The 46771-nt window shown below is 71.5% G+C and carries 44 protein-coding genes and 3 pseudogenes (1 of these 47 running past the window's edge); 28 read left to right on the forward strand and 19 right to left on the reverse strand.

The window, feature by feature from the left end; all coding sequences use genetic code 11:
- Positions 1 to 446, forward strand: the 3' portion of a protein-coding gene (locus AC07C1_RS03130; protein ID WP_471020646.1) for a 3'(2'),5'-bisphosphate nucleotidase CysQ. Its footprint begins 373 nt before the window's first position; only the last 446 of its 819 coding nucleotides appear in the window; the start codon falls outside the window, past its left edge; the stop codon is at positions 444 to 446.
- Positions 447 to 487: 41 nt separating this feature from the next.
- Positions 488 to 1084, forward strand: coding sequence for an NADPH-dependent F420 reductase (locus tag AC07C1_RS03135; protein WP_478936501.1), 597 nt, complete (start codon positions 488 to 490; stop codon positions 1082 to 1084).
- 339 nt (positions 1085 to 1423) lie between these two features.
- On the opposite strand, the gene AC07C1_RS03140 is transcribed toward AC07C1_RS03135, so the two are convergent.
- Positions 1424 to 2152 carry a TetR/AcrR family transcriptional regulator C-terminal domain-containing protein gene (locus tag AC07C1_RS03140; protein ID WP_478936502.1) on the reverse strand — a complete coding sequence of 243 codons (729 nt, stop codon included), beginning with the start codon at positions 2150 to 2152 and terminating at the stop codon, positions 1424 to 1426.
- Positions 2153 to 2263: 111 nt separating this feature from the next.
- On the opposite strand from AC07C1_RS03140, the gene AC07C1_RS03145 reads away from it, so the two are divergent.
- Positions 2264 to 3397 (forward strand): FAD-dependent oxidoreductase, encoded by a 1134-nt coding sequence (locus AC07C1_RS03145; RefSeq protein ID WP_478936503.1) that lies wholly within the window; start codon positions 2264 to 2266, stop codon positions 3395 to 3397.
- Positions 3398 to 3589: 192 nt separating this feature from the next.
- Here AC07C1_RS03145 and AC07C1_RS03150 read toward each other — a convergent pair whose 3' ends face one another.
- The gene (locus tag AC07C1_RS03150) at positions 3590 to 4492 is read right to left on the reverse strand and encodes an NADP-dependent oxidoreductase (RefSeq protein WP_478936504.1); all 903 of its coding nucleotides are present in this window, start codon (positions 4490 to 4492) and stop codon (positions 3590 to 3592) included.
- 313 nt (positions 4493 to 4805) lie between these two features.
- Between AC07C1_RS03150 and AC07C1_RS03155 the strand changes: the two genes are divergently transcribed.
- Positions 4806 to 5288: a hypothetical protein gene (locus AC07C1_RS03155; protein WP_478936505.1), complete on the forward strand. Its 483-nt coding sequence runs from the start codon at positions 4806 to 4808 to the stop codon at positions 5286 to 5288.
- Positions 5289 to 5341: 53 nt separating this feature from the next.
- On the opposite strand, the gene AC07C1_RS03160 is transcribed toward AC07C1_RS03155, so the two are convergent.
- The 3 genes and pseudogenes from AC07C1_RS03160 to AC07C1_RS03170 form a co-directional block, all read right to left on the reverse strand.
- Positions 5342 to 6205, reverse strand: a complete 864-nt coding sequence (locus AC07C1_RS03160) for a hypothetical protein (protein ID WP_478936506.1) — start codon at positions 6203 to 6205, stop codon at positions 5342 to 5344.
- Between the two features lie 477 nt (positions 6206 to 6682).
- Positions 6683 to 6796, reverse strand: a pseudogene (locus tag AC07C1_RS03165) (PPOX class F420-dependent oxidoreductase); the annotation flags it as partial.
- Positions 6797 to 7217: 421 nt separating this feature from the next.
- Positions 7218 to 7817 carry an isochorismatase family protein gene (locus AC07C1_RS03170; protein ID WP_478936507.1) on the reverse strand — a complete coding sequence of 200 codons (600 nt, stop codon included), beginning with the start codon at positions 7815 to 7817 and terminating at the stop codon, positions 7218 to 7220.
- 334 nt (positions 7818 to 8151) lie between these two features.
- Here AC07C1_RS03170 and AC07C1_RS03175 point away from each other — a divergent pair, with 334 nt between their 5' ends.
- Complete coding sequence (locus tag AC07C1_RS03175) at positions 8152 to 8847, forward strand: GNAT family N-acetyltransferase (protein WP_478936509.1); 696 nt, start codon at positions 8152 to 8154, stop codon at positions 8845 to 8847.
- A gap of 353 nt (positions 8848 to 9200) precedes the next feature.
- Positions 9201 to 10646, forward strand: coding sequence for a hydrolase (locus AC07C1_RS03180; RefSeq protein WP_478936510.1), 1446 nt, complete (start codon positions 9201 to 9203; stop codon positions 10644 to 10646).
- A gap of 42 nt (positions 10647 to 10688) precedes the next feature.
- Here AC07C1_RS03180 and AC07C1_RS03185 read toward each other — a convergent pair whose 3' ends face one another.
- Both AC07C1_RS03185 and AC07C1_RS03190 read right to left on the reverse strand, forming a co-directional pair.
- Positions 10689 to 13409 (reverse strand): glycoside hydrolase family 2 protein, encoded by a 2721-nt coding sequence (locus AC07C1_RS03185; protein ID WP_478936512.1) that lies wholly within the window; start codon positions 13407 to 13409, stop codon positions 10689 to 10691.
- Between the two features lie 105 nt (positions 13410 to 13514).
- Entirely contained in the window at positions 13515 to 14699 is a 1185-nt protein-coding gene (locus AC07C1_RS03190) for an ROK family transcriptional regulator (RefSeq protein WP_478936513.1), read from the reverse strand.
- Positions 14700 to 14816: 117 nt separating this feature from the next.
- On the opposite strand from AC07C1_RS03190, the gene AC07C1_RS03195 reads away from it, so the two are divergent.
- On the forward strand, positions 14817 to 16250 hold the full coding sequence (locus AC07C1_RS03195; RefSeq protein ID WP_478936515.1) for an APC family permease: 1434 nt from the start codon (positions 14817 to 14819) through the stop codon (positions 16248 to 16250).
- 98 nt (positions 16251 to 16348) lie between these two features.
- Here AC07C1_RS03195 and AC07C1_RS03200 read toward each other — a convergent pair whose 3' ends face one another.
- Positions 16349 to 16729 (reverse strand): winged helix-turn-helix transcriptional regulator, encoded by a 381-nt coding sequence (locus AC07C1_RS03200; RefSeq protein ID WP_478936517.1) that lies wholly within the window; start codon positions 16727 to 16729, stop codon positions 16349 to 16351.
- Between the two features lie 74 nt (positions 16730 to 16803).
- Between AC07C1_RS03200 and AC07C1_RS03205 the strand changes: the two genes are divergently transcribed.
- Positions 16804 to 17487 carry an NADPH-dependent F420 reductase gene (locus AC07C1_RS03205; protein WP_478936519.1) on the forward strand — a complete coding sequence of 228 codons (684 nt, stop codon included), beginning with the start codon at positions 16804 to 16806 and terminating at the stop codon, positions 17485 to 17487.
- Between the two features lie 138 nt (positions 17488 to 17625).
- Here the strand turns inward: AC07C1_RS03205 and AC07C1_RS03210 are convergent, their stop codons facing one another.
- Both AC07C1_RS03210 and AC07C1_RS03215 read right to left on the reverse strand, forming a co-directional pair.
- Positions 17626 to 18063: an SPW repeat protein gene (locus AC07C1_RS03210; protein WP_478936520.1), complete on the reverse strand. Its 438-nt coding sequence runs from the start codon at positions 18061 to 18063 to the stop codon at positions 17626 to 17628.
- A gap of 72 nt (positions 18064 to 18135) precedes the next feature.
- A complete protein-coding gene (locus tag AC07C1_RS03215; RefSeq protein ID WP_478936521.1) occupies positions 18136 to 18909 on the reverse strand; it encodes a sigma-70 family RNA polymerase sigma factor in 774 nt (257 codons plus the stop codon).
- Between the two features lie 173 nt (positions 18910 to 19082).
- On the opposite strand from AC07C1_RS03215, the gene AC07C1_RS03220 reads away from it, so the two are divergent.
- Complete coding sequence (locus AC07C1_RS03220) at positions 19083 to 20144, forward strand: MerR family transcriptional regulator (RefSeq protein WP_478936523.1); 1062 nt, start codon at positions 19083 to 19085, stop codon at positions 20142 to 20144.
- Positions 20145 to 20927: 783 nt separating this feature from the next.
- Here AC07C1_RS03220 and AC07C1_RS03225 read toward each other — a convergent pair.
- Together AC07C1_RS03225 and AC07C1_RS03230 are read right to left on the reverse strand one after the other, a co-directional pair.
- Positions 20928 to 22304, reverse strand: coding sequence for a cryptochrome/photolyase family protein (locus AC07C1_RS03225; RefSeq protein WP_478936524.1), 1377 nt, complete (start codon positions 22302 to 22304; stop codon positions 20928 to 20930).
- 101 nt (positions 22305 to 22405) lie between these two features.
- Positions 22406 to 23941 carry an SDR family oxidoreductase gene (locus tag AC07C1_RS03230; RefSeq protein WP_478936526.1) on the reverse strand — a complete coding sequence of 512 codons (1536 nt, stop codon included), beginning with the start codon at positions 23939 to 23941 and terminating at the stop codon, positions 22406 to 22408.
- Between the two features lie 226 nt (positions 23942 to 24167).
- On the opposite strand from AC07C1_RS03230, the gene AC07C1_RS03235 reads away from it, so the two are divergent.
- Positions 24168 to 24365: a hypothetical protein gene (locus AC07C1_RS03235; RefSeq protein ID WP_478936527.1), complete on the forward strand. Its 198-nt coding sequence runs from the start codon at positions 24168 to 24170 to the stop codon at positions 24363 to 24365.
- Positions 24366 to 24612: 247 nt separating this feature from the next.
- Here the strand turns inward: AC07C1_RS03235 and AC07C1_RS03240 are convergent.
- Positions 24613 to 24690 (reverse strand): annotated as a pseudogene (locus tag AC07C1_RS03240) (helix-turn-helix domain-containing protein); the annotation flags it as partial.
- A 106-nt stretch (positions 24691 to 24796) separates the two neighbouring features.
- Here AC07C1_RS03240 and AC07C1_RS03245 point away from each other — a divergent pair.
- The 13 genes from AC07C1_RS03245 (at position 24797) to AC07C1_RS03305 (ending at position 35641) form a co-directional block, all read left to right on the forward strand.
- Positions 24797 to 24874, forward strand: coding sequence for a putative leader peptide (locus tag AC07C1_RS03245; RefSeq protein ID WP_401392539.1), 78 nt, complete (start codon positions 24797 to 24799; stop codon positions 24872 to 24874).
- A gap of 142 nt (positions 24875 to 25016) precedes the next feature.
- Positions 25017 to 25187 carry a hypothetical protein gene (locus AC07C1_RS03250; protein WP_478936596.1) on the forward strand — a complete coding sequence of 57 codons (171 nt, stop codon included), beginning with the start codon at positions 25017 to 25019 and terminating at the stop codon, positions 25185 to 25187.
- 135 nt (positions 25188 to 25322) lie between these two features.
- Complete coding sequence (gene ssuE, locus AC07C1_RS03255; RefSeq protein ID WP_478936528.1) at positions 25323 to 25877, forward strand: NADPH-dependent FMN reductase; 555 nt, start codon at positions 25323 to 25325, stop codon at positions 25875 to 25877.
- Between the two features lie 5 nt (positions 25878 to 25882).
- Positions 25883 to 26038, forward strand: coding sequence for a hypothetical protein (locus tag AC07C1_RS03260; protein ID WP_478936529.1), 156 nt, complete (start codon positions 25883 to 25885; stop codon positions 26036 to 26038).
- 345 nt (positions 26039 to 26383) lie between these two features.
- Complete coding sequence (locus AC07C1_RS03265; RefSeq protein ID WP_478936530.1) at positions 26384 to 27526, forward strand: LLM class flavin-dependent oxidoreductase; 1143 nt, start codon at positions 26384 to 26386, stop codon at positions 27524 to 27526.
- A gap of 28 nt (positions 27527 to 27554) precedes the next feature.
- The gene (locus AC07C1_RS03270; protein ID WP_478936531.1) at positions 27555 to 28091 is read left to right on the forward strand and encodes an HXXEE domain-containing protein; all 537 of its coding nucleotides are present in this window, start codon (positions 27555 to 27557) and stop codon (positions 28089 to 28091) included.
- A gap of 537 nt (positions 28092 to 28628) precedes the next feature.
- Complete coding sequence (locus AC07C1_RS03275) at positions 28629 to 28979, forward strand: YciI family protein (RefSeq protein WP_478936533.1); 351 nt, start codon at positions 28629 to 28631, stop codon at positions 28977 to 28979.
- 16 nt (positions 28980 to 28995) lie between these two features.
- Complete coding sequence (locus AC07C1_RS03280; RefSeq protein ID WP_478936534.1) at positions 28996 to 30198, forward strand: RNA polymerase sigma factor; 1203 nt, start codon at positions 28996 to 28998, stop codon at positions 30196 to 30198.
- A gap of 117 nt (positions 30199 to 30315) precedes the next feature.
- Complete coding sequence (locus AC07C1_RS03285) at positions 30316 to 31638, forward strand: aldehyde dehydrogenase family protein (RefSeq protein WP_478936535.1); 1323 nt, start codon at positions 30316 to 30318, stop codon at positions 31636 to 31638.
- Between the two features lie 249 nt (positions 31639 to 31887).
- Positions 31888 to 32556 (forward strand): chitinase, encoded by a 669-nt coding sequence (locus AC07C1_RS03290; RefSeq protein WP_478936591.1) that lies wholly within the window; start codon positions 31888 to 31890, stop codon positions 32554 to 32556.
- A 34-nt stretch (positions 32557 to 32590) separates the two neighbouring features.
- Positions 32591 to 33496 (forward strand): aldo/keto reductase, encoded by a 906-nt coding sequence (locus AC07C1_RS03295; protein WP_478936536.1) that lies wholly within the window; start codon positions 32591 to 32593, stop codon positions 33494 to 33496.
- A gap of 636 nt (positions 33497 to 34132) precedes the next feature.
- Positions 34133 to 34525, forward strand: coding sequence for a VOC family protein (locus AC07C1_RS03300; RefSeq protein WP_478936537.1), 393 nt, complete (start codon positions 34133 to 34135; stop codon positions 34523 to 34525).
- Between the two features lie 36 nt (positions 34526 to 34561).
- Positions 34562 to 35641: an adenosine deaminase gene (locus AC07C1_RS03305; RefSeq protein ID WP_478936538.1), complete on the forward strand. Its 1080-nt coding sequence runs from the start codon at positions 34562 to 34564 to the stop codon at positions 35639 to 35641.
- Here AC07C1_RS03305 and AC07C1_RS03310 read toward each other — a convergent pair.
- The 4 genes from AC07C1_RS03310 to AC07C1_RS03325 all read right to left on the reverse strand — a co-directional run bounded on the left by AC07C1_RS03310 (position 35623) and on the right by AC07C1_RS03325 (position 39583).
- Positions 35623 to 36138: a mycothiol transferase gene (locus tag AC07C1_RS03310; protein WP_478936539.1), complete on the reverse strand. Its 516-nt coding sequence runs from the start codon at positions 36136 to 36138 to the stop codon at positions 35623 to 35625. The genes AC07C1_RS03305 and AC07C1_RS03310 overlap by 19 nt on opposite strands.
- A 169-nt stretch (positions 36139 to 36307) precedes the next feature.
- Positions 36308 to 37123 (reverse strand): nucleotidyltransferase domain-containing protein, encoded by an 816-nt coding sequence (locus tag AC07C1_RS03315; RefSeq protein ID WP_478936541.1) that lies wholly within the window; start codon positions 37121 to 37123, stop codon positions 36308 to 36310.
- A 117-nt stretch (positions 37124 to 37240) separates the two neighbouring features.
- Positions 37241 to 37897 (reverse strand): TOPRIM nucleotidyl transferase/hydrolase domain-containing protein, encoded by a 657-nt coding sequence (locus AC07C1_RS03320; protein ID WP_478936542.1) that lies wholly within the window; start codon positions 37895 to 37897, stop codon positions 37241 to 37243.
- Between the two features lie 771 nt (positions 37898 to 38668).
- On the reverse strand, positions 38669 to 39583 hold the full coding sequence (locus AC07C1_RS03325) for a LysR family transcriptional regulator (RefSeq protein ID WP_478936544.1): 915 nt from the start codon (positions 39581 to 39583) through the stop codon (positions 38669 to 38671).
- A gap of 111 nt (positions 39584 to 39694) precedes the next feature.
- Between AC07C1_RS03325 and mgrA the strand changes: the two genes are divergently transcribed.
- Positions 39695 to 40687, forward strand: a complete 993-nt coding sequence (gene mgrA, locus AC07C1_RS03330) for an L-glyceraldehyde 3-phosphate reductase (RefSeq protein WP_478936545.1) — start codon at positions 39695 to 39697, stop codon at positions 40685 to 40687.
- 484 nt (positions 40688 to 41171) lie between these two features.
- On the opposite strand, the pseudogene AC07C1_RS03335 reads toward mgrA, so the two are convergent.
- Both AC07C1_RS03335 and AC07C1_RS03340 read right to left on the reverse strand, forming a co-directional pair.
- Positions 41172 to 41460 (reverse strand): annotated as a pseudogene (locus AC07C1_RS03335) (DUF1905 domain-containing protein); the annotation flags it as partial.
- Positions 41399 to 41782: a nuclear transport factor 2 family protein gene (locus AC07C1_RS03340; RefSeq protein WP_478936547.1), complete on the reverse strand. Its 384-nt coding sequence runs from the start codon at positions 41780 to 41782 to the stop codon at positions 41399 to 41401. The gene AC07C1_RS03340 and the pseudogene AC07C1_RS03335, both read right to left, overlap by 62 nt.
- A gap of 314 nt (positions 41783 to 42096) precedes the next feature.
- On the opposite strand from AC07C1_RS03340, the gene AC07C1_RS03345 reads away from it, so the two are divergent.
- The 4 genes from AC07C1_RS03345 (at position 42097) to AC07C1_RS03360 (ending at position 46629) form a co-directional block, all read left to right on the forward strand.
- The gene (locus AC07C1_RS03345; protein ID WP_478936548.1) at positions 42097 to 42507 is read left to right on the forward strand and encodes a hypothetical protein; all 411 of its coding nucleotides are present in this window, start codon (positions 42097 to 42099) and stop codon (positions 42505 to 42507) included.
- An 83-nt stretch (positions 42508 to 42590) separates the two neighbouring features.
- Complete coding sequence (locus AC07C1_RS03350) at positions 42591 to 44930, forward strand: ABC transporter ATP-binding protein/permease (RefSeq protein WP_478936549.1); 2340 nt, start codon at positions 42591 to 42593, stop codon at positions 44928 to 44930.
- A gap of 17 nt (positions 44931 to 44947) precedes the next feature.
- Positions 44948 to 45490, forward strand: a complete 543-nt coding sequence (locus AC07C1_RS03355; RefSeq protein ID WP_478936592.1) for a hypothetical protein — start codon at positions 44948 to 44950, stop codon at positions 45488 to 45490.
- Positions 45490 to 46629, forward strand: a complete 1140-nt coding sequence (locus tag AC07C1_RS03360; RefSeq protein WP_478936550.1) for a serine/threonine-protein kinase — start codon at positions 45490 to 45492, stop codon at positions 46627 to 46629. Before AC07C1_RS03355 ends, AC07C1_RS03360 begins: the two co-directional genes overlap by 1 nt.
- Positions 46630 to 46771: the final 142 nt, after the last annotated feature.

A 46771-nucleotide genomic window follows, 5' to 3' on the forward strand; every position in this document is an offset into this window, starting at 1 on the left:
CCGCGGTCCACCTGCCGTTGACCGGCGAGACCTACACCGCGCTCACCGGCGCGGGCGCCCACCTCGACGGCCGGCCGCTGCGCGTCTCCCAGACCGCGGACCTCGGCCTGAGCATCGTGGCCACCAGCCAGGCCCGGCCGGACGAGGACGAGAAGGTCGTGAGGCGCGTCGGCTCCTCGATCACCGCGATGCTTTTCGACGCGCTCGTCGTCCGCACCGCCGTGCCCGCGACCCTGCACCTGCTGAACGTGGCCGCCGGCCGGATCGACGCCTTCTGGCAGTTCGCCGGCGCCCGCGCGGACCTGCTGCCCGGGGCGCTGCTCGTCACCGAGGCCGGCGGACAGATCTCCGACGCCGAGGGCCGCCCCTGGACCCCGCAGAGCGAGAGCTTCCTGGCCGCCGCGCCCGGCGTCCACGCCGAGGCCGTCGCCACGCTCTCACGCTGACCGCGCACCACGACCTGCCCGCACGGAAGGACCAGATCATCATGACCACGATCGCAGTTCTCGGAAACGGCCGCGTCGGCGGCAACCTGGCCACAGCCCTCATCCGGGCAGGGCATGAGGTGACCGTGGCGGACCGCGGGCCGGGCGCCGCCGCCGACGCTGCCCGGACAGCCCAGATCGTCATCAACGCCACCCCGGGCGCCGGCTCGCTGGACCGGCTCGTCGCCCTGCGTGAGCAACTGCGCGACAAGATCCTCGTCGACGTCTCCAACGCCACCGTCGACGGACCGGACGGACTGCCCGCCGACCTGATCTACCCCGGCTCAAGCCTCGCCGAGCAACTCCAGGAAGCGCTCCCCGAAACGCGCGTCGTCAAGACACTCAACACCATGCTCTTCCCGGTGATGACCGCGCCGGCCACGCTCACCCAGGCGCCCGACGCCTTCCTCTCCGGCGAGGACCCGCAGGCCAAGCAGACCGTCCGTGAGCTGATCATCGACCTCGGCTGGCGCAATGAGTGGATCACTGATCTCGGCGGGATCCAGACCGCCCGCGCCACGGAGGCCGCGATACTGTTCGTACCGCACGTGATTCGGTCCAGCGGATTCGCGCCCTTCGCGATCTCGATCGCCCGCTGATCCGCACAGTGCACGCGTTCCTCCTACCGGGTGGCAGCGCCTGGCCTTCCGGATCACCTGGCTCGCAGCGGCGGGGGAGGGCGCCTCACTGGAGGGCATGACGTTCTCTCCGGCGATCTGGACGCCGACTCCCCGCACGTCCTGATCTCTGCAGGCACCGGCGGCGGCAGGTCGACCATCCTGCGCACCATCACCTGCCAGTCTGGCGTCACGTTCTTGATCTTGCCCGGGCAGAGGGCGCTTCTGGGAAGCGTGCTGCGTCGGGGGTTCGGCGCGCGCGGAGGCCGACGTCGGAGTGCGGAGTTCGCCGACGAACCTCCAGTTGGCGCTGCCGAATCGTCAGGGCCGGATGGGGAGGTTGGCCTCCCATCCGTCGAGGAGTCGTTCGAGTCCCAGTTGGAAACCGCGCTCGGCGCTGTCGGCCGCGCGGGGAAGTTCGGCATCACGAATGACCCGGGCGAGGAGTGGATGGCGGCCGGCCCTGACGACTTCGTCGAGGTAGGGCGCGTGGGCGTCCATCCATTCCTGGATGCCGACTCCGGAGCGTCGGACGGCTTCCTGCTGGGCGAGCTCGCCGATGGCGTAGCCGCGGACGAAGGCATGCAGCGTATTGACGACGGTGATCATGACGTCGATGTCGAAGCCGAGGGGATCGAGGGCGGCGAGTGCGTGTTCGGTGGCATCGAGAGAGTTCGGTCCAAGTGATGGGCGCCCTGCCGCGAGGGAGGTCATCCAGGGATGCCGGTGGATGGTGGCCCGGGAGCGATAGGCCAGTGTCCGCAAGTCGCCGCGCCAGTCGCCGGTGGGGGCAGGCGGGCCGCCGTCTTCGGCCGCTACGGCGTCGAGCATGAGATCGAGCAGGTCGTCTTTGGATGCCAGGTAGCGGTAGAGCGAGGCTGTGCCCGTTCCCAGTTCCTTGGCGACGCGCCGCATGGACAGTGCCTCGATGCCCTCGGCGTCGGCGATCGCGATGGCGGCGGCGGTGATCTCCGCCCGGGTGCGTGAGGGTGCGGGGCCTTTCGCGGCCCGCTGCGGCCGGTTCCAGACCACTGTGTGAGCGTCGTCCATCGGTTTTCCTCCTCACTACTGCGCTCACTGTTCGCAGTAGTGCTATCGTGGCGCGCATTACTGCGAACACTGTACCCGAGTAGAGCGTGTCCAGCCGAAAGGGAAACCACCATGACCACTCCCGTCACGATCATCGGCGCCGGGCTCGGCGGCCTGACCCTCGCCCGGGTCCTGCACCTGCACGGCATCCCCGCGACCATCTACGAAGCCGAGACATCGGCGGACGCCCGCACGCAGGGCGGCCAGCTCGACATCCACGAGTACAACGGGCAGCTCGCCCTCGAAGCGGCCGGCCTCACCGACGAGTTCCGCGCGATCATCCACGAAGGCGGCGAGGCCGTGCGCGTGCTCGACCAGCACGGCGCGGTCCTGCTTGACCAGCCCGACGACGGCACGGGCGGGCGCCCCGAGGTGCTCCGCGGAGACCTGCGTCGGATCCTGATCAACTCGCTGCCCGGCGAGATGATCCACTGGGGACACAAGGTCACCGGTGTCCGCCCCATGGGAGACGGAAGGCACGAGCTGACGTTCGCCGACGGGCCGACCGTGACGACCGGCCTCCTCGTCGGCGCGGACGGCGCCTGGTCGAGGGTCCGGCCGCTGCTCTCCGACGCGAAGCCCGAGTACGTCGGCACGTCGTTCATCGAGACCTACCTGTATGACGCCGACGAACGCCACCCCGCAGCGGCCAAGGCCGTCGGCGACGGTTCCCTGTTCGCCGTCACGACTGGCAAGGGGATCCTCGGCCATCGAGAGGCCGACGCCGTTCTGCACACTTACGTCGCGCTCAACAAACCGCAGGAATGGCTCGCAGCCATCCTCGCCAGTCCCGAAACGGCGGCGGCCCAGGTCGCGGCGGAATTCACCGGATGGGCGCCTGAACTCACCGCACTCATCACTGACGGGGAAACCGCCCTCGCCCCACGCCCGATCAGCGCCCTGCTGATCGGCCACCGCTGGGACCGCGTTCCCGGAGTGACGCTGCTGGGCGACGCCGCCCACCTCATGTCACCGTTCGCCGGGGAGGGAGCCAACCTCGCCATGCTCGACGGCGCCGAACTCGGCAAAGCCATCGCCGCACATCCCGACGACATCGAAGCCGCCCTTGCAGAGTACGAGCAGGCTCTCTTCGCCCGCAGTGCCCGGTTCGCCGCCGAATCCGACAAGAATCACCAGCTCATCTTCGGCGACAACGCCCCCGCCGGCCTGCTCGACCTGCTCACCGGCCAGGAACCGACCGAGTGAGCGAGACGCCATGAAAGAGCAGCGCTGTGGTCAGCATCCACAAGCCGAAGGTACTCAGCCCGCTCCACCGCCGGCTTTTGGGCGGCGACGGCGGCTTCGGGCACCTGACTCGGCATGCGGGGCCAGTGCGCGCGGTCCCGCGCATCGACTCCGACGAGCCACGACCTCGTGAAGAGTCCCTTCGAAGACCGGTCAGTCCACGAGTAGCACGAGTTTGCCGCGCGGAGTCCCGGCTTCGCCGACGCGGTGCGCGTCGGCCACCTCGGTCAGGGGGAAGGTCCGGCCGACCTGGATGGAGAATCGTCCCGTTTCAGTCATTTGAGCTACCTGGGCCAGCGCGTAGGTGGCGCGGCCGGTGTCGCCGCGGCTGAAGCGGATGCCCGTCTGCTGCGCGCCCCGGAAGTCGGCGACCGTGATCACGCGCTCGGGCGCGCCCGCGAGCTCCACGAGTTCGGGAAGGACGCCGCTGCCAGCGACGTCCAGTGCGAAATCGACACCCGACGGCATGATTGCCCAGACTCGTTCCGGCATCCCGTCGCCGTATGCCACCGGCTCAGCCCCGAGCGAGCGGAGGGCATCGTGCGTGCCTGGACTACCCGTGCCGATGACGCGCGCGCCGCGCTCCACGGCGAGTTGGACAGCGGCACTCCCGATGCTGCCCGATGCCCCGCTGATGAGCACGGTGCTGCCCGCCGTGACGCCAAGCTGGTCGAGCGAGCGCGCCGCGGTCTCGGCTGCCGCAGGGATCGCTGCAGACCTCGCATAGTCGAGCGAGTTCGGGATCGGGGCCCAAGAGGACAGCACGGCCAACTCCGCTTGGGCGGCTCCGTATGGTGAGGCTCCGAAGACCCGGTCGCCAACCGTGACACCCGAGACATCGACGCCGATCTCGTCAACGATGCCCGCGGCCTCGTAGCCCAGGGTCTGTGGCAGTTCCTGGTCCATCAGGCCCTGACGCTTTTTCCAGTCGCTGGCGTTGATCCCCGCGGCACGGACCTTGATCCGTATCTCTCCGGCGCCGGGACGGGGATCGGGGAGGTCGACGATCTCAAGAACCTCCGGGCCGCCGAACCGGCTGAACTGTGCTGCCCTCACGACGCACTCCTTCCGTGGAAGAAGTGGCGGATCGTCCGATACCGCGTGTGCGCGTACTCTCTGTCCGGCTATCTGCCCGGCCCCAGAGCACGTTTCCACTCCGATCCATCGACCCTACGTCATGACCGCCCACACCTGGCGAGCTGCCTCCGGGGCCACCTCGCCCCACACAGCCCCGTCGGTTCCCATGCCTGCGGACAGGAGCAGGCGCGGATGTACTCTGCATCGCCCGCGGCCTGACAGACGGCGGGCGGCTGCTTGCCTGCGACGTCAGCGAGGAGTGGACCGCGATCGGCCGGCCGTACTGGGAGCGTTGGGCGTCGCCGACCGGATCGACCTGCGCATCGCCCCCGCGCTGGAGACACGGCACGCGCTCGATCCCGAGCCGGTCATCGACATCGCGTTCATCGACGCCGACAAGGACAACTCCCCGGCCTACTACGAGGAGATCGTGGCCCGGCTGCGCTGCCGGTGCGGGACGGGCTCACCATCGCCCGGCGCCGCTGACGCGCACCGCGCTGGCTCGTACCCGCCAAGCTTGACAAGCCTGAGTCAAGCTGCCAGTAGCTCGACAGACATGCCTGGCAAGGTGGCCGACTTGCTCCGCACACCGGAGCCGGAGCCGACCGAGTGGGCCGTGCTGGACCACGGCGTGACTGTACGGCGCGGACGGGGCTTACACCCCACGCTCAAGCCCCTCGATGGCGCCCAGGGCGTCTCGGCGATCCCGGCACAGTGCAAGGCGCGCTGCGAGTACGAGAACCGCGTCAGCTTTCTCGCAACAGCAGGACCTTGATCCACCTTGCACAGCCGGCCCCGCCGTGCGGCATGTTCGTCGACCAGGATTTATCAGAATCCGCCTGCAAAGAAGCCGATGAGCCCCTTTGTTGGTTCCACCGTGTTGGAAAGATTAGCCACGAAGAGGATGATCACAACCAGCGAGAAGACTGCTGACAATGCCCCGAACCATCCCAATGTGCGCCTCGCCCGCCGGTCGGATGGTCCTGTTGCCGTGAACCTCTTCCACAGCACGACGCTGAGGCCGATGAAAATGAGGGTCAAAATCACGGACATCACGACTACCGCTTCGTGATAGCGGGCAAAGTCACTGATCATCATGTCGATGGGGGGCGGGGTGCGGTGACCCGTGTTCTGTGAGTCAGCCAGACGCTCCCGGACTTGGGCGAGTGTCCCGGCGAGCTGTCCTTGGGGCGCGCCGAGGGGCATTAGCGACAGCACCGAGGTGAAAGGCGCTGCAGCGCCTTGGACGTTGGCGATCACCAGCACCAGCGCCAGTGCTGTGAGGATCAGGGTGAGAACGCCGGCCGATGCGAGACCGACCCTTCTGCCCCTCCCGAATCCGCCGGCTCCTACGTATGCCCTCCAGACCTGGTGACTGAGTGCGACGAGCACGATCAGCAAGACTATTGAGATCCCTGCTTTAATCGTATGGAACCGGAACCAGTAGTCGACGACCCGCTGCATATCGGGGGTGAAATCGCGATCACCGGAATCCCAGTATCCGACGAAAGCTTCATTGACTGCTTTGATGAGCTTGTGCTGATGAACGAAGCCACCCTCCGAGCTGTTCGCCGCCAGCGACTGCGGGGCGAAAAAGACAGCCGGGAGGAGAACCGCAGCAAAAGCGGCGAGTATGGCGACTGCGCGACCGGACGATCCAGGGGATCGCGGTGGGAGTGTGTGGCGGGGCAAGGATAATCCTTCAGACCGTTCGAGCCGTGTTGGAGCACGATGCGCCGGCTGGCCGGGTGACACCGAATTTCGGGAATCGCTCGGTGATCAGGCTGCCTGTCGACGTGGGGCCTTGCAATCGCGTCCGCGTACGGCGGGTTGGTTGGTGATGATGCGGTAGTCAGGGTGTCAGCATGTGGCCTCAGGGCCATACCGGTCACTGCTGCACACCCCACCTTTGGGGGTGTGGCTAGCCCCACCATCTGAAGGGGCCAAGATCGGCGTCTACGCACAGGGCTGGGCGGCCGCTGTATCACCCGCGCTTTTTGACATCGTCTCATTTGGTTCACTCCGTAGGCTGTCGGCTGTGGTGGGGATCGTTGAGCGGCTGGTGCCGGAGGAGTTGTGGGAGCTTTTCCAGCGGGTGGCGCCGGAGGCACCCACGCGGCCTCAGGGCGGTGGCCGACGCAGGCACGGTGACCGTGAAGTGCTGGCTGCCAGGTGGGGGTGGCCACTGCGCTTGATGGTGGCGAGCGTGCCGAACTGCTGCTGGCCAAGCAAGCTGGCGAGGGCTTCGTCGGACAGTGAGCGAGGCGCTGGGCGTTGAGTCATGAAGCGATCAACGTCCCTGGCCGTCCAGTAATTTCATGGACTCCATGAGACCGACGCGCACTTTCACAACACGCCCTGGAGCTAATCGGGGGCGAGCTGCGTCCCGCCGACCGTGACGGCGGCGCGGGCCGACGGGGGTCTACAGGTCGAAGTCGAGTTGTTCGACGTCAGTAAACTCCACCATCCCGCACCGCCCTCTTCGCCTGCCTGCCTGGTGGGAGCGGTGATGGCCGGCGCCCGTTCGCTGACCGGGTACCGGAGTAGGACTGGCGCACCGGCCCGTCGCCGAGCTGGCCACACGCCACCAGCTGCGCGCCGCGCGGCTGCGCCCCGGCGGACACGGTCCCGTCGCGATCGTCCGGTGCCGGGCGTGCGTCACTCGCCCTCGCTCAGCTGGGCTGTGGACGGCGTCGACCCGGTGTCAGGACTGTTCCGCTATCGGTGTCTCACCGGATACCGCAACTCCGGTCCGGCGGAAGTCGTTCACTGCGGCCGCCGTTGTGTGCGGGGCGACCCCGACCGAGTAGTCCAGGCGTACGCGCGTACGAAAGCCCGCCGCGACGGCATCCAGGGCGGTCGCACGCACACAGTGGTCCGTCGCGATACCCACCACGTCGACCTTCTTGACGCCACGGGCGCGCAGCCAGTCCGCCAGCGAGGTTCCCTCCGAGTCCGCGCCCTCGAAGCCGCTCTTGGAGGCGCTGTGGGCGCCCTTGAAGAACACGGCGTGCACCTTGCCGTCCGTGACGGCGGGTGCGAAGTGGGGATGGAATTCGCTTCCTTCGCCTCCTGCCACACAGTGGACGGGGAAGCTGTCCTGGAAGTCTGGATGTTCGGAGAAGTGGCTGCCCGGATCGATGTGATGGTCCCGGGTGGCCACAACGTACCGGTAGTCACGCCCCGCACTGCGCTCCACCAGGTCCGCGATCGCCGTGGCGATCCGCGCCCCACCCTTGACGGGGACGCTGCCCCCTTCGCAGAAGTCGTTCTGCACATCTACCACGATCAAAGTTCGGCTCATCACACACCCCTTCCAGACCTGTCGGACAGGAAAAGAAGCCGCTCCGGCCACCCTTCCGATGCTGGGCGAGCACAGCAACCAGCGCTTCAGCAGTTACGCCGAACGGGTGACACGTGCGCCGGGCATCACCGCGCGCCGCTGCGCAGCAGGTGGAGGACGGTGACACCGGACGTGTCGCGTCGGCGCCAGGCGCGGCCGCGACCCTGCACGCCAATCTCGCGGGCCCTGCCCACATCCCGCGGTCGGGACGGCCCATCAGCACTTGCCGGTCTGCGCAGGCTGGTGGTCACGGCTAGCGTGGAGGTATGGGGGGACAGCCCAAGAGGCGCGAGCGGTGCGGGTCGGCGGGGTGGTGCGGCAGGTCGCGGACGCGCAGGGCTGGAACGGCGTTGTCTGGTCGGGGCTGGACGCGGCACGTGCGGACCGGGCGATCCAGGAGCAGATCGCGTACTTCACCGGCCTCGGCCATGACTTCGAGTGGAAGCTCTACGGCCATGACCGGCCGGTGGATCTCGGTGCCCGGCTCGGCGCCGCCGGGTTCCGGGCCGAGCCCGAGGAGACGCTGATGATCGGCGAGGTGGCCCGGCTCGCCCTGGACGCCGAACCCCCCGAGGGCATCCGGCTGGTGCCGGCCACCGACCCGGCCGGCGTCGACCTCGTCGTGGACGTGCACGAGAGGGCCTTCGGCACCGACGGCACCCGGCTGCGGCACCGGCTGCTCACGCGCCTCGCCGCCGCCCCCGGCACGGTCGTCGCGGTGGTCGCGCTCGCCGGTGACGAACCCGTCAGCGCCGCCCGGATGGAACTGGTGCCCGGCACCCGGTTCGCCGGGCTGTGGGGCGGCGGCACGGTCGAGGCCTGGCGGGGCCGGGGCCTCTACCGCGCCCTGGTCGCCCACCGTGCCCGCGTCGCCGCCGCCCACGGATACCGGTACTTGCAGGTCGACGCCTCGCCCATGAGCCGCCCCATCCTGGAACGCCGCGGCTTCCACGCGCTGAGCACCACGACCCCCCACCTGTACGGGAGTTGACCGCTGCCGCAGTGGCGGACCCGCGTCCGGTCGAGCGCCCCGATGCCCGGCGCGGCCGGCGGCGCGATCCGGATGATGCCCTCGATCCAGGCAGGCTCCTTGGTGGCCACGACCCGGACCCCGGCGGCGATCGTGGGGCCCAGCGGCGCGGCCATGATGCCGACGACGACAGTGATGTGGCCGCTGTAAGCGGAGGCACTCCGCTCCGGTTATTGCCGGGACTTTCTGTTCACCGGGCTGTCATGCCATGTACCTTTCAACCAATCGACGCGTGTAGAACCCTCAACCTGGCTCTACGCGCGCAGACTTGGCGCCCGCACCGCCTCTCCCCACCCCTCATGGAGGTTCGCCGGATGCTTGGATCCAGGAGATCCCGCCGCAGACTCACCACCGCCCTGGCCGGATTCGGGCTGCTCCTCTCCGGAGCCGCCCTCCAGGTCGGTGCCAGCACCCCCGCCCGCGCGGCGACCACGCACCGCGTCCTGTTCGACAACGCCCACGCCGAGACGGCCGGCAACGCCGACTGGATCATCTCCACCAGCCAGCCCGACCCGCTCGGCCAGGACTCCTCCCCGTCCGCCGAGACCGACTGGACCGGCGCCCTCTCCTCCTGGGGCGTCGCGCTGCAGAAGGCCGGCGGCTACAGCCTGAAGACCCTGCCGTCCGGTTCCGGCCTCAGCTACGGCGGCTCGGCCACGACCGACCTGTCGAACTTCGACACGCTGGTCCTGCCGGAGCCGAACACGCTGTTCACGACCGCCGAGAAGACGGCGATCATGAACTTCGTGAAGAACGGCGGCGGTCTGTTCATGATCTCCGACCACACCGGCGCCGACCGGAACAACGACGGCTACGACGCGGTCGAGGTCTTCAACGACCTGATGACGAACAACAGCGTCGACTCCACCGACCCGTTCGGCTTCTCCATCGACTCGCTGAGCATCAGCTCCGACTACCCGTCGGCGATCAGTGACAGCAGCGACCCGGTGCTGCACGGCTCCTTCGGTTCCGTCACCAAGAGCCTGATCGCCAGCGGCACGACCGCCACGCTCAAGCCCGCCGACAACTCCTCCGTCAAGGGCCTGCTCTACCGCACCGGTTACTCCGGCAACACCGGCGCCTTCTTCGCCACCAGCACTTTCGGCAGCGGCCGGGTCGCCTTCTGGGGCGACAGTTCCCCGATCGACGACGGCACGGGCCAGTCCGGCAACACCCTCTACGACGGCTGGAACGACACCGGCGCCGCCAACGCCCCGCTCGCCCTCAACGCCACCGCTTGGCTGGCCGGTTCCGGCAGTGGCAGCGGGGGAGGCGGCACCGGAACCTGCACCGCCGGCCAGCTCCTCGGCAACAACGGCTTCGAGTCGGGCAGCGCCGGCTGGAGCGCCACCAGCGGTGTCATCACCAACTCGGCGAGCAGGGCGGCCCGTTCGGGCTCGTACTACGCCTGGCTCGACGGCAACGGCACCGCGACCACCGACACCCTCTCCCAGTCGGTGACCCTCCCGGCCGCCTGCACGACGGCCACGCTCAGCTTCTACCTCCACGTCGACACGGCGGAGACCACGACGAGCACGGTCTACGACACCCTCAAGGTCCAGGTCCTCAACAGCTCCGGCACGGTCGTCGGCACGCCGGCGACGTACTCGAACCTCAACGCCGCCTCCGGCTACACCCAGCGCAGCGTCAACCTGAGCAGCTACGCCGGGCAGACCGTCACCCTGAAGTTCACCGGCACCGAGGGCTCCAAGTACCAGACGTCGTTCGTCGTGGACGACACCGCGCTCAACGTGAGCTGAGCACGGGCACGGGGGCGGTCCGCGCGGCCCGCCCCCGCATCCTCAGGCCGCCGGCACCGTCCGCTGTGGCGTGTTCCACCCGGAGACCCGCACGCTCGGTGCCGAGCCGCGCAGCGCGGCCGTCCGGTAGGTGGCGGTCAGCGTCACCGACTCGCCCGGCCACAGGCTCACCTCGTTGTCCGACCAGCGCACCGGCAGTACCGGCTTGCCCCGCGCGTCGACCAGGTGGACGTCCGTCAGCAGGGACGGTGTCCTGCCGCTGCCCGCGTTGCGCACGGTCACCGTGGTGGTCGACGTGCCGCCGGACGACGTGGTCGAGGCCGTCGCCGTCACCGGCACCTGGGCCATCGAGGTGAGCCCCTGGAGACCCGCGTAGCTCGTCGTCGGCGTGTAGTACCAGGTGGTCCTGCTCCAGTCGAGGGTGTCGGGCCTGGTGGAGAGCCAGTACACGTTCCGGCTCACCTCCGTGCCGTCCGCGTCCGTCAGCACCAGGCGGAGCAGGTACGTCCGCGACAGTCCGCTCACCGAGGACGGCAGGGTGAGCGGGGTTCCGTGCGCCCCCTCACCGTTCACCGCCACACCGGTGACCGTCCTGTCGTACTTCTGCGTGCCGTCGGGGTTGAACAGTGTGGCCCGTGCGGTGAGGCCCTGGACGGGAGCGGTCCGGTTGTTCACCACCACGACCGAGCGGTTGTCGTAGGAGTACTGGATGTGCAGCGGCTCGTTCGCCTTCTTCGCGCCGAAGTAGGCGCCGTTCTGGTCCAGGTAACGGTCCGTCAGCTGCCAGTGCAGGGACGTCCAGCCGCTGTTGAACATCCAGTGGATCACGCCGGTGGCGGGCTGGTCCGCGTCCGTCGCGTTGCGCTCGTACGCCTCGAACTGGGCGCGGACGTTCTCGTACTGGGCCAGCTGGGCCTTGCGGACGTAGTCGGTGAGGCTGGTGGGCGCGCCGTAGCGGCCGGTGAGGGCGTCGTCGTAGATCTTCAGCGTGCCGAAGACGGAGGACGGCGAGCGGTGGTACTGCCGGGTTCCCGGGTTCTTCCAGAGGGTGTCGAGTTCGGCGGGTGTCATCATCCGGCGCAGGGTGTCGAGGGTGGGGATGCTCGGGCCCGCGCTGGTCTCGGAGTTGAAGCCGGTGGCCCCGCCCTCGCGCTTGGCGTACCAGTAGCCGGGCGGCACCCAGTCGTAGGGGCCGGTCATCTTCATGCCCGAACTGCCCAGTTGGGGCGAGGACCTGTCGGAGGCGGAAGAAACGACCGGGGTGCGCCAGTCGGCGGCCTCCAGGGCGGCCAGGTAGTCCTTCTCGATCGTCGCGTCGGGCGCGAAGTCGCTGCCGATCAGGAAGGAGATCACGCTCGGGTGGTCGCGCAACCGGGCGGCCTCGGCGGCCATGGACGCCTTCGCGACCGGATAGTCGGCGTCGGTCCACTCCTCCCCGGTCTCGCTGCCGTTGACGTGGCCCTCCCACTTGTCGCAGCACTCCCAGCCCGGCAGGGTGAGCACGCCGTAGCGGTCGGCCAGGTCGAAGAACTCGTCCGGTTCCAGGTGCCCTTCCAGCCGGATGGTGTTCAGCCCCAGGTCGAGGGCGTACTTCAGGCGGTCCTCGACGTAGGCGCGGTCCCAGCGCAGGAACTCGTCCGGGGACCAGCCGCCGCCCTTGATCAGCAGTTCGCGGCCGTTGATCCGGTACTGGCGGGCGCCGCCGGAGTTCAGTGGCGCGCGCACGTCCCGGATGCCGAACGTCTCGTGCGCGGTGTCCGACGTCGTACCGGCGACGGTGGCGGTGAGGCCGAGGTCGTACAGCGGCTGCCCGCCCATCCCGGCCGGCCACCACACCCTCGGCTCGGTCAGGTGCAGGCCGGGCACGTCGGTGGGGGAGAAGGTGACGGTCCTCGTCTCGTGGGCGGCGAGCGGCACGGTCCTGGTGAAGTGCGTTCCGCCGATACTGCCGGAGATCTCCGCCGTGACCGGCGTCCCCGTGTCGTTGCGGGCCTGGGCCTTCACCGTCAGGTCGGCGGTGGCGAGCGAGGGCACGGCCAGCTCGGTGACCACGTGCGCGTCGCGCAGCGCGACCGGGCCGCCCCTGCGGACCAGGACATCGCGGACGAGGCCCATGTTCCGGTCCGGCGGCGGCTGGAGCCAGTCGAGCCAGCCCATGCTGAGGTCGTTGCTCGGGTCGTTGGGCCGGATACGGAAGGCGACCGTGTTCCTGCCCGGCCGGACCAGTGCGGTGATGTCCAGCTCGTGGCGGGTGTAGACGCCGGTGATGTCCTGGGCCGGTGCCACCTGCCGGCCGTTGACGTAGACGTCGGCCGCCGAGACGACACCGCTGAAGTCGAGGGAGGTGCGCCGTGCCGTGTCCTCGACGGTGAAGTCGGACCGGTACCACCAGGGGACCTGGAAGTCGGCCCGCGGGATCTTCTGCAGGTTCGTGGAGTGGAACGGGTCGGCGTAGACGCCGTCGGCGAGGAGTGCGGCCAGAACCGTCGAGCGGGGGCCCGCCGGGTACCAGCCGGTCGCCGGGTAGCCGGGGGAGGAGACGGCCGTGGGGGAGTCACTCACCTTCGCCGTGGACTGGATGGCGTAGCCGGAGAGCGGGGTGCTCGATTCGGCCGCCGAGGGGACGCGGGTGACCCCGGGGTGCCCGTGCGCCGGGGCCGGTTGCCGGGCGCCGGACCAGGTGCCGGAGGTCAGCGTGCCGAGCAGCCCGAGGACCAGGGCGGTGGTGGTGTACCGGCGTCCGCGTGCGGGGCGAGGGAACACGGGGTCTCCAGCCTCGTAAAGTTAGGAAACCTTACTAACCCGGGTCACGCTAGGGCGCCGTGCGGGCTGTGTCAACGACCACGGCCGTGGTCGGCGCCGCAGGGGTCAGGTCCCGGCCGTCCTGCGCTCGAACACCAGGTCACGGGCGGTGTCCAGCGCCGTGGCCACCGCGCCCAGCAGCACCGCGTCCTCGCCGAGCCGGCTCGGCGCGATCCGCGGGCGCAGCGGGGTGAGAGCGCGCAGCTGCTCCTGGACCGGGCGCAGCAGCAGGTCGACGCTGTGACCGACCCCGCCGCCGAGCACCACGAGATCCGGGTCGAGCACGGCGGTGGCCGCCGCGACGGTGTGTGCGATCCGCTCCCCCTCCAGCTCCACCGCGCGGGCGGCGGCCGGATTGCCCTGCCGGGCCGCGTCGAAGACGGCCTTCGCCGTCAGCTGCCCGCTCATCCCGAACTGCCGGGCGGCCTCCACCACGGCCACCCCGGACACCGCGTCCTCCAGCCGCTCCGGCTTCCGCCGGCCGGGCCAGGGCAGGAAGCCGATCTCCCCGGCCAGCCCGTGCGCCCCCGTGAACAGCCGTCCCTCGCTGACCACCCCCATGCCCAGGCCGGTGCCTATGAGGAGGTACGCGAAGAGCCGGCTGCCCGCGCCGACGCCGTACGTGTACTCGCCGAGCGCCGCCAGATTGGCGTCGTTGTGCACCTCCAGGGGCACGCCCAGCTCCGTGTGCATCCGGTCGACGATCCCGGCACGCCCCCAGCCCGGCAGGTGCATCGCGTACCGCACCCGCCGCTGGCGCTCGTCGTACACGCCGGGCGTGCCGACCACCCCGTACACCACCTGCGCCGGGTCCACGCCGGAGTTGGCGATCACCTGCCGGGCGGTGCCCACGACGAGGTCGGTCAGGGCGGCGGAGGCGCGGGCCCGGTTGCGTACATCGGCCCGGGCGACGACCGCGCCGTCCAGGTCGACCACCGCGACGCGCAGCCAGCCCCGGCCGATGTCCACACCGAGTGCGTACCCGGCCGCTGGATCGGGGGCGTAGAGCACGGCGGTGCGCCCGCGCTCCGGGGCGTGGGTGCCGACCTCATGGACCAGGCCGGCCGCCTCCAGCGAGGCGAGCGCGCTGGACACCGTCGGTTTCGACAGGCCGCTCTCGCGGGCCAGTTGCGCGCGCGACGCGGCGCCGAGGCCGCGCAGCCGGTCCAGGAGCAGTCGCTCGTTGGTACTGCGCAGGCGTCGACGACTCCAGGTCTGTTCCTGCTGCTCTATGACGTCACCGGCGGGCATCGGACCATTCTCGTGCATTCCTGACGCATACTTGACGCCTCTAGTAAGGCTCCTTAACTTTATCGGCCAGTCGGCCCCGCCGGGTGCCGTGGAGTGCCCGTCGCGTCAGGAGTCCCCATGTCCGGTAGCCCGCCACCCTCGGGTGGCTTCGTCCGTCGCGTCGGCCGGTTCCAGGCCACGGCCATCAACATGAGCCAGATGTGCGGCATCGGCCCGTTCGTGACGATCCCGCTGATGGTCGCCGCGTTCGGTGGCCCGCAGGCGGTCATCGGGTTCGTCGCGGGCGCGGTCCTGGCGCTGTGCGACGGGCTGGTCTGGGCCGAGCTGGGCGCCTCGATGCCCGGCTCCGGCGGCAGTTACGTCTATCTGCGCCAGGCCTTCCAGTACCGCACCGGGCGCCTCATGCCGTTCCTGTTCGTGTGGACGGCGATGCTGTTCATCCCGCTGATCATGTCCACCGGCGTGGTCGGCTTCGTCCAGTACCTGGGGTACCTCGCCCCCGGCCTGGGCCGGACGTCCGGCGACCTGATCGGCCTCGGCGTGATCGCCCTGGTCGTGATCCTGCTCTGGCGCGGCATCGAGCACATCGCCCGGATCACCGCCGTGATGTGGACGGTGATGATCGCCTCCGTGCTCCTGGTGATCGTGGCCGCCGCCACGGACTTCAGCCCGCACCTTGCCTTCACCTACCCGGCCCACGCCTTCGACCTGACGAGCGACCACTTCTGGCTGGGCTTCGCCGCGGGCCTGACCATCGGCATCTACGACTACCTCGGCTACAACACCACCGCCTACATGGGCGCCGAGATCAAGGACCCCGGCCGCACCCTGCCGCGCTCCATCCTCTTCTCGATCCTCGGCATCATGGCGATCTACCTGCTGCTCCAGATCGGCACGCTCGGTGTCATCGACTGGCACCGGATGACCGACCCGCACGACATCGCCTCCACGTCGGTGGCCTCGGCGGTGCTGGAGAAGACCTGGGGCGAGGGCGCGGCCGACACGGTGACCGTACTGATCCTCGTCACCGCGTTCGCCTCGGTGTTCACCGGTCTGCTGGGCGGCTCCCGGGTGCCGTACGACGCCGCCCGCGACCGGGTCTTCTTCCGCCCGTACGAGAAGCTGCACCCCAGGCACCGCTTCCCGATGCTGGGCCTCGCCACCATGGGCGTGATCACCGCCGTCGGCTTCCTGATCGGCCGTCACACCGACCTCGCGACACTGATCCAGCTGCTCACCACGGTGATGGTCATCGTCCAGGCCCTCGCCCAGATCGTCGCGCTGACCGTCCTGCGCAAGCGCCGGCCGGAGCTGCCCCGCCCGTACCGGATGTGGCTCTACCCCCTGCCGAGCATCGTCGCCTTCGTCGGCTGGTGTGTCATCTACGGGTACGCCGACAGGAACTCCCCGGGCCGCCATCCCATCGAGTGGTCCCTCGCCTGGCTCGCCCTCGGCTGCCTGGCCTACCTGATCTGGGCCCGGCTGGAGAAGGCGTGGCCGTTCGGGGCGAAGGAGGTCAGCGAGGAGTACGGCGTCCCTGTGGCGCCTTAGAGCCCCAACGAAAGATCTTCGAGGAGGTTGGATCACTCCGGGACCCTGGGATGTGCGCTCATCTGCCGGCGACGTCTGCGCTCACGCTGTTGACCCGTCTAGCGTGTAGGAGGCGGGGACTGCGGGTCAGGAGTGCATGCTGCTTCCTGGGCTGCCATGACCTCATCGCCGTACTCGAAGGCCCATGCGCCGACGGCGTCGATGGGCGCCAGCAAGGTCCGGCCCAGAGCTGTGAGTCGGTACTCGACCCGTGATGGTGCGTCGGGGTCTGCCTGCCGGTCGACCAGTCCGTTGAACTGCAGCCGGCGCAGAGTCTCGGTGAGGACCTTGGAACTGATGCCCCCGATTCGCTCCCGTAATTCGACCGGGCGCCTGGGACCGTCGCGCAGTGCCCAGAGCACCACGGCGTTCCAGGTGTTGGAGAGCAGGTCGAAGGCGAGCCGGGCGCGGCAGTCGGCAAGGAAGGCATCGGTCGTCACGTACCAAATGGTGCCCGAACGGCCTTCTAGCGTCGGTGTGAACGGTCGAAGCAGGCACGGAGAGGGACCACGTGATGAGAATCGGCGTACTGGGAACGGGCAACATGGCCGACGCGCTCGCCTCCCACTGGGTGCGGGCCGGGCACGACGTGACCATCGGGAGACGGGACGCACGCAAGGCGGAGCGGCTCGCGACGCGCATCGGAGGCAGCGCGAAACCTGCCAGTCTGCGCGCGGCGGCCGAGTCCGGCCAGGTGGTGCTGGCCGCGCTGCCCTTCGGGGCGGGAGTAGACGTGGTACGGGACCTGCACGCGGCCCTGGAGGGCAAGGTGCTGCTCGACTCCTCCAACCCGGCCGGGCCGGGCTTCCGCCTGCTGACGGAAGGAGGCCCATCAGCCGCGCAGCGACTGGCTGCGGCGGCACCGGGAGCCCACGTGATCAAGGCTTTCAATCTCTGCCACGAGGACGTGTGGCGCATGCGGCCGCCCGTCTTCGACGGGCGACCACTGGCCGTTCCGGTCTGCGGAGACGACGAGACTGCGCTCGCGCGTGTGCGTGAGTTGGTAAGGGACGTGGGCTGTGAAGCCGTGGCCGGTGGCGGTCTCGAACGTGCGGGACTCCTGGAAGCGACCGCCGCGCTGTTCATCGCGCTATGGGTCGGCGAGGGAGTGGATGCCCAGGCGATCGCCCCTCCGCTGGCATACGCGGCCGGACCGAGCCACCAGGAAGCGGAGGGCGGCACGGCGGCTTTCCGATAGGGCCACCAGGAAGCGGAGGGCGGCACGGCGGCTTTCCGTTAGGGGTTCTCAGAGCCCGGGGCGCGCGTGGGAGAGGCCGGTCCGCCCGGGCGGACCGGCCTCTGGTTCTCCCTGTCCTTCCTCTCCTCGCCTTTCCTCTTACGGCCTGGGGGCGCTCTTCGCCGCCGTGCCGGCGCATATCAGTCCGAGGACGAGCGCCAGTGCGCCGATGACGATGTTGTTGACGATCACGCCCACGTCCGGGGCCCGGCCCACGATCCACGGAGCGATGATCATCCAGACGCCCATGGCGCACATGGCCCAGCTGAGGCCGTACATCCGCTCGGGGGCCCTGGTGAATCCCAGTGCCAGCAGACCTATCGCTATGCCCATGATCAGGTTGTGGGTCATGAGTGCCGGCTGGCTCGCGGAGTAGTGCAGGATCCACGGAGATGCCGCGCAGTACAGTCCGAGCAGGAACACCGGCCCGTCCACGAGCGCCACATCGCGACCGCCGAGCATGCGGGCGTAGCGTGCCCGCATTTCGGAGACATCGGGGTGGGTCGTCATATCACCCCTGTGCGAGACGTTGGCCATGACTCGTCTCCTTTGACTTTGCAGCCGGACCGCGTCTGGTGCGGGAGAACCACCGCATCTCCCATTTTGCCCTTATTCATCCTTTATGTGTAGAGGTGGAGGGCTCTCGGGCCCGCGAGGTTGCACGGTTTCCGCAGCGTTTTGCCGCTCCGCCCGTTTGCTCCATCCGTTCGCCCCGGCCGTTCTTCGGGAGGCCTGGGCCACGTCCGTTCCGGTCTGCGGCCGCAGGTTGCGGCGCAACTGGTGCAGGCCCCGGCGCGCGTGACTCTTGACCGTGCCCAGCGGCCAGCCGGTGCGCTCCGCGATCTGGGTCTGGGTCAGGTCCTCGTAGTAGGCCAGGCGCAGCACGCGCTGCTGGGGCGCGGGAAGCCGGGCCAGTTCGCAGCGCACGAAGACGCGCTCCAGGGCGGTCTCGGGCCGCCCGGCTGCGGATTCCTCCGGCGACAGGGCCGCACCGGCGGCCGCGGCCAGCTCGCCGCGGCGTGTCCGGGCGGACAGGGCGTCGGCGATCGTGCGGCGGGTGATGCCGACGATCCACCCGGCCACCGGCCCGCGCTCGGGCCGGTAGCCGGCGCGCCCCCGCCAGACGCCGAGGAACACCTGCTGGGTGACGTCCTCGGCCTCCTTGGCGTCGCCCAGTGTGCGCCATGCCAGTGTGTGCACCAGGCCTGACCAGCGCCGGTAGACCGCGGCAAGACAGGCGTCGTCGCCGGCCACCAGGCCCCGTGCCACTTCCTCGTCGGTGAGCGGCTCCTCGACACACGGCCAGGCAGGTGTGCCGGCGGCGGACGGGTCGGTCGGCGGCACCGCGGTGCCGGGCGCGACGGCGGTCGAATGCGCACTCATGGCGACGGCTCCTTCGTGTCGAACGGGCCGACCCGATCGTGATGACCCGGCACATGCCCGTCACCACGGCGGATCAGGACATCGCGGGCTCTCCCAGGTCGTGTCCCGTCCATCGTGTGAGCCGGTGCCATTCCCTCTCAACTCGCATCGGTTCTGCGTCGTATAGTCGTCACATGGACGTGTCCGAAGCCGCCGGACCTCCGGAGCGCGAGCCGGCCGGCCCTCCGGGGAGCGTCGAGCCGAGGCTGACCACGGGCGCACTGGCCCGCCGGCTCGGTGTCTCACCCACCACCCTGCGGTCGTGGGACCGCCGATACGGCATCGGCCCCGCCGTACGCACCGACGGCCGGCACAGGCGCTGGTCGCCGGGAGACGTGACGATGCTGGAGACGATGTGCCGGCTGACGGCGACCGGCGTGCCACCCGCCGAGGCCGCCCGGACCGCGAAGGAGCGGGCGTACCCGGCAGGCACACGGCGCCCGGACGACGTCGCACCGGCCCCGGCACCAGCTCCGTGGGCGGGACGTGAGGTCGCCCGCGTACCGACGTCCGGCCCACTGTCCGTCACCGATGCCCGGCAGGACGGCCGCGGCCTGGCTCGTGCGGCCGTCCGGCTGGACGCCGCGGCCATGGGGGAGCAGCTGGACGCCGCCGTGGCCCGGTACGGGCTCGTGACCGCATGGCACGAGGTGATGGTGCCGACCCTGCACGCCGTGGGCCGCAAGTGGGCCTCGTCGGGGGACCGCTACGTCGAGGTGGAGCACCTGCTGTCCTGGCAGGTGTCCACCACGCTGCGCCGTCACACCCGGCAGCCCACGGCGACGGCCGAGTCCACCGGCGCCGGTCCCTTGGTCCTGGCCTGCGTCCCCGGTGAGCAGCACACCCTCCCGCTGGAAGCGCTCAACGCCGCGCTGAGCCACCTCGGCGTCCCGACGCGGATGTTCGGCGCCGCGGTTCCGGCGGAGGCGCTCGTGGCGGCGGTACGGCGCCTGGGCCCGGCCGCCGTGGTGCTGTGGGCGCAGGCACGCTCCACCGCGAGCCTGCCGCTGGCCGAGCACATCGCCGCCATGGAATGGGGAGTCAAGGGTGCCCGGGCCCAACCGCTGATGACGCTCGGCGGCCCCGGCTGGACCGGCCGTCCGGCCCGCGGCATGCTCCGCCCGCCCGGCCTGCCCGAGACCCTCGACATCCTGGCGTCCGCCTACACCGCCGTACCGGCTGGCGAACCGGGCTGACGCCGCCGTACCGGCTGGCGAACCGGGCTGACGCCGCCGTACCGGCTGGCGAACCGGGCTGACGCCGCCGCACCGCCCGGCGCAACGGGCTGACGCCGCCGCACCGGCTGCTCGAACCGGGCTGACGCCGTCGCAATGCCTGGCGCTCCAGACTGACGACGGCGCCTCCCCGGCGGGACCGGGCCGACGCCGCCGCATTGCCCGGCGCACCGGGCTGACGCCAACGCACCTGTTGGCGCGCCGGGCTGGCGCTGACACACCGGCTGGCGCTGACGCACCGGCTGGCGCACGCCGCAACGCCCGGCGCCCCAGGCTGACGACGGCGCCTCCGGTCCCGTCAGCCGCCGACGACCGCCGCGCCTGTCCGCCGGGCCCCGCCGACGAGGCACCGCCGCGTCCGCGGGTCCCGCGTGCCGGGGATGGTGAGCTGGTGTGTTCTCGGATCCCGCGGGCCGGTGGTGGTGCCCTGCTGATCTGCGGGCCGGCGTGCCGCCGATGACTGGCCCCCACAGCGTGGGTGCCGTGCAGGTGCCACTGGTGACGGCCGCTGTTTCGCAGGTCCCGCGTGCCGCTGCCGGTGACGGGCCGCTGTTTTCGCCGGCCCCGCGCGCCGCCGGTGACGGCCCCCCCGTATCCGTGCCCCCGCGCGCCGCCGGTGACGGCCCCCCGTATCCGCGCCCCCCCGCGCGCCGCCGGTGATGGCCCCCGCGTCCGCTGCCGCGCACCGTCGATGGCAGCAGCCGACCGGGCCCCTGTGGGGGCGGAGTGCCCGGCGCCGCCCCCTCAGCCGCGGTCCCGGGCCCGCTTGAAGCGGGTCAGTCCGTCGGCCAGGTCGATGATCGGATCCGGGTAGCCGTCGATGCCCGCCCGGTCCGGGCCCGGCAACTTCCACGGCTCGTGGACCGCCGCGCCCGCGACGCCCCTCAGCTCGGGCACCCAGCGCCGGACGTACGCGCCGTCGGGATCGTGCCGCTTCCCCTGGGTCACGGGGTTGAGGACGCGGTTCGGGCGGGTGTCCGTGCCGGTGCCCGCGACCCACTGCCAGTTCAGCTGGTTGTTGGCCATGTCTCCGTCGACCAGCAGCTCCAGGAAGTACCGGGCCCCGATGCGCCAGTCGACGTACAGCGTCTTGGCGAGGAAGCTCGCCGTGAGCAGCCGGGCCCGGTTGTGCATCCACCCCTCGTGGAGCAGCTGGCGCATCGCCGCGTCGACCACCGGGTAGCCGGTACGGCCCGCCCGCCACGCCTCGATGTCGTCGCGGGCCGTCCGCTCGGACCGCCAGCGGTCGTGCTTGGTGCGGTAGTCGGCGGCGGCCGCGGCGGGCCGCGCCGCCAGCACCTGGCGGTGGAAGTCCCGCCAGGCGACCTGCCGTACGAACGCCGCCGCCCCGGGCCCGCCCGCCCGGCGCGCCCGGTGGACGACTTCGACGGGGGACAGCGTGCCGAAGTGCAGGTGCGGCGAGAGCCGGGAGGTCGCGTCCCCGGCCAGGTCGTCGTGCCGGTCCTCGTAGGCGGCCATGCCCGAGCGGAGCCAGTCGGCGAGCCGGTTCCTGCCCGCCGTCTCGCCGCCCGCGGCCAGCGCGGGCGAGAGGCCAGGCAGCGAGGCCCGGGACGGCAGTTCCCCGGATCCGATGCCGGTCGGTACCCGGACCGAGCGCGGCGCCTCGAGGACGTCTCGCAGATGCTGCCCCGACCACTGGCGGAAGTACGGCGTGAACACCGCGAAGTGGTCCGAGGAGGCCGGGGTCACCACCGCGGGGGCCACCGCGGTGGTCACGGACTCGTGGACGTGCAGCCGCCGTCCGTCGCCCTCCAGGGCGCGTCGCAGCCGCCGCTCCCGCAGCTGGGCGTAGGCGCTCACGTCGGCCGCCATGTGCACCTCGTCGGCGTCCGCCTCGGCGGCCACTTTGCACACCTCCGCCACGACGTCGCCGGAGCGCACCACCAGTCGCCCGCCGCGGTCGCGCAGCCCGGTGTCCAGGTCCCGCAGGCAGTCGGCGAGGAACGCCAGCCGGTTGGGCGCCGCGAAGCCCGCGTCGGTCACCCCCTGGTCATGCACGAAGAGCGGGACGACCTGACGGGGACCGTCCAGCGCGGCCCGCAGGGGCGGGTGGTCGTGCAGGCGCAGGTCGGCGGTGAACAGGACGACCGAGACGTACATGGCGCGGCTCCGGGGCGAGGGAGGTGGACGCTGAGTACTTCCGGCTCGGCAGTCCCGGCGGATGCGGTCAACGGGCGGGGATGCGGGTCAGCGGGTGGGGGTCAGCGGGCGGGTGGGGACCAGCGGGCGGGTGCGGGGGCGGGCGCCTGCCGGGCCGCCACTCGCGCGATGTTGCGGGCCATACCGCCGAAGACGACGGCGTGGAAGGGCGAGACGCTCCACCAGTAGGCGTGGCCGAGCAGCCCGTGCGGATGGAACAGGGCGCGCTGCCGGTACCGGCTGCGGCCGTCGCCCTCCGGCTCGGCGGACATCTCCAGCCAGGCCAGGCCGGGCAGCCGCATCTCCGCCCGGAGCCGCAGCAGATGGCCGGGCTCGATCTCCTCCACCCGCCAGAAGTCCAGCGAGTCGCCCGTCCGCAGCCGCTCGGCGTCCCGCCGGCCCCGGCGCAGGCCGACACCGCCGACCAGCCGGTCCAGCCGGCCCCGCAGACTCCAGGCGAGCGGGAAGGAGTACCAGCCGTTCTCGCCGCCCACTCTCTCGATGACCCGCCACAGCATGTGCGCCGGGGCGTCCACCACCGCCTCGCGCCGGTCGATGTACAGGCTGCCGCCGGCCCAGTCGGGGTCGGTGGGCAGGGGATCGCTGGGCGCGCCGGGCACCGCGGCGGACGACCAGCGCGTGATCACCCTCGCCTCGCGCACCCGCCGCAGAGCGAGCCGTACCGCCTGGTCGAAGCCGAGCGGGTGCCCCGGCGGATCGGGTACGTACCGGGCGATGTCGTGCTCGCGGCAGATCACCTCGTGGCGCAGCGACTCGGTGAGCGGCCGTGCGATGGACGCGGGGACCGGCGTGACCAGTCCCACCCAGAGGCTGGACAGGCCAGGGCTCAGGACCGGCACGGGCACGATGAGCCGCCGGGGGAGGCCCGCGACACGCGCGTACCGGTTCATCATGTTCCGGTACGTCAGGACGTCCGGCCCGCCGATGTCGAAGGAGCGGTTGACGTCATCGGGAAGGCGCGCACTGCCGACGAGGAGGCGCAGGACGTCCCGTACGGCGATGGGCTGGATGCGGGTGCGGACCCAGCTGGGGGTGATCATCACCGGAAGGCGTTCGGTGAGGTACCGCAGCATCTCGAAGGAGGCCGAGCCCGAGCCGATGATGACGGCGGCGCGCAACACGGCCGTCGGCACGCCCGAGGCCAGCAGGATGCGGCCCACCTCCGCCCGGGACCTGAGGTGCGGCGAGAGCGCGTCCTCGGGTACCCCGGTCGGCGCGAGCCCGCCGAGGTACACGATCCGCCGCACGCCGGCCGCCTTCGCCTGTTCCCCGAAGATGCGGGCGGCACGGCGGTCGGTCGCCTCGAAGTCCCCGCCGCTGCCGAGGGCGTGCACCAGGTAGTACGCCACGTCGATGTCCCGCATCGCCTCGGCGATCGAGTCGGCGTCGGAGACGTCGCCCTGCACCACCTCCGCGTCGCCCGCCCACGGATGGTCGCGCAGCTTGCCCGGTGACCGGGCCAGGCAGCGCACCCGGTGCCCGGCGGCCAGCAGTTCCGGCACGAGCCGGCCGCCGATGTAGCCCGTGGCCCCGGTCACCAGGCAGCGCAGTCCGTCCGCCGGGTCGTCTTGGTTCATCGCTTGGATCCTCCGCGTCGGTAACCCCCTGACATCCCTTCCCGCGCGGCCGGGTCCCTGGATGCGTGTCCTTCCATAGGCGGAACCGCGGTCCTTCGCCGCTGTCGGTGTCATCCCGTCGGCCCGGTCGGTGCGGAGCGCCTTCCTCGTCGTCTTGGGCGTGCACATGCCCGCGGCGATCGGGGGCAACCGGATCGGTACAACACGTACGTTCCGTTCGTCAGCGATGCTGGAGGTGGCCGCCGTCATGAGTGCGAAGGTGTTGGAGCGTTTTCCCGCAGGGGCTCCGCGTGGATCGTGGCCGGCGGAGGAGTACGCGGCCGCCCGACGCGCCGAGGGTGAACCGGCGACCGTGGTGATGGACCTGAAGGCGGACGCCTTCCTCGTCGTTGTCGAGGGTCAGGAGGAGGACGGCCGCGCCTGAGGCCACACTGTCCCCTCTGCCGGGGCAGCGCGGTCGCGCGGGTCCCCGCGGCGGCCATCTGCTTGAACATCGCCGCGCCGTCGGTGGAGTACGACAACACCGGCGTCCGGCCGGACAGCGGTCGGTGCGCGTACCGGTGCATCACCTGCCCGGCGCGCATCGACGTCGCTGTTCCCCGGCCGCGCCCGCAGCCGGTCCACCGCCTCTGGCGCACCCCCGGTGTTCGGCGGCACCACCCGGGCCGCCGCGCGGGCTGCGACAGGCGCAGTCGGTCGGCCGCCCGGCGCAGTGAGCCGAGCCGGGTCACGGCCGCCGTGCATTCCAGTGTTTTCCTGGCACGCCTTCGTCGAATTCCATGGTCCGCGATCCGAGACCGGTCGGGTTTTTCTTGACGGCCGTCGCAGGCTGCTGCCACGATCTACGGCATGACGATGCGACTGGACCTCACGCGGCGACGCCATGTCGACCTCGCGCGTGTCTCCAGCGCCTCCTGTTGCCCCGCGGTCTGATCCGCCGCTTCCTCGGCGTCCCTCCGGGTCTCCCGTCTCGCCTGAATTCCCCGCCCTTTCCCTGCTTTTTCCCTGCCGGGACCGTGCCGGAATTCGATGTGCCCGACATTCTCGTCGAGCGATTCCGCAACGGGAGTTCCGCATGCCCGCAGCCCTCGTTGAATGCGCCCACCGGGTCTCCGGCGTCAGCGGTGCACCCGCCCGGCGGAACAGCGGCGTCGGTCTCCACCTGCTCGGCTTCCTCCACCAGCACCAGGACGTCGAGTACTTCGGCAAGCGTGTGCTGCCCCTCGTGCGCGAACCGGCGGCCTGAACAAGGAAGTCCAGCCCGGGTCTCCCGCATGCTCGACGTGCCATCCGGCCGCGCCGCCTGGCACTGCTGACCGACCCTCCCTCCGGGCGACCGTCCCCGCACGGCCGTCCGGCGCACCTCAGAAACGAGGCACCCATGGCCACCGTCCTGTCCGTCTCCGGCAGCCCCTCCGCGTCCTCGCGCACCGGCCGTCTGCTGCGCCACCTGGACCAGCGGCTGATCGCGCAGGGCCACCAGGTGCTCCCGCTCGACGTCCGTACCATCCCGGCCGAGGCCCTGCTCGGCGCGGACTTCCGGCACCCGGCCATCGTCGAGGCCACCGAGCTGTTCGCCCGTGCCGACGGCGTCGTGGTCGGCACACCCGTCTACAAGGCGTCGTACTCCGGCGTCCTGAAGGCGCTCCTCGACCTGCTCCCGCAGTACGCGCTGACCGGCAAGACCGTGCTGCCCCTGGCCACCGGTGGTTCCACGGCCCATGTCCTCGCCATCGACTACGCCCTGCGCCCGGTGCTGAACTCCATGGGCGCCGACCACATCGTCCAGGGCTGGTTCACCCTCGACAAGGACATCACCGTAGGGGAGGACGGCTCGCTGACCGTCGCTCCCGGCACGGCCGAGGCCCTGGGGCAGGTGGTGGACCAGTTCTCGGCCGCCCTCGACCGCACCCCGGCCCTGGCGGCGGCGAGCTGAGCGCGATGACCGCACACGTCCTCGCGGACGACGCGGAGGCGCTCACCGTCGCCGGGGCCCTGGCCGGCGAGTCCCGCGCGGGGCACACCGAGCGGGGCGCCGAAGACCCCTCCCGCAAGCCCAGTCGGACGGGTTGTTCGTCTCCGGACTGCCCGCCGTGACCCCCCGCCGAGCACGGCGGCGCGGCGGGTCCTCGGCGGCCGTCTCGGTCCCGCTCTCGACGCCGCCCACACCGGCCGCACCGGCGACTCGGCGGCGGAGGGGTCCATGGCGGTCACCGCCGCCAGGGGTGGGCGGCCGAGGCCGCGGTGGAGGTGGCCGAGCGCCCTCCTCGAGGTGTGCGGCACCCGCTCGGCACGCGGCTCCCGGCCCGTGGAGCCCTTGGCGGGACGCCCGCACCCACGCCCTGCACGACCCGGCCCGCTGGAGGATCCAGCACATCGGCCGGTACGTACGGAACGGCACCTGCCCGCCCCGGCACGGCCTGCTCTGATCGGAGACCCCGCGTGTCCCTCACCTTCCACTGGTTCCTGCCCACCAACGGGGACAGCCGCCATGTCGTCGGCGGCGGCCACGGCACCCCGGCGACCGCCTCCGGCCGGGACCGGCCGCCGACGGTCGCCTACCTGAGCCAGATCGCCCGGGCTGCCGAAGACCTGGGCTTCGTCGGCGCGCTCACCCCGACCGGTGCCTGGTGCGAGGACGCGTGGCTGACCACCGCGATGGTCAGCCAGAACTCCGAGCGGCTCAAGTTCCTCGTCGCCTTCCGGCCCGGCTTCCTCTCGCCCACGCTCGCCGCGCAGATGGCGTCCACCTTCCAGCGACAGACCGGCGGACGGCTGCTGCTGAACGTCGTCACCGGCGGCGAGAGCCGCGAGCAGCGGGCCTACGGCGACTTCCTCGACAAGGACGCCCGTTACCGACGTACCGGTGAATTCCTCCAAGTGGTACGGGAATTGTGGGAGGGCAAGAGTGTCGACCTGCACGGCGAGCACCTCCGGGTGGCGGACGCGCAGCTGAGCCGGGTGCCCGATCCGGTGCCCGAGGTGTACTTCGGTGGCTCCTCGCCCAGCGCCGGAGAGGTCGCCGCCCGGTACGTCGACGTCTACCTGACCTGGGGCGAGCCGCCCGCGCAGGTCGCGGAGAAGATCGCCTGGATCAGGGGCCTCGCCGCGCGGCACGGCCGTACCCTGCGCTTCGGCATCCGGCTGCACGTCATCACGCGGGATACGTCGGAGCAGGCCTGGGCCGAGGCGAACCGGCTGCTCGCCGGCTTCGACCCGGCGACCGTTCGGTCCGTGCAGGAGGGCCTGGCCCGCAGCGAGGCGGAGGGCCAGCAGCGCATGCTCGCGCTGCACGGCGGCAGCCGGGACGGCCTGGAGATCCACCCCAACCTGTGGGCCGGGATCGGACTCGTGCGGGGCGGCGCGGGCACGGCCCTGGTCGGCAGCCATGACGATGTCGCCGATCGGATCAAGGAGTACCACGCCCTCGGCGTCGACGAGTTCGTGCTCTCCGGCTACCCGCACCTGGAGGAGGCGTACTGGTTCGGTGAGGGCGTGCTGCCCCGGCTGGCGGCGCAGGGACTGTGGACGCATCCCGGTGGAAGGGCCGTCGCCGCCGCGGCACAGGTGCCGTTCGCGAGCTGAGCAAACGGCCCTGGCAGACTGCGGCTTCATGACACAGGAGTCGAACGTGCTTCCCGGAGCCGTGACTTGGGGACTGCTGGCCGCGTGGGCCGTGCACGACACCGAGGAGGTCATGACGGTCCCGGGCTGGGTGCGGACCCATGTTCCGGAGCTGCGCAAGCGGTTCCCCGAGGTGCCCGAGCGGGTGTGGCGGCGCCTGGAGTCCGTGGACCGGCGGGAGTTCAGCACCGCGGTCGCCGCGATGGCCGTCGTGGTGGCAGCGGCGGCCGCCGACGGGTGGCGGACCGGGGGCCGCTCCGCCGTCTACCAGACGGCGCTCAACGGCTTCGGTCTGCACGGCCTGGTCCACCTGGCCCAGGCGGTCGCGATGCGCGGATACACCCCGGGCTCCGCCACCACGCCCCTCGTCGTCCTGCCGTTCACCCTCTGGGCCCGCGGCCGGCTCCGCCGGGCCGGCGTCCTGCGCCCCACCCGGGCACGGGACGGCGCCCAGGGACTCGCGTTCGCCGCCGCGGCGGCCGTCGGCACCCACGCACTCGCCCAACGCGTCCGGCACCGCCACTGACCCCCGCGCCCGGCACCCTAGGGCCTCTCGTTTGGATCATGCCGGGCTCGCGGGGCATGGCACCGCGCCTCGCCGGGGTCAGCGGGGCATTACGGTGGGACACGAGGGCCTCCTGGCGGTCGGCGGTAGATGTCGCAATCCACACCGAACCCAGAAGGCCCTCACCTGTTCAAGCACCCAGCACGCGTGTCACCAACGTGTCGGGACAGCACACCTAGCCGCGGGCGCTCAGCACGATCCGGCCGCGCGTCCGGCTGCTCCCCGTGGCCGGGCACTGGGCGCGCGGATCGCCCGGCCCCTCGGTACGGGCGCTCAGCATGATCCGGCGTTCGAGGCGTTCGAGGCGTTCGAGGCGTTCGCGGCGTTCACGGCCATCCGGCGGGCGCGGACGTCGAGGGAATGCGCGCCGACGTCGACAAGGAGATTCCGCCGAACATTTTCCGCCCGCTCCGGAGCGCGGTGTCGATCCGGGGCCCTGCCGTTCGTGTAGGAGGTGACAGACAGCCCGGCACGGGCAACGACCCCATGGAGGACGTCATGAAGCACTACCTGCTCAGCGTGGTCCAGCCGGCCGACGGCCGGCCGCCCGCCACCGAAGAACTCGCCCAGATCATGCGCGATGTCGAGGCCTTCAACGACGAACTGCGCGCCGCCGGAGTCTGGGTCTTCGCGGGCGGCCTGCACGGCCCGGAGACCGCCACGATGATCCGCCCCAAGGACGGCGACGTCCTCATCACCGACGGTCCCTATGCCGAGGGCAAGGAGTACCTGGGCGGACTGTGCCTCATCCGGGCCGCCGACCTGGACGAGGCCCTGAGGTGGGGCAGCAAGGCCGCCCTCGCCACCACCCTGCCCATCGAGGTGCGGCCCTTCGTGGACCAGCACTGACGGCGGAGCGGCACCGATGCCCGAAGCCCCCGACATCGAGGCCGTTTTCCGCGCCGAGTACGGGCGCGCGGTCTCCGTCCTCGTCCGCGACCTCGGCGACATCGACCTCGCCGAGGAAGCGGTGCAGGACGCCTTCGCCACGGCCGTGCGCAAGTGGCCGGAGACCGGCGTGCCGCCGAGCCCGGCCGGCTGGCTGATCACCACCGCGCGCAACCGGGCCGTCGACCGGCTGCGCCGCGAGTCCTCCCGCGACGCCCGGCAGGCCGAGGCCGCCCGGCTGTACGCGCCCGGCGCACCGCCCGAGGAGGGCCCCGTGCGTGACGACCGGCTCCGCCTGATCTTCACCTGCTGCCACCCCGCGCTCGCCGTGCGGTCCCGCGTCGCCCTCACCCTGCGTCTCCTCGGTGGCCTGAGCACCGCCCAGATCGCCCGCGCCTTCCTGGTCCCGGAGCCGACCCTCGCCCAGCGCCTGGTGCGGGCCAAGGCCAAGATCCGTGACGCCGGCATCCCGTACCGCGTACCGCGCGACGCCGACCTGCCCGACCGGCTCGGCAGCGTGCTCGCCGTCGTCTACCTGATCTTCAACGAGGGCTATACCGGCGATGCCGCCCTGTGCGCGGAGGCGCTGCGCCTCGGCCGGCTGCTCGCCGAGCTGATGCCCGACGAGCCCGAGGTCACCGGACTTCTCGCGCTGATGCTGCTGATCGAGGCCCGGCGGCCGGCCCGGCGGGACGCGGACGGCCTGCTCGTACCGCTGCCCGAGCAGGATCGCGGCCGCTGGGAGCCGGCGCTGATCGCCGAGGGCCAGGACCTGGTCCGCCGCTGTCTGCGCCGCAACCGGCCGGGCCCGTACCAGATCCAGGCCGCGATCAACGCGGTGCACAGTGACGCGAGCACCGCCGCCGCCACCGACTGGCAGCAGATCCTGCGCCTGTACGACCAGCTGATGGCCGTGGCGCCGTCCCCGGTCGTCGCCCTGAACCGGGCCGTCGCCGTGGCCGAGACCGAGGGACCGGCACAGGCCCTCGAGCTGGTCGACAGGCTCGACCTCGGCCGCTATCACGTGCTGCACGCCGTCCGCGCCGACCTGCTGCGCCGGCTCGGCCGGAGCGCCGAGGCCGCCGCGGAGTACGGCGTGGCCGCCGAGCTGGCGGAGAGCGGGGCCGAGCGGGCGTACCTGGAGCGGCGCCGACGCGAGACGGCCGCGCGGGCGAAGTGACCCGCGTCACCGCGAGCAGCGGGAATGAACTTCAGGTGATGAAAGGTTGGCATTTGCATCTGACGTCGAGACCCTGGGCCCGGGCCACCCGGCCCGTGCACCACCTGCGAGGCACCCGTGAACCGCTCCACCCCCGAGCAGCCCGCCGAGATCGTGGCCCGGCTGCGCGCCACCTTCCGCACCGGCCGCACCAAGCCACTCGAGTGGCGCACCGGCCAGCTCCGGCGCCTGCGCGCGATGCTCACGGAACGCGGCGCCGACCTCGCCGCCGCCCTCCACGCCGACCTGGGCAAGAGCAACACCGAGGCCTACCGGACCGAGATCGACTTCACCGTCCGGGAGATCGACCACACCCTCGAGCACCTGGACGAGTGGCTGCGCCCGGAGTCCGCGCCCGTCCCGGCGCACCTCGGCGCCGACGCGACGGCCTGGACGCAGTACGACCCGCTCGGCGTCGTCCTCGTCATCGCCCCCTGGAACTACCCGGCGCAGCTCCTGCTCGCCCCCGTGGTCGGCGCGCTGGCCTCCGGCAACGCGGTTGTCGCCAAGCCGAGCGAGCTGGCCCCGGCCACCTCGGCCACGCTGGCCGAGCTGATCCCGGCCTACCTCGACACCGACGCGGTCGCCCTCGTCGAGGGCGGCATCCCGGAGACGACGGCCCTGCTGGCCGAGCGCTTCGACCACATCTTCTACACGGGCAACGGCACCGTCGGCCGCGTCGTGATGCGCGCCGCCGCCGAGCACCTCACCCCGGTCACCCTCGAACTGGGCGGAAAGTCCCCGGTGTTCGTGGACCGCGGCACCGATCTCGACGTGGTCGCGGACCGGCTCGCACGCGGCAAGTTCCTCAACGCCGGCCAGACCTGCGTCGCCCCCGACTACGTCCTGACCGACCCGGAGACCGCCGCCGCTCTGGAGTCCGCGCTGGTCCTGGCGATCGAGGCGCTGGTCGGGACCGATCCGGCGGCCTCCCCCGAGTACGGCCGGATCATCAACGAGCGGCATTTCGACCGGCTTTGCGGCCTGCTCGGGTCCGGCCGCGTCGCGGTCGGCGGCGGGAGCGACCGATCGACCAAGTACATCGCGCCCACCGTCCTCGCGGACGTCGACCCCAAGTCGCCCGTCATGCGGGAGGAGATCTTCGGCCCGATCCTGCCGATCGTCACCGTGGCCGGCCTGGACGAGGCGATCGGCTTCATCAACGACCGCGACAAGCCGCTCGCTCTGTACGTCTTCAGCGAGTCCGAGGAGACCCGTGCGCGGATCGCCGCCGAAACGTCCTCCGGCGGCCTCGGCCACGGCCTGCCCCTCGCCCACCTCACCGTCTCCGACCTGCCGTTCGGCGGCGTCGGTGAGAGCGGCATGGGCAGCTACCACGGCCGCTACTCCATCGAGACGTTCAGCCACCGCAAGGCGGTCCTGGCGAAGCCGCTGAGCTGACTCTCCGCCACCCCCGGGCCCGGCCGCGTGCGCGGCCGGGCCCAACTCCTGCGTCTTTCCGCGGCGTTCGCCGACGCAACCGGTGAGCGATTGACTGGTCTACACCCTTGACTGGTACATACCAAGGCGGTTGAGTGGGCCCAACCCCCCACCACGGCCGCCTCCGCTTCCGGCGGGTGCGGCCGTGCTCCGCAAAGGAGTCGATCCTTGTTGAGGCACCGCATCGCCGCACTCCTGACCTCGCTAGCCATAGGAAGCTCCGCCTTGGTGCTCCAGGCTGCCCCCACCGCTTCCGCCGACGGGTTCGTGGTGAGCGAGGCGCAGTTCGACCAGATGTTCCCGAACCGGAATTCCTTCTACACCTACAGCGGCCTGACCGCCGCCCTCGGCGCCTACCCCGCCTTCGCGAACACCGGCAGCGACACCGTGAAGAAGCAGGAGGCGGCCGCTTTCCTCGCCAACGTCAGCCACGAGACCGGCGGCCTGGTGTACGTCGTCGAGCAGAACACCGCCAACTACCCGCACTACTGCGACCAGAGCCAGTGGTACGGCTGTCCCGCAGGACAGGCGGCCTACTACGGGCGCGGCCCCATCCAGCTCTCCTGGAACTTCAACTACAAGGCCGCCGGGGACGCACTCGGCATCGACCTGCTCAACAACCCCTACCTGGTGCAGAACAACGCGTCCGTCGCCTGGAAGACCGGCCTGTGGTACTGGAACACGCAGACCGGCCCCGGCAGCATGACTCCGCACAACGCGATGGTGGGCGGCTCCGGCTTCGGCCAGACCATCCGCAGCATCAACGGCTCGCTCGAGTGCGACGGCAAGAACCCCGCGCAGGTGCAGAGCCGGGTCACCGCCTACCAGCGCTTCACTCAGATCCTCGGGGTCTCGGCGGGCGCCAATCTGTATTGCTGATGTCCGGCCGGGTGCCGTGTGCCAGACTCCGCCGATGACTGCAGAAACGATCACCGCGGACGCCTCCGGCACCTTCGATCTCGGCGACCTGCCCGTCCACCGCATCGGCTTCGGGGCGATGCGGCTGACGGGCAGTGCCGCCTTCCACCTGGGGATCCCGAGTGAGCGAGAACGCTCACTCGCCGTCCTGCGCAAAGCCGTCGAGCTGGGTGTGAACCACATCGACACGGCGGCCTTCTACTTCTCGTCGCTGCGCTCCGCCAACGAACTCATCAACACCGCACTCTCCCCGTACGGCGACGACCTGGTCATCGTCACCAAGGTCGGGCCCTATCGCGACTACTACGGCGAGTGGGGCACCTCGGCCCGGCCCGACCAGCTGCGCGGGCACGTCGAGGAGAACCTGCGTCAACTCGGGCGCGACCACCTCGACGTCGTCCACCTCCGCCGAATGCGTCAGGACTCCATCGCCGAACACTTCGGCGCCCTCGCCGAGTTGCGTGATGCAGGACTGATCCGGCACCTCGGGATCTCCGCGGTCGAACCCCGGCACCTCGCCGAGGCGCTGGAGATCGCGCCCGTGGTGAGCGTGCAGAACCGCTACGCGGTGGACCGCCCCGATCCCGTCGGCGACGAGGTCCTGCGGCTGTGCGGCGAGCAGGGCATCGCCTTCGTTCCCTTCTACGCCGTCGCCGGAGAGGCCGGAGAGGCCGGTGCGACGACCGCACACGACGAAGCGGTGCTCTCCGTCGCCCGAGTGCACGGCGTGAGCCCCGCGCAGGTCCGCATCGCCTGGACGCTGCACCAGGGCCCGCACGTCCTCGCCATCCCCGGCACCGGCAACCCCGACCACCTGGTCGAGAACGTCGCCGCCGGTGCGCTGCGGCTCACCGACGAGGAGCTGACGCGGCTCGGCGAGGCCCGCGTGCAGGCCGGCTGACCGGCGGTCGCCGACATGATCCACGCACCGTCCGGCATCAGGTGCCGGCCGCGCGGTCCGCGCTCCTCGTGCCACGCCCGCACCGCGCGCGGACGCACCCGGAAGTAGGCGTACGGCGGGCTGTCCGTACGCGGATCCCAGCCGGTTCTCACGCGCCGGCGGCCGCCTGGGGAACGTCCTCGGCGCCGATGGTCCGGGCTGGTGCCGCGGGTGGAACAGCCGGATCGACTCGCCGTCCCGGAGGAACCACGGCGGTACGGGACGCGGCAGCCCGTCCGCGTCCGCGCTGGCCACCCAGATGTCGATCTCCCGCTCGGGACGGGCCAGTACGTCGTGCTTGTGCTGCTCCGCAGGGGCGGGCCGGTCCGGTGATCTCCATGCCCGGCGCCGCTACCGATCACCACCGCGCCACATCTCCCGGCCGGTGTCCGTGGCCGTGGTACGCCCCGGCATCGCCCGGCGCCGCGCTCTCCACGACCCGGCGGCCGGCCACCTCGCCGGGACAACCCAGGGCGACGAGAGGCCCTGACGGGAGACCTGGCCGCCCGCAGGGCAACGCGCGTAGAACACTGACTGGCGTCTGCGAAGTTTTACGTATAACCTCACCGGCTAACCACCCCCCACCGGAAGGTACCGATGCGACGCGTCGCCCTGGTCACCCTCGTCGTCGACGACTACGACGAGGCCATCCGCTTCTACACCGAGGCCCTCGGATTCCGTCTGGCCGAGGACGCCCCGCGGCCCGACGGCTCGCGCTGGGTCGTGGTGGAACCCGGCGGCGACGCCACCGTCACCGGCCTGCTGCTGGCCCGCGCCAAGGACGAGGACCAGCGGGCCCGCGTCGGCGACCAGACCGGCGGACGCGTCGGATTCTTCCTGCACACCGACGACTTCGCCCGCGACCACGCCCGGATGACCGCGGCCGGCGTGAGCTTCCTGGAGGAGCCACGGCACGAGCCGTACGGCACCGTCGCCGTCTTCCAGGACCTGTACGGCAACCGCTGGGACCTGCTCCAGCCCGCCGCCTGATCACCCCCTGAACCACCTGCCGAGGAAAGCACTGCCATGACCGCGCCCCGCATCGACACCGAGATCCTCCGCCGGCTCCCCAAGGCCGTGCTCCACGACCACCTCGACGGCGGCCTGCGCCCCGCCACCGTCGTCGAGCTCGCGGCCGCGGTCGGCCACACGCTGCCCACCACCGACCCCGACGAGCTGGCCGCCTGGTACTTCGAGGCCGCCAACTCCGGCGACCTGGTCCGTTACATAGCCACCTTCGAGCACACCCTCGCCGTCATGCAGACCCGCGAGGGCCTGCTGCGCACCGCCGAGGAGTACGTCCTCGACCTCGCCGCCGACGGCGTCGTCTACGCCGAGGTGCGCTACGCCCCCGAGCTGAACGTGAACGGCGGGCTGACGCTGAACGAGGTCGTGGAGACCGTCCAGGAGGGCCTCGCCGCCGGTATGGCCAAGGCGGCCGCCGCCGGTACCCCGGTCCGTGTCGGCACCCTGCTGTGCGGCATGCGGATGTTCGACCGCGTCCGCGAGGCCGCCGACCTTGCCGTCGCCTACCGCGACGCCGGTGTCGTCGGTTTCGACATCGCCGGCGCCGAGGACGGCTTCCCGCCCGCCGACCACCTGGCCGCCTTCGAGCACCTGCGCCGCGAGAGCGTGCCCTTCACCATCCACGCCGGTGAGGCCCACGGCCTGCCCAGCATCCACCAGGCCGTCCAGGTGTGCGGCGCCCAGCGCATCGGTCACGGTGTGCGCATCACCGAGGACATCCCCGACCTCGCGGCCGGCAAGCTCGGCCGCCTCGCGTCCTGGGTGCGTGACCACCGTATCGCCCTGGAGATGTGCCCCACCTCCAACCTGCAGACCGGCTGCGCCACCTCGATCGCCGAGCACCCGATCACCGCGCTGAAGGAACTCGGCTTCCGGGTCACCCTCAACACCGACAACCGTCTGGTGTCGGGTACGACGATGACCCGGGAGATGTCCCTGCTGGTCGAGGAGGCGGGCTGGACGGCCGAGGACCTGCGCACGGTCACGGTGAACGCCCTCAAGAGCGCGTTCATCCCGTTCGACGAGCGCAAGGCCCTCATCGAGGACGTGGTACTGCCGGGTTACGCGGCCGCGCTCTGAAGCAGCCCCCGCACGTAGGCGGCCTGTCCGATGTGCTGAAGGTCGTCGGACAGGACGCTCACCAGGCGGACGCCCAGCGTCACCGGGGGGTCCCAGCGCTCGTCGACGACGCGTTCCAGATCCCTGGCCGCCAGCCCGCGCAGGGCACCGAGGGTCTGCTCGTGCACCGCGTCGTAGTACCCGGTCAGCAGGTCCGCCGAGTCGACCCGCACCTTCGCGACCTTGGCCGGGCTGTGCCCGTAGCCGGTGTCGTGCCGGGGCAGGTCCAGGCCGAAGCGTTTCGCCCAGCCCTGGGAGAGCCACACCTGGTCGAGGTCGAAGGCGTCGGCGATGTGGTCGTCCTGCACCCGGGTGACATGCCAGACGAGCCAGGCGATGGAGTTGCTGTCGGGGGCCGGGCGGTGGCGCAGCTCGTCCGGTCCGAGGCCGTCGAGGGCGGCATGGACTTCTTCCTGGATGCGGCCGTAGCCGTCGATGAGGATGTCCTTCGCATGCATGGATCCACCATCGCGCATGGGGCGCGGTCATGATGCCCGCCGCGCTCACCGATGGCCGCTTCCCGGCCCGCCAAGTCGCACGACCCCCACCGGATCGGCATCACCGAGGCAAGGCCCCGTCGGACTCGACCGCGCCCTGCATGGCAAGCCCCCACCGCCGTGGTCCCGGTCACCGCGCGAGCGCGTGGCACACCTCGGCGACCAGCCTGTCAGCGTCATCGAGCGCGGCGGCCAACGTGTCCGGAGTAGTGCCGAGCGCGGAGAACAGCCGGTGAGCCCGCCCGGCGAAGCCCGCCGGGGCGACAGCGAGTTCTCCCGTGGCCCGAACCGCTCCCTTTTCGTTGAGTACCCAACACCTGGCGTGGGCATGGAGGGCATGCACGAGGAGTCCGACCGCGCGGAAGAGACAGCCGGCGACATGGAAGACATCACCGTGAGCTGCCCCCTTGCGGGCGCCGGCCAGGATGAACGGCGCCTCCCACCGCGCGTTGTCGATGAGCGCTGCGCGCAGCGGCTCGGGATAGCGGCGAGTCTGCTCCCGCAGGGCCCGAAGCTCACCGCTCGGGTCGGCGAGGACGCGACCAAGGGCCACTTCACCGGCGTAGGCGTGGGAGTACACCCCCAGGGGGTGGCCGGGCTGGGCGGCGATCTCGAACTGTCCGGCGCGGCACTGCCGCCAGACGCGGTGCACCCGGTCCAGGTCGCGGTAGATCCAGTCGACGCGCCGGCCGTCGATGGTCAGCCAGCCGCCACCGTCCACCCAGGGTCCCCAGCCGCCCGGCTCGGTCACCTCCACCGGGCCACCGGTCAGATCGGCCGCGAGCAGACGCAGGGCAGCGGTGTCCAGCGGCGGCCGATAGTACAAGCCCAGGTCGAAGTCGGAATCGGGACGGTGTGTTCCTCTCGCCCGGCTACCTCCCAGACACACACCGACGACGCCGCCGACGTCGGTCAGCCGATTCGCGATCTCCGCCAAGCGGTCCACAACCCACAGTCTGCGGGGACGGATCAGCGTCCGCGACCGAATTACCCGGGGCGGAGGGCGACTTGTTCACCCGCCCAGGGAAAGTGCCGAGCGGCACCTCCGGCGTTGCGCGGTGGGTCAGACGTGGGTGAGGAGGCGCTCCAGCGGCCGGGGAACGCGCTCCAGGTCCAGGTGCGCGACCAGCGCCCGCGCGTAGAGCGCCTTGCGACCGCTGTGCGTGCCCATGAAGCGCCGCAGCTGGTGTTCCACGGGCCGTTCCCGCTGTGCCGGCTGGCCCTGAAAGGTGTGGAAGGGGCGCGTCTCGCCCTGGGCTTCGATCGCCTGCCGCACGCCCTCGGCCCCGACAGCACGGATCAGCTCGTCCTCCAGGTCGGCGACGCACACATGGAACCCGAGTGTCTCCAGTTCGGCGTGCGTCAGACCGGACCCGAGCCCGACCCGCTCAAGATGACGCCGGAAATGCCGCTCCTCGCCGATGTCGCAGAGACCGGCCAGCGGGAGGCCGAGCCCTGGAGGACCGCACACATCCAGGAAACGCCCGATGTTCGTCGCACCTCCCAGTGGTACCACCGCGATGCCCTCGGCAGCGAGGTCGCGGCCGTAGCGCGTGGCCAGCGCTTCGAGCGCGACCTGATCACTGCTCCCCTCGACGAGCACGATCGTCCGCACACCGTCGCCGGCCAGCTCCCGCGCCACCGAGGCGGCCTCACCCGCCTCCGCTCCGCCGGCCGCCCACGCGACCAGCGCCAGGCGGAACCGCCTCAACTCGTCCACGAGACCTCGCCTCCCGGCGCCATCCTGGCACGGCCGGGATGCCGTACGCACGCACGTTTTCGGGGCGATGACCCAAGAAACCGGAGGAGGTACGGCGTCGGGCGAACGGCCGGGTTCGAGTGATCCGAGTCGAGGAGGGCGCACCCGCACATCAACCTGTCCGGCCTCCCGCGGACCCCCGAACCGCCCCTCCAACACCCACCCCAGGGAGTCTGCGGTCCCGTGCCGGCCCCGGACCGCTCCTCCCTCAAGGGCCGACGGCCCCGTCCGGGCCCCGGACCGCTCCTCCCTCAAGGGCCGACGGCCCCGCCCCGCACCCGACCGGCCGGGGCTTGTCAGGGGCCCGGCCCGCGCCCGACCGAAGCCCCAGCCGGGGGTATCTCGGGGAGCGGTGTCCGGGCCCGGTGCCGCCGGACGACTTCGCCAGCAGCACTCAAGATGCAGGTCACGGGCGGGCCCCGGGCGTTGCCGCGCTGGGGCCGTGCACCATGCCCTCGCCGCGCATCCAAGTGGTGCGGGCGGGGGGTGCTGTCGAAGGTCGTTGAGGGGCTCCAACGCCCTTCCCGACCGAGTTGGTGACGGCTCGTCACCATGCCCGAGGGGCGGTCCGCCGCCTGGGGGTGCGGCTCGCTGCTTCGGGCGTGCCCGCCGGCGTGAGACCGGCCGCGCCCCGCAGCACCGTCCGCCGTGTGTGTTCCGCCGTCGTGCGTACGTACTCCTCGCCGTCGTCGTGGCTGACGGTCGCGAGGCCTCGGAGGCGGGCGGCCCGAATCAGGAGGCCTGGGATCCGTCCGGGGGTGGTGCCAGGTCCCCGGTCTCGAGGAGTGTGACGAGCGCGCGGGCGGCGGGGCTGGTGGCCCGTTCCGGTGGCAGCAGGGCGGCGGTCTCGTACTGCACCTCGCCCGTGCCCTTCAGCGGCAGCGCCGTCAGCGAGGGCCGCTTGTGCCGGAAGTGCCGGGGTACGACCGCGATCCCGAGGTTCTCGTCGACGAGGTCCAGCAGGCTGTGCACGTCGTTGACCTCCAGTGCGACCGTGCGCCGGACTCCGGCCGCGGCGAAGGCGGCGTCGGTGGTGCGGCGCGGACCCCAGTCCGGATGGAAGTCGACGAAGACCTCGCCGGTGAGGTCGCCCGGGGCGAGGACGGCGGCGGCCGAGGCCAGCCGGTGGCCCGGATGGCACAGCACGGTCATCGGCTCGCAGGTCAGCGACACCGAGCGCAGCTGATCGGTGTCCGCCTGGGTGCGGTAGGCGAAGGCGAGGTCGAGGCGCCCGGCCGCGACCTCCTCGGCCAGCGCGCCCGAGCCCGCCTGCCGCAGCCGGATCTCCACGTCCGGGTGCCGGCCCCGGAACGCGGCCAGCAGCCGGGCCACGTGCACCCCGGCGATGCACTGCTCGGTGCCCAGCGCCAGCGTGCCGCGCAGTACGCCCTGGACCGCCGCCACCGCCTCGTGCGCCGAACGCACCTGCGCCAGGATTCGCTCGGCCTCCACCAGCAGCGCGCGTCCCGCCTCGGTGAGCGTCACCCGGCGGGTGGTGCGCACGAACAGCGGCGCCCGCAGCTCCCGCTCCAGCGCCCGGATGGACGCCGACAGACCGGACTGGGACACCATCAGGCGTTCGGCGGCCCGGGTGAAGTGCTGGTCCTCGGCGACGGCGACGAAGTGCTGGAGATGGCGCAGTTCCATGATTGAGAAGCCTAGTCGCACAATTCCATCGGATTCTTCTGTTGGACCGCTGCCCGCGGCCCGGTGAAGAGTGGAACCGGTAGATCATGTGCCAACCCCTCTGGAGTCGCGTTGTACACCGCACACCCCGACCGTTACGCCGACATGCCCTACCGGCGCACCGGACGCAGCGGACTGAAGCTTCCCGCGCTGTCGCTCGGCCTGTGGCACAACTTCGGGCCCGACCGGCCTGTCGACACCCAGCGCGCCATCCTGCGCCGCGCCTTCGACCTCGGCATCACCCACTTCGACCTCGCCAACAACTACGGCCCGCCGCCCGGCGCCGCCGAGTCCGCCCTCGGTGAGGCCCTGAAGGCCGACTTCGCGCCGTACCGCGACGAGCTGGTCATCTCCACCAAGGCGGGCTACCTCATGTGGCCCGGACCGTACGGTGAATGGGGCTCGCGCAAGTACGTGCTCTCCTCGCTGGACCAGAGCCTTGCGCGGATGGGCCTGGACTACGTCGACATCTTCTACTCGCACCGCCCCGACCCGGACACTCCGCTCGAGGAGACGATGGGCGCGCTGCACTCGGCGGTGCAGCAGGGCAAGGCGCTGTACGTCGGGCTCTCCAACTACTCCGCCGAGCAGACCCGTGAGGCCGCCCGGATCCTCGCCGGCCTCGGTACCCCGCTCCTCATCCACCAGCCGCGCTACTCGATGCTCGACCGGCGCCCCGAGGACGAGGGTCTGCTCGACGCCCTGGACGAACTCCAGGCCGGCTCCATCGTCTACTCCCCGCTGGAGCAGGGCCTGCTCACCGGCCGCTACCTCGACGGCATCCCCGAGGACTCCCGCGCCGCGAGCGACAGCCCCTTCCTGAACTCGGACGCGGTCACCGAGGACCTCGTCGGACGCCTCCGTGCCCTGGACGAGATCGCCAAGTCCCGCGGTCAGACCCTGACCCAGCTGGCCCTGGCCTGGGTGCTGCGCGGCGGCCGGGTCACCTCCGCCCTGGTCGGCGCGAGCAGCGCGCGGCAGATCGAGGACAGCGTCGGCGCCATCCGCAACCTCGATTTCGACGCCGAGGAACTGGCCCGGATCGACGCGATCGTCCGGCCGTAGCAGCCGGTACCGAGGAGCCGCCGGGTCGAGCCGGGCACCGTCGGTGCCCGGATGGGCCCGCCGCTGGGGCGCGGAGGGACAGATCGTCCGGCCGGAGAGGCGGGGCGGTCGCCGCTGGTCCCGCCGTTGGAGAACGGGTGCGGACGCCCTGTCCGTCCGTGGAGCCGGGGCGGATGCGACGGTCCGTCATAGGGGAGCCGGCGTGGACGGATCGTCCGTCCGCAGAGCCGGGGCGGATGCGATGGTCCGGTCATAGAGGGGCCGGTGCGGACGGAACTGTCCGACCGTAGAAACCCGGGCGGATGCGACGGTCCGGTCATAGAGGGGCCGGTGCGGACGGAACTGTCCGACCGTAGAAACCCGGGCGGACGCGATGGCCCGGCCGTAGGAGAGCCCAGGCACACGCGATCGTCCGCCGGCAGGGGAGCCCGGGCCCGAAGTGATCCTCCGGCCGCGGCTCGGCTCCCGGGGAGGAGGGCCGTCGGCCGAGCCGCTCCTGAAGGCGGACGGTCACCGGATCGCCCTCCTGCTTCCCCGTCGTGCCGTCGCCCAGGGCCATGAAGGAGCTCTCGAAGGGGTGGCCGTCGATCGTGCCGCGGACCTTGACCAGGGGTGGCCGTCGATCGTGCCGCGGACCTTGACCAGGCCGCGGGTGTGCTGAAAGAGGCGACGGACCCCGGCCGGACGACATGGGTCCAGCGCCAGGCGCGATCAGACACCCGCCGGCACCCGGTCCAGGAAGCCCAGCACCTGCCGGATGCGGCCTTCCTCATCCAGCGTGACCACGTCGAAACCAGCCACCGGTGCGGAGCCGTCGGCCTCGTTCACCAGCTCCCAGCCGAAGCGCGCGGTGTCGTGGTGCCCGTCCACCGCGCCCAGCGGGCGGAACACGAAGCCAGGAAACTGCTCGTGGACCGCCGCGATCACGGCCGCGATCTGCTCGTGCCCGCGGACCTCGGCGAGCGGGTCGGTGTAGCCGCCGTCCGCCGTCCACGCGGCGGCGACTGCCTTCTCGATCGCCGCGGGCTCGGTGGCGTTCCAGGCCTCGAAGTAACGGGCGGCGGCACTGTCGTAACGGTTGGTGTTCACGAACATGGCGAATCAGCCTCCATCGAGGTCGTCTCTGCTGGTCAGGGCCCGGATTCGGGGTTCGCCGATCCGGTGTGACCACCATGCCCGAGGAGCGCCGGGCGGGTCGATTACCTCCGACGTCATGCCCGGGGTTCGTACCGTCCGGGGGCATTCCGGCCAGAAGGGGCGGTGAATATGCCAGCAGACTGGCCGGAAAGTCATGGTGACTCTGTGTCGACAGTGGCGATACTCGAACGCCAGGGGCACTTCACCGCACAGCAGCCGCACGGAAAGCGAGGGCCTGGTCGGCCACCAGCGAGGCGACGGGGGAGTGAGACGTGCACGACGAATTCCTGTGCCATGTCACGGCGTACGGCACGTGCGACGGCAGGCGCATCGGAGTACCGCTCGGCACCTATCGCGCGCCGACCCTGGCGCTGGCGTTGTGGTGGCTGCGGGACCGCGCCTCCTGGATCGCGGAGCGGCTCGATCCGAGTCCCGAGGATGCCGCCTTCCCGGCGGGCGCGCTGGTGCCGGTCGCGGCCACGGTGGCCGACGTGCCCGCCCTGCTGCGCGCCTGGTGCGCCGACGACGTCCGGCAGGAGCGGGTCGCCGAGGAGCTGGCGGGCGGGCGGCTGGTGCGGATTGCCGCCAGCGACGACACCACCGAGTACGAGCTGCTCGCCGAGTCCGTCGACGCCCTGCGCATGCAGCGCACCCTCCCGGGCCTTGTCATGCCCGTCTCCTGACACGTGTCCGCGGCCCTAGGTGTGCTAAGCACAGGGCCGAACACGGAGGGCGCACATGTGAGCGAATCGGTAGAATTCTGGCCATGGTGGAGCGGCCGATCGCCCGGGCGGCGCCCGAACTCGTCCTGGAGACCGACACGGGCTCCACGGTGATGAGTCCGGGCCAGGACTATCGCGTCGGGCGCGACCCGTTGAGCGACATCGTCCTCGACGATGCCCGGGTCTCCTGGCACCACGCCGTACTGCGCTGCGCCCACGACCACTGGACCCTGGCGGACCAGCACAGCACCAACGGCACCTACGCCGACGGCATGAGGATCGAGCAGTGGGAGGTCCGGCCCGGCAGCGAGGTCCGCTTCGGCAATCCCACGGACGGCCCGCGCGCCGTCCTGACCGGTGCCCCGCAGCGCGCCCCGGACCGCCCCTCGGCGGTGTCGATGCCCGAGCTGACCGGCACCTTCCGCCGGCCCACCAGCGTCCGCCCGCTGCCCGCGCGCACCATCCGCATCGGCCGGGCGCCCGACAACGACCTCGTCGTGGACGACCTGATCGCCTCCCGCCGCCACGCCGAACTGCGTGCCCACACCGACGGCACGTACGAGATCGTCGACCTCGGCAGCCACCACGGCACCTACCTCAACGGCCGGCCCACCACCCGTGCCCCCGTCGGTCCCGGTGACATCATCGGCATCGGTCACTCCGCGTTCTGCCTGGTCGGCGACGAACTCCAGGAGTACGTCGACACCGGCGAGGTCTCCCTCGATGTGCAGGACCTCACCGTCACCGTCGACCGCGGCCGCAAGGTGCTGCTGGATCACGTCTCCTTCCCGGTGGGGGAGAAGTGCCTGCTCGCGGTGGTCGGACCGAGCGGCGCCGGCAAGTCCACGCTGCTGAACGCCCTGACCGGGCAGCGCCCCGCCGACCGCGGCACCGTCCTGTACGACGGACGCGACCTGTACCGCGACTACGCCGAACTGCGCCAGCGCATCGGACTGGTCCCGCAGGACGACATCCTGCATCCCCAGCTCACCGTGCGCGCCGCCCTGACCTACGCCGCCGAGCTGCGGTTCCCCGAGGACACCGGGAAAGCCGAGCGTCGCGCCCGGGTGGACGAGGTGATCCGGGAACTGGGCCTGGCACAGCGCGCGGACCAGCCCGTGCACAGCCTCTCCGGCGGTCAGCGCAAACGGGTCAGCGTGGCCCTGGAGCTGCTCACCAAACCCTCACTGCTCTTCCTGGACGAGCCGACCTCCGGCCTCGACCCGGGCATGGACCGGTCGGTGATGAACATGCTGCGCGGCCTCGCCGACGACGGCCGCACGGTCATCGTCGTCACGCACAGCGTCCTGAGCCTCGGCGTCTGCGACCGCCTCCTGGTGCTGGCACCCGGCGGCACGGTCGCCTACTACGGTCCGCCCGGCGACACCCTCGCCTTCTTCGGCTTCGAGCAGTGGCCGGAGGCCTTCGAGGCCTTCGACCGCGACCGGGAGCGGGACTGGGCCCGCGAGTACCGCGAGTCGCCGTTCCACCGGCACTACGTCACCGAGGCCACCACCCAGCCGCACCATCCCGGCCCGGCCCCCATCGCCCCGTCGCCACCGCCCCGCCCGCGCGGCTGGGGCGCCCAGCTCAGCACCCTGATCCGCCGCTACACGGCCGCCCTCAGTGCCGACCGCACCTTCCTCGTGATCATGATCGCCCTGCCGTTCGTGATGGGCGCCATGGCCCGGGCCCTCGCGGGCGGCGCACTCACCCGGGACACCGCGATGAACGCGCTGCTCATCCTGTGTGTCGGTGCCGTACTGACCGGAGCCGCCAACGCGGTGCGCGAACTGATCAAGGAACGCGTGGTCTACCAGCGCGAACGCGCCGTCGGCCTGTCCAGATCGGCCTATCTGATGTCCAAGGTGGTGGTGCTGGGCACGATCACGGTCGCCCAGGCCGTCGTCCTCACCCTGGTCGCCCTCCTCGGCGTCGACCTCAACGCCCCCGGCGGCAAGGGTGTCCTGCTGCCGCCGCTCGCCGAGATCGCCCTGGTCGTCGCCCTGCTGGCGTTCACGGCGATGATGCTCGGCCTGCTGGTGTCCGCGCTGGTGCGCAAGGAGGAGGTGACGATGCCGCTGCTGGTGCTGCTCGCCATCGTCCAGGTCGTCTTCTGCGGAGCCCTGCTTCCACTCGACGGCGTCCCCGGCCTCGAGCAGCTGTCGTGGCTCGTGCCCTCCCGCTGGGCGCTCGGCGCCCTCGCCGGCACGGTGGGACTGTCCCGGCTCGTGCCGGGTGAGCTGACCGCCGACCCGCTGTTCCGGCACTCGGCGGGCATCTGGCTGCTCGACCTGGCCATGCTGCTGGTGCTGTCCGCCCTCTGCGGAGTCGCGGTCGTCCGGTTGCTGCGCCGGCACGAGCCGGCCGTGATGCGGAAGTAGGCGGCCCGATGACCAAAGTGCCCAGTCCCGGATTCCGGCCCACGCACGTCGTCCCGCCGCGCGGCATGCCCGCCTGGGAGGCCCCGGACCCGGCCCGGCCCACCGTGCCCCTCGACCCGCTGCTGCCGGTCCAGCTCGTGGAACGGCGCGGTGACTGGGGGCACATCCTGTGCGCCAACGGCTGGGCGGCCTGGGTCGACGGCCGCCTCCTGCTCGCCGTACCCGGGGACCCGCCCGCCGCCGACGGCCCCGACGGCACCGTCGATCCGCGTCCCGTGCTGGCCCGCGCCGAACAGGCCCTGGCCGACTACCGGTCCGCGGTCGAGGAACTCGCGGCCGGCGGCCTGGACTGCGAGGACTTCCAGGACCGTACCGAGGGCCTGCGGATCGGGATAGTGGTGGACGGGCAGTCCATGTGGGTCTACGACGCGCGGGAGGGGCGGTGGATGTACGGCGACGGACGGCGGCTGAGCCCCTATGCCACCGACCGGGCGGTCACCGGAGCGGACGACTCCGGGCACGCCCCGACCCGGCTGGTCGCGCCCGAGGGTGAGCGCTGATGGCGCGCGAGACCGGCCCCTTCTCCGGGCGGCCCTCGGAACTGATCGGCCGCCGGGTGGCGAGCTACCTGATCGAGAGCGAGGTCGGGCGCGGCGGCATGGCCGTCGTCTACCGCGCCCGCGACCTGCGGCTGGACCGCACGGTCGCCCTGAAGCTGCTGGCGCCGGAACTGGCCCGCAACGACACGTTCCGCAAGCGCTTCACCCACGAGTCCCAGGTGGCCGCCGCGATCGACCACCCGCACATCGTGCCGGTCTTCGAGGCCGGCGAGACGGACGGGGTGCTCTACATAGCGATGCGTTACGTCTCCGGCAGCGACCTGCGCCATCTCCTCGACGTGCGCGGACCGCTGCCGCTGCCGGACGCCGTACGGATCACCGCGCAGGTGGCCTCCGCCCTCGACGCCGCCCACGCGCACGGACTGGTCCACCGGGACGTCAAACCGGGCAACATCCTCGTCGCCGAGGGCACCGACAGCGACCACCCCGAGCACGTGTACCTCACCGACTTCGGACTCACCAAGAAGTCGCTGTCCCTGACCGGCTTCACCAGCGTCGGCCAGTTCGTCGGCACCCTCGACTACGTGGCACCCGAGCAGATCTCGGGCCGCCCGGTCGACGGCCGCTGCGACGTCTACGGCCTCGCCTGTGTCGTCTACGAGGTCCTGACCGGCCGCCCGCCGTTCCAGCGTGAGGACGACATGGCACTGCTGTGGGCCCACCAGTACGACGAGCCGCCCCCGCCGAGCGCGGCATGCCCCGGCCTCGCCCCGGCCGTCGACACCGCCTTCGCCAGGGCCCTCGCCAAGAGTCCGGACGCCCGTTACGACACCTGCCTCGACTTCGTCGCCGCCCTGCGCGCCCCCGCGTCGACCCCGTCGGCAGCGACCCCGCCCGCCACGCGTTCGCCCGCCACGAGCCCGCCGGCAGCGACCCCGCCCGCCACGCGCCCGCCCGCCACGAGCCCGCCGGCAGCGACCCCGCCCGCCACGCGCCCGCCCGCAGACGGCCGTACGCCGACCGAGCCGGACCGCGCGGTGCCCACCGCGCTCCCGCCCCCGCACTGGGCCGAGCCCGTGTTCCGGAACGAGGACTTCGGGCCGGGACGCCGAGAGCACGCACCGGACGCCGCTCCTTGACGGGCAAACGCTGCCAGCCGCGTCACCAACCTGTCCGGTCGGCACAACTAGGAGCTGTCCGGGCGATCATGTGACTGTTCCGTGCCGGACTCGTTGACGGAGACATGGGGCGGGGTGATCTGAGTGATGCCGAGTGGGAACG

Source organism: Streptomyces sp. NPDC045022 (assembly GCF_056432605.1).

Excerpts from the sequence above, each read along its gene's own strand:
- AC07C1_RS03135 (WP_478936501.1), top strand. The coding sequence starts at position 488 with ATGACCACGATCGCAGTTCTCGGAAACGGCCGCGTCGGCGGCAACCTG.
- AC07C1_RS03140 (WP_478936502.1), bottom strand. The coding sequence starts at position 2,152 with ATGGACGACGCTCACACAGTGGTCTGGAACCGGCCGCAGCGGGCCGCG.
- AC07C1_RS03145 (WP_478936503.1), top strand. The coding sequence starts at position 2,264 with ATGACCACTCCCGTCACGATCATCGGCGCCGGGCTCGGCGGCCTGACC.
- AC07C1_RS03170 (WP_478936507.1), bottom strand. The coding sequence starts at position 7,817 with ATGAGCCGAACTTTGATCGTGGTAGATGTGCAGAACGACTTCTGCGAA.
- AC07C1_RS03180 (WP_478936510.1), top strand. The coding sequence starts at position 9,201 with ATGCTTGGATCCAGGAGATCCCGCCGCAGACTCACCACCGCCCTGGCC.
- AC07C1_RS03190 (WP_478936513.1), bottom strand. The coding sequence starts at position 14,699 with ATGCCCGCCGGTGACGTCATAGAGCAGCAGGAACAGACCTGGAGTCGT.
- AC07C1_RS03195 (WP_478936515.1), top strand. The coding sequence starts at position 14,817 with ATGTCCGGTAGCCCGCCACCCTCGGGTGGCTTCGTCCGTCGCGTCGGC.
- AC07C1_RS03205 (WP_478936519.1), top strand. The coding sequence starts at position 16,804 with ATGAGAATCGGCGTACTGGGAACGGGCAACATGGCCGACGCGCTCGCC.
- AC07C1_RS03210 (WP_478936520.1), bottom strand. The coding sequence starts at position 18,063 with ATGGCCAACGTCTCGCACAGGGGTGATATGACGACCCACCCCGATGTC.
- AC07C1_RS03215 (WP_478936521.1), bottom strand. The coding sequence starts at position 18,909 with ATGAGTGCGCATTCGACCGCCGTCGCGCCCGGCACCGCGGTGCCGCCG.
- AC07C1_RS03220 (WP_478936523.1), top strand. The coding sequence starts at position 19,083 with ATGGACGTGTCCGAAGCCGCCGGACCTCCGGAGCGCGAGCCGGCCGGC.
- AC07C1_RS03225 (WP_478936524.1), bottom strand. The coding sequence starts at position 22,304 with ATGTACGTCTCGGTCGTCCTGTTCACCGCCGACCTGCGCCTGCACGAC.
- AC07C1_RS03230 (WP_478936526.1), bottom strand. The coding sequence starts at position 23,941 with ATGAACCAAGACGACCCGGCGGACGGACTGCGCTGCCTGGTGACCGGG.
- AC07C1_RS03235 (WP_478936527.1), top strand. The coding sequence starts at position 24,168 with ATGCTGGAGGTGGCCGCCGTCATGAGTGCGAAGGTGTTGGAGCGTTTT.
- AC07C1_RS03245 (WP_401392539.1), top strand. The coding sequence starts at position 24,797 with ATGCGACTGGACCTCACGCGGCGACGCCATGTCGACCTCGCGCGTGTC.
- AC07C1_RS03250 (WP_478936596.1), top strand. The coding sequence starts at position 25,017 with ATGCCCGCAGCCCTCGTTGAATGCGCCCACCGGGTCTCCGGCGTCAGC.
- ssuE (WP_478936528.1), top strand. The coding sequence starts at position 25,323 with ATGGCCACCGTCCTGTCCGTCTCCGGCAGCCCCTCCGCGTCCTCGCGC.
- AC07C1_RS03260 (WP_478936529.1), top strand. The coding sequence starts at position 25,883 with ATGACCGCACACGTCCTCGCGGACGACGCGGAGGCGCTCACCGTCGCC.
- AC07C1_RS03270 (WP_478936531.1), top strand. The coding sequence starts at position 27,555 with ATGACACAGGAGTCGAACGTGCTTCCCGGAGCCGTGACTTGGGGACTG.
- AC07C1_RS03275 (WP_478936533.1), top strand. The coding sequence starts at position 28,629 with ATGAAGCACTACCTGCTCAGCGTGGTCCAGCCGGCCGACGGCCGGCCG.
- AC07C1_RS03280 (WP_478936534.1), top strand. The coding sequence starts at position 28,996 with ATGCCCGAAGCCCCCGACATCGAGGCCGTTTTCCGCGCCGAGTACGGG.
- AC07C1_RS03295 (WP_478936536.1), top strand. The coding sequence starts at position 32,591 with ATGACTGCAGAAACGATCACCGCGGACGCCTCCGGCACCTTCGATCTC.
- AC07C1_RS03300 (WP_478936537.1), top strand. The coding sequence starts at position 34,133 with ATGCGACGCGTCGCCCTGGTCACCCTCGTCGTCGACGACTACGACGAG.
- AC07C1_RS03305 (WP_478936538.1), top strand. The coding sequence starts at position 34,562 with ATGACCGCGCCCCGCATCGACACCGAGATCCTCCGCCGGCTCCCCAAG.
- AC07C1_RS03310 (WP_478936539.1), bottom strand. The coding sequence starts at position 36,138 with ATGCATGCGAAGGACATCCTCATCGACGGCTACGGCCGCATCCAGGAA.
- AC07C1_RS03325 (WP_478936544.1), bottom strand. The coding sequence starts at position 39,583 with ATGGAACTGCGCCATCTCCAGCACTTCGTCGCCGTCGCCGAGGACCAG.
- AC07C1_RS03340 (WP_478936547.1), bottom strand. The coding sequence starts at position 41,782 with ATGTTCGTGAACACCAACCGTTACGACAGTGCCGCCGCCCGTTACTTC.
- AC07C1_RS03350 (WP_478936549.1), top strand. The coding sequence starts at position 42,591 with ATGGTGGAGCGGCCGATCGCCCGGGCGGCGCCCGAACTCGTCCTGGAG.
- AC07C1_RS03360 (WP_478936550.1), top strand. The coding sequence starts at position 45,490 with ATGGCGCGCGAGACCGGCCCCTTCTCCGGGCGGCCCTCGGAACTGATC.